58 protein-coding genes and 2 pseudogenes (1 of these 60 running past the window's edge) are annotated in these 57,671 nt (G+C 32.5%); 42 read left to right on the forward strand and 18 right to left on the reverse strand.

The window, feature by feature from the left end; translation table 11 throughout:
• Nucleotides 1-137: pseudogene (locus ABI549_RS00590) on the forward strand (hypoxanthine phosphoribosyltransferase); the annotation flags it as partial.
• An 81-nt stretch (nt 138-218) separates the two neighbouring features.
• On the opposite strand, the gene dut reads toward ABI549_RS00590, so the two are convergent.
• The 3 genes from dut to ABI549_RS00605 form a co-directional block, all read right to left on the reverse strand.
• Nucleotides 219-653 carry a dUTP diphosphatase gene (gene dut, locus ABI549_RS00595; RefSeq protein WP_348074502.1) on the reverse strand — a complete coding sequence of 145 codons (435 nt, stop codon included), beginning with the start codon at nt 651-653 and terminating at the stop codon, nt 219-221.
• Nucleotides 654-786: 133 nt separating this feature from the next.
• Nucleotides 787-2,262: a polysaccharide biosynthesis C-terminal domain-containing protein gene (locus ABI549_RS00600; RefSeq protein WP_348074503.1), complete on the reverse strand. Its 1,476-nt coding sequence runs from the start codon at nt 2,260-2,262 to the stop codon at nt 787-789.
• Between the two features lie 157 nt (nt 2,263-2,419).
• The gene (locus ABI549_RS00605) at nt 2,420-2,824 is read right to left on the reverse strand and encodes a GNAT family N-acetyltransferase (RefSeq protein ID WP_348074598.1); all 405 of its coding nucleotides are present in this window, start codon (nt 2,822-2,824) and stop codon (nt 2,420-2,422) included.
• A 115-nt stretch (nt 2,825-2,939) separates the two neighbouring features.
• On the opposite strand from ABI549_RS00605, the gene ABI549_RS00610 reads away from it, so the two are divergent.
• The 4 genes from ABI549_RS00610 (at nt 2,940) to ABI549_RS00625 (ending at nt 9,218) form a co-directional block, all read left to right on the forward strand.
• Complete coding sequence (locus ABI549_RS00610; RefSeq protein ID WP_348074504.1) at nt 2,940-5,027, forward strand: prolyl oligopeptidase family serine peptidase; 2,088 nt, start codon at nt 2,940-2,942, stop codon at nt 5,025-5,027.
• Nucleotides 5,028-5,047: 20 nt separating this feature from the next.
• Entirely contained in the window at nt 5,048-5,560 is a 513-nt protein-coding gene (locus tag ABI549_RS00615) for a hypothetical protein (RefSeq protein ID WP_348074505.1), read from the forward strand.
• A gap of 21 nt (nt 5,561-5,581) precedes the next feature.
• The gene (locus ABI549_RS00620; RefSeq protein WP_348074506.1) at nt 5,582-7,537 is read left to right on the forward strand and encodes a transglycosylase domain-containing protein; all 1,956 of its coding nucleotides are present in this window, start codon (nt 5,582-5,584) and stop codon (nt 7,535-7,537) included.
• A 64-nt stretch (nt 7,538-7,601) separates the two neighbouring features.
• Nucleotides 7,602-9,218, forward strand: a complete 1,617-nt coding sequence (locus tag ABI549_RS00625) for a DUF4139 domain-containing protein (RefSeq protein ID WP_348074507.1) — start codon at nt 7,602-7,604, stop codon at nt 9,216-9,218.
• A 58-nt stretch (nt 9,219-9,276) separates the two neighbouring features.
• Here ABI549_RS00625 and ABI549_RS00630 read toward each other — a convergent pair whose 3' ends face one another.
• On the reverse strand, nt 9,277-11,334 hold the full coding sequence (locus ABI549_RS00630) for a M13 family metallopeptidase (protein ID WP_348074508.1): 2,058 nt from the start codon (nt 11,332-11,334) through the stop codon (nt 9,277-9,279).
• A 150-nt stretch (nt 11,335-11,484) separates the two neighbouring features.
• On the opposite strand from ABI549_RS00630, the gene ABI549_RS00635 reads away from it, so the two are divergent.
• The 4 genes from ABI549_RS00635 to ABI549_RS00650 are packed head-to-tail and all read left to right on the forward strand — an operon-like array spanning nt 11,485 to nt 14,646.
• Nucleotides 11,485-12,159 (forward strand): SCO family protein, encoded by a 675-nt coding sequence (locus ABI549_RS00635; RefSeq protein ID WP_348074509.1) that lies wholly within the window; start codon nt 11,485-11,487, stop codon nt 12,157-12,159.
• A 32-nt stretch (nt 12,160-12,191) separates the two neighbouring features.
• Nucleotides 12,192-12,434 (forward strand): FeoA family protein, encoded by a 243-nt coding sequence (locus ABI549_RS00640; protein ID WP_348074510.1) that lies wholly within the window; start codon nt 12,192-12,194, stop codon nt 12,432-12,434.
• Nucleotides 12,434-14,527: a ferrous iron transport protein B gene (gene feoB, locus ABI549_RS00645; protein WP_348074511.1), complete on the forward strand. Its 2,094-nt coding sequence runs from the start codon at nt 12,434-12,436 to the stop codon at nt 14,525-14,527. Before ABI549_RS00640 ends, feoB begins: the two co-directional genes overlap by 1 nt.
• On the forward strand, nt 14,527-14,646 hold the full coding sequence (locus tag ABI549_RS00650) for a FeoB-associated Cys-rich membrane protein (protein ID WP_348074512.1): 120 nt from the start codon (nt 14,527-14,529) through the stop codon (nt 14,644-14,646). The genes feoB and ABI549_RS00650 overlap by 1 nt, the downstream gene beginning before the upstream one ends.
• A gap of 1 nt (nt 14,647) precedes the next feature.
• Here the strand turns inward: ABI549_RS00650 and ABI549_RS00655 are convergent, their stop codons facing one another.
• Genes ABI549_RS00655 through ABI549_RS00665 form a run of 3 tightly spaced genes read right to left on the reverse strand, consistent with a single transcriptional unit; the run spans nt 14,648 to nt 17,614 of the window.
• Nucleotides 14,648-15,046 carry a hypothetical protein gene (locus tag ABI549_RS00655; RefSeq protein ID WP_348074513.1) on the reverse strand — a complete coding sequence of 133 codons (399 nt, stop codon included), beginning with the start codon at nt 15,044-15,046 and terminating at the stop codon, nt 14,648-14,650.
• Between the two features lie 39 nt (nt 15,047-15,085).
• Nucleotides 15,086-15,739: a metal-dependent transcriptional regulator gene (locus ABI549_RS00660; protein WP_348074514.1), complete on the reverse strand. Its 654-nt coding sequence runs from the start codon at nt 15,737-15,739 to the stop codon at nt 15,086-15,088.
• 3 nt (nt 15,740-15,742) lie between these two features.
• Complete coding sequence (locus tag ABI549_RS00665; RefSeq protein ID WP_348074515.1) at nt 15,743-17,614, reverse strand: Nramp family divalent metal transporter; 1,872 nt, start codon at nt 17,612-17,614, stop codon at nt 15,743-15,745.
• A 95-nt stretch (nt 17,615-17,709) separates the two neighbouring features.
• On the opposite strand from ABI549_RS00665, the gene ABI549_RS00670 reads away from it, so the two are divergent.
• The 11 genes and pseudogenes from ABI549_RS00670 (at nt 17,710) to ABI549_RS00720 (ending at nt 27,209) form a co-directional block, all read left to right on the forward strand.
• Nucleotides 17,710-18,465, forward strand: a complete 756-nt coding sequence (locus tag ABI549_RS00670) for a transporter (protein ID WP_348074516.1) — start codon at nt 17,710-17,712, stop codon at nt 18,463-18,465.
• A gap of 75 nt (nt 18,466-18,540) precedes the next feature.
• The gene (gene serS / locus ABI549_RS00675; protein WP_348074517.1) at nt 18,541-19,812 is read left to right on the forward strand and encodes a serine--tRNA ligase; all 1,272 of its coding nucleotides are present in this window, start codon (nt 18,541-18,543) and stop codon (nt 19,810-19,812) included.
• A gap of 75 nt (nt 19,813-19,887) precedes the next feature.
• Nucleotides 19,888-21,666: a tetratricopeptide repeat protein gene (locus tag ABI549_RS00680; protein WP_348074518.1), complete on the forward strand. Its 1,779-nt coding sequence runs from the start codon at nt 19,888-19,890 to the stop codon at nt 21,664-21,666.
• 72 nt (nt 21,667-21,738) lie between these two features.
• On the forward strand, nt 21,739-22,050 hold the full coding sequence (locus ABI549_RS00685) for a DUF4286 family protein (protein ID WP_348074519.1): 312 nt from the start codon (nt 21,739-21,741) through the stop codon (nt 22,048-22,050).
• Nucleotides 22,051-22,113: 63 nt separating this feature from the next.
• A pseudogene (locus tag ABI549_RS00690) lies at nt 22,114-22,416 on the forward strand (GIY-YIG nuclease family protein).
• 35 nt (nt 22,417-22,451) lie between these two features.
• Nucleotides 22,452-23,231, forward strand: a complete 780-nt coding sequence (gene rsmA, locus ABI549_RS00695) for a 16S rRNA (adenine(1518)-N(6)/adenine(1519)-N(6))-dimethyltransferase RsmA (protein WP_348074520.1) — start codon at nt 22,452-22,454, stop codon at nt 23,229-23,231.
• Complete coding sequence (gene mgtE / locus ABI549_RS00700; protein WP_348074521.1) at nt 23,221-24,570, forward strand: magnesium transporter; 1,350 nt, start codon at nt 23,221-23,223, stop codon at nt 24,568-24,570. The genes rsmA and mgtE overlap by 11 nt, the downstream gene beginning before the upstream one ends.
• An 11-nt stretch (nt 24,571-24,581) precedes the next feature.
• Nucleotides 24,582-25,358, forward strand: a complete 777-nt coding sequence (proC, locus tag ABI549_RS00705) for a pyrroline-5-carboxylate reductase (RefSeq protein ID WP_348074522.1) — start codon at nt 24,582-24,584, stop codon at nt 25,356-25,358.
• Between the two features lie 164 nt (nt 25,359-25,522).
• On the forward strand, nt 25,523-26,506 hold the full coding sequence (locus tag ABI549_RS00710) for a 2-hydroxyacid dehydrogenase (protein ID WP_348074523.1): 984 nt from the start codon (nt 25,523-25,525) through the stop codon (nt 26,504-26,506).
• A complete protein-coding gene (locus ABI549_RS00715; RefSeq protein ID WP_348074524.1) occupies nt 26,496-26,879 on the forward strand; it encodes a VOC family protein in 384 nt (127 codons plus the stop codon). The genes ABI549_RS00710 and ABI549_RS00715 overlap by 11 nt, the downstream gene beginning before the upstream one ends.
• Before the next feature lie 48 nt (nt 26,880-26,927).
• The gene (locus ABI549_RS00720) at nt 26,928-27,209 is read left to right on the forward strand and encodes a TM2 domain-containing protein (protein WP_348074525.1); all 282 of its coding nucleotides are present in this window, start codon (nt 26,928-26,930) and stop codon (nt 27,207-27,209) included.
• A 48-nt stretch (nt 27,210-27,257) separates the two neighbouring features.
• Here ABI549_RS00720 and ABI549_RS00725 read toward each other — a convergent pair whose 3' ends face one another.
• Nucleotides 27,258-29,063: a lysophospholipid acyltransferase family protein gene (locus tag ABI549_RS00725; RefSeq protein WP_348074526.1), complete on the reverse strand. Its 1,806-nt coding sequence runs from the start codon at nt 29,061-29,063 to the stop codon at nt 27,258-27,260.
• Between the two features lie 196 nt (nt 29,064-29,259).
• Between ABI549_RS00725 and ABI549_RS00730 the strand changes: the two genes are divergently transcribed.
• The 3 genes from ABI549_RS00730 (at nt 29,260) to ABI549_RS00740 (ending at nt 32,246) form a co-directional block, all read left to right on the forward strand.
• Nucleotides 29,260-30,021, forward strand: a complete 762-nt coding sequence (locus tag ABI549_RS00730) for an exodeoxyribonuclease III (protein WP_348074527.1) — start codon at nt 29,260-29,262, stop codon at nt 30,019-30,021.
• Nucleotides 30,022-30,056: 35 nt separating this feature from the next.
• Nucleotides 30,057-31,022, forward strand: a complete 966-nt coding sequence (locus ABI549_RS00735; RefSeq protein ID WP_348074528.1) for an OmpA family protein — start codon at nt 30,057-30,059, stop codon at nt 31,020-31,022.
• 183 nt (nt 31,023-31,205) lie between these two features.
• Nucleotides 31,206-32,246 (forward strand): aldo/keto reductase, encoded by a 1,041-nt coding sequence (locus tag ABI549_RS00740; protein WP_348074529.1) that lies wholly within the window; start codon nt 31,206-31,208, stop codon nt 32,244-32,246.
• A gap of 192 nt (nt 32,247-32,438) precedes the next feature.
• Here the strand turns inward: ABI549_RS00740 and ABI549_RS00745 are convergent, their stop codons facing one another.
• From ABI549_RS00745 to ABI549_RS00765, 5 genes are all read right to left on the reverse strand, one after another.
• Complete coding sequence (locus ABI549_RS00745; protein ID WP_348074530.1) at nt 32,439-32,798, reverse strand: YraN family protein; 360 nt, start codon at nt 32,796-32,798, stop codon at nt 32,439-32,441.
• Between the two features lie 15 nt (nt 32,799-32,813).
• Nucleotides 32,814-33,236, reverse strand: a complete 423-nt coding sequence (locus ABI549_RS00750; RefSeq protein ID WP_348074531.1) for a DUF1801 domain-containing protein — start codon at nt 33,234-33,236, stop codon at nt 32,814-32,816.
• Between the two features lie 6 nt (nt 33,237-33,242).
• Nucleotides 33,243-33,740, reverse strand: a complete 498-nt coding sequence (locus tag ABI549_RS00755; protein WP_348074532.1) for an SRPBCC domain-containing protein — start codon at nt 33,738-33,740, stop codon at nt 33,243-33,245.
• The gene (locus tag ABI549_RS00760) at nt 33,737-34,057 is read right to left on the reverse strand and encodes a metalloregulator ArsR/SmtB family transcription factor (protein ID WP_348074533.1); all 321 of its coding nucleotides are present in this window, start codon (nt 34,055-34,057) and stop codon (nt 33,737-33,739) included. Before ABI549_RS00760 ends, ABI549_RS00755 begins: the two co-directional genes overlap by 4 nt.
• Before the next feature lie 158 nt (nt 34,058-34,215).
• Nucleotides 34,216-35,172 (reverse strand): LD-carboxypeptidase, encoded by a 957-nt coding sequence (locus tag ABI549_RS00765; protein ID WP_348074534.1) that lies wholly within the window; start codon nt 35,170-35,172, stop codon nt 34,216-34,218.
• 215 nt (nt 35,173-35,387) lie between these two features.
• On the opposite strand from ABI549_RS00765, the gene metG reads away from it, so the two are divergent.
• The 7 genes from metG (at nt 35,388) to ABI549_RS00800 (ending at nt 42,273) form a co-directional block, all read left to right on the forward strand.
• Nucleotides 35,388-37,448 carry a methionine--tRNA ligase gene (gene metG / locus ABI549_RS00770; protein WP_348074535.1) on the forward strand — a complete coding sequence of 687 codons (2,061 nt, stop codon included), beginning with the start codon at nt 35,388-35,390 and terminating at the stop codon, nt 37,446-37,448.
• A 285-nt stretch (nt 37,449-37,733) separates the two neighbouring features.
• The gene (locus tag ABI549_RS00775; protein WP_348074536.1) at nt 37,734-38,423 is read left to right on the forward strand and encodes an HAD family hydrolase; all 690 of its coding nucleotides are present in this window, start codon (nt 37,734-37,736) and stop codon (nt 38,421-38,423) included.
• A 10-nt stretch (nt 38,424-38,433) separates the two neighbouring features.
• Entirely contained in the window at nt 38,434-39,057 is a 624-nt protein-coding gene (locus ABI549_RS00780) for a chloramphenicol acetyltransferase (RefSeq protein ID WP_348074537.1), read from the forward strand.
• Nucleotides 39,058-39,154: 97 nt separating this feature from the next.
• Entirely contained in the window at nt 39,155-39,565 is a 411-nt protein-coding gene (locus ABI549_RS00785) for a BrxA/BrxB family bacilliredoxin (RefSeq protein ID WP_348074538.1), read from the forward strand.
• 82 nt (nt 39,566-39,647) lie between these two features.
• On the forward strand, nt 39,648-40,382 hold the full coding sequence (locus tag ABI549_RS00790; RefSeq protein WP_348074539.1) for a lysophospholipid acyltransferase family protein: 735 nt from the start codon (nt 39,648-39,650) through the stop codon (nt 40,380-40,382).
• Nucleotides 40,383-40,438: 56 nt separating this feature from the next.
• The gene (locus tag ABI549_RS00795; RefSeq protein ID WP_348074540.1) at nt 40,439-41,419 is read left to right on the forward strand and encodes an acyl-ACP desaturase; all 981 of its coding nucleotides are present in this window, start codon (nt 40,439-40,441) and stop codon (nt 41,417-41,419) included.
• 200 nt (nt 41,420-41,619) lie between these two features.
• Nucleotides 41,620-42,273: an HD domain-containing protein gene (locus ABI549_RS00800; protein WP_348074541.1), complete on the forward strand. Its 654-nt coding sequence runs from the start codon at nt 41,620-41,622 to the stop codon at nt 42,271-42,273.
• An 8-nt stretch (nt 42,274-42,281) separates the two neighbouring features.
• On the opposite strand, the gene ABI549_RS00805 is transcribed toward ABI549_RS00800, so the two are convergent.
• The 5 genes from ABI549_RS00805 to ABI549_RS00825 form a co-directional block, all read right to left on the reverse strand.
• On the reverse strand, nt 42,282-43,064 hold the full coding sequence (locus tag ABI549_RS00805; protein WP_348074542.1) for an enoyl-CoA hydratase-related protein: 783 nt from the start codon (nt 43,062-43,064) through the stop codon (nt 42,282-42,284).
• Nucleotides 43,065-43,067: 3 nt separating this feature from the next.
• Nucleotides 43,068-44,543 (reverse strand): ATP-binding protein, encoded by a 1,476-nt coding sequence (locus ABI549_RS00810; RefSeq protein WP_348074543.1) that lies wholly within the window; start codon nt 44,541-44,543, stop codon nt 43,068-43,070.
• The gene (locus ABI549_RS00815; protein WP_348074544.1) at nt 44,544-45,086 is read right to left on the reverse strand and encodes a CopD family protein; all 543 of its coding nucleotides are present in this window, start codon (nt 45,084-45,086) and stop codon (nt 44,544-44,546) included.
• Between the two features lie 56 nt (nt 45,087-45,142).
• Nucleotides 45,143-46,159: a ferrochelatase gene (hemH, locus tag ABI549_RS00820; RefSeq protein ID WP_348074545.1), complete on the reverse strand. Its 1,017-nt coding sequence runs from the start codon at nt 46,157-46,159 to the stop codon at nt 45,143-45,145.
• A gap of 89 nt (nt 46,160-46,248) precedes the next feature.
• On the reverse strand, nt 46,249-47,121 hold the full coding sequence (locus tag ABI549_RS00825; RefSeq protein ID WP_348074546.1) for a helix-turn-helix transcriptional regulator: 873 nt from the start codon (nt 47,119-47,121) through the stop codon (nt 46,249-46,251).
• A gap of 229 nt (nt 47,122-47,350) precedes the next feature.
• Here ABI549_RS00825 and hemA point away from each other — a divergent pair, with 229 nt between their 5' ends.
• From hemA to ABI549_RS00885, 12 genes are all read left to right on the forward strand, one after another.
• Complete coding sequence (gene hemA / locus ABI549_RS00830; protein ID WP_348074547.1) at nt 47,351-48,592, forward strand: glutamyl-tRNA reductase; 1,242 nt, start codon at nt 47,351-47,353, stop codon at nt 48,590-48,592.
• 71 nt (nt 48,593-48,663) lie between these two features.
• Entirely contained in the window at nt 48,664-49,590 is a 927-nt protein-coding gene (hemC, locus tag ABI549_RS00835; protein WP_348074548.1) for a hydroxymethylbilane synthase, read from the forward strand.
• A complete protein-coding gene (locus ABI549_RS00840) occupies nt 49,590-50,255 on the forward strand; it encodes a uroporphyrinogen-III synthase (RefSeq protein WP_348074549.1) in 666 nt (221 codons plus the stop codon). The genes hemC and ABI549_RS00840 overlap by 1 nt, the downstream gene beginning before the upstream one ends.
• Before the next feature lie 50 nt (nt 50,256-50,305).
• Entirely contained in the window at nt 50,306-51,331 is a 1,026-nt protein-coding gene (gene hemE / locus ABI549_RS00845; RefSeq protein WP_348074550.1) for a uroporphyrinogen decarboxylase, read from the forward strand.
• An 11-nt stretch (nt 51,332-51,342) separates the two neighbouring features.
• Nucleotides 51,343-51,831 (forward strand): hypothetical protein, encoded by a 489-nt coding sequence (locus tag ABI549_RS00850; RefSeq protein WP_348074551.1) that lies wholly within the window; start codon nt 51,343-51,345, stop codon nt 51,829-51,831.
• Entirely contained in the window at nt 51,821-52,723 is a 903-nt protein-coding gene (hemF, locus tag ABI549_RS00855) for an oxygen-dependent coproporphyrinogen oxidase (RefSeq protein ID WP_348074552.1), read from the forward strand. The genes ABI549_RS00850 and hemF overlap by 11 nt, the downstream gene beginning before the upstream one ends.
• 202 nt (nt 52,724-52,925) lie before the next feature.
• The gene (gene hemB, locus ABI549_RS00860; RefSeq protein WP_348074553.1) at nt 52,926-53,918 is read left to right on the forward strand and encodes a porphobilinogen synthase; all 993 of its coding nucleotides are present in this window, start codon (nt 52,926-52,928) and stop codon (nt 53,916-53,918) included.
• A gap of 126 nt (nt 53,919-54,044) precedes the next feature.
• Entirely contained in the window at nt 54,045-54,419 is a 375-nt protein-coding gene (locus tag ABI549_RS00865) for a c-type cytochrome (RefSeq protein ID WP_348074554.1), read from the forward strand.
• Nucleotides 54,420-54,473: 54 nt separating this feature from the next.
• Nucleotides 54,474-54,944: a methylated-DNA--[protein]-cysteine S-methyltransferase gene (locus ABI549_RS00870; protein ID WP_348074555.1), complete on the forward strand. Its 471-nt coding sequence runs from the start codon at nt 54,474-54,476 to the stop codon at nt 54,942-54,944.
• 90 nt (nt 54,945-55,034) lie between these two features.
• Nucleotides 55,035-55,748: a 3'-5' exonuclease gene (locus ABI549_RS00875; RefSeq protein ID WP_348074556.1), complete on the forward strand. Its 714-nt coding sequence runs from the start codon at nt 55,035-55,037 to the stop codon at nt 55,746-55,748.
• An 86-nt stretch (nt 55,749-55,834) separates the two neighbouring features.
• Nucleotides 55,835-57,292, forward strand: a complete 1,458-nt coding sequence (locus tag ABI549_RS00880) for a nucleoside recognition domain-containing protein (RefSeq protein ID WP_348074557.1) — start codon at nt 55,835-55,837, stop codon at nt 57,290-57,292.
• Nucleotides 57,293-57,372: 80 nt separating this feature from the next.
• Nucleotides 57,373-57,671: the 5' portion of a leucine-rich repeat domain-containing protein gene (locus tag ABI549_RS00885; RefSeq protein ID WP_348074558.1), read on the forward strand. It continues 640 nt past the right edge of the window; 299 of the gene's 939 nt are visible here — the first part of the coding sequence; it begins with the start codon at nt 57,373-57,375; its stop codon lies off the right edge, out of view.

Consider the following 57,671-nt stretch of genomic DNA (forward strand, 5'->3'; position numbering starts at 1 on the left):
AGCCTGAAGCTTACAAAAAAGACATAAAAATCGATTATGTCGGAATTCGTATCCCGAACAAATTCATCGTGGGTTATGGCCTTGATTATGATGGATTGGGAAGGAATTTATCCGACGTTTACCAATTGGCAGAATAACAAAATACAATTGAGAGATTGAAAAATTGAAAGATTCCATAGAACTAAATCTTTAAATTATTAAATCTTTAAATTATTATATTACTTTACTCCAGTACTTCCAAAACCGCCTTCTCCACGTGAAGTTTCTGATAAATCTTGCACTTCTATCCATTGGGCACGTTCGTGTTTGGCAATAATGAGTTGGGCGATGCGTTCTCCGTTTTCGATTACAAAGGCTTCATTGGATAAATTTACTAAAATTACTCCAATTTCTCCACGATAATCGGCATCGACTGTTCCTGGTGAATTGAGAACCGTGATTCCTTTTTTGAAAGCCAATCCGCTACGTGGTCGTACTTGTGCTTCGAAACCTATGGGTAATTCGATAAAAAGTCCTGTTTTTACCAGTGTTCTTTCTAATGGTTGCAAGGTTATTGGTTCTTGAATATTGGCACGTAAATCCATTCCTGCCGAAGCGATGGTTTCGTAATTGGGTAATTCGTGTTGGGATTTATTGATTATTTTAATTTCCATTTTTTAATTTTGGTGCAGGATTGTTTAGTGTTTCTTTTTATAATTTTTTAGCCCCGATTGAAACGGAAATCCTTTTTCTTGCTTCTTTAGCAAGGAAAAGATTGTAGTGGAAAGCGGGAATAGCTCCTGATTTTTATTTTCTTTTTAAGATTCTGATTAAGGTTTCTTTTTCGCTAAAATAAATAAAATACAAGAATATTATTATGATTCCTATTTTTATAAAATAATTTTCTCGGATATATGGAATATAAAAAGAAATTGCAGAAAATGCAACGCTTAAGGTTAAATATCCGAAGATTCGTTTCATGTCATACGGTATTGGATATTGATTTTTTCCTAGTGAGTAGGAAATAAGCATCATACTTCCGTAAGCTGCAATGGTTGCTATTGCTGAACCGTAATAACTCATTGTTGGGATTAGTAAAAAGTTTAGTAATAGTGTTACTCCTGCTCCAACTACTGAGATGTAGGCTCCAATTTTTGTTTTGTCGATTAGCTTGTACCAAACGGATAGATTAGTGTAAATGCCTAGAAAAAAATTAGCAAAAACAATTAATGGAACGACACTCATGGCTTGCCAATAATTTGGGTTTGGGATAAGAAATGTTTTTAATAAATCGGCAAAAACGATTACTACTAATGAGATAAAAGAACCAAAGATGACAAAATATTTAGTTATTGTGGCATAGGTTTGTGGTGCATTCTTATCACTGGCATGACTAAAGAAAAACGGCTCTATTCCCATGGTGTATGCAGTTCGGAATAAAACCATAAACAATCCGAGTTTATAACAAGCAGCATAAGTACCTACTTCGGATTCGGCAATGTTAGACGGAAGTAATTTTCCTAGTAAAATTTTATCTAAATGTTCGTTGACAGCAAAAGCGATTCCCGCAACGAGAATGGGCAAACCATAGTTCATCATTCGTTTCCAAAGAATCTTGTCTATTTTCCAATTTATACTAATATAATCTTGGGAGAGCATTATAAATGTGAGTAAACTTGCTATTATGTTTGCTATAAAAACATATCCTATTTGGAAATTTTCTCTGTAAATAGTCGCAAAAAAACCATCGGGATTAGATTGCGAAATTTTTGGCAAATAAAGTAAAAAGAAAAAGTTTAATGCTAGATTGACTACTACGTTTCCTATTTTTATTATGGCATATTTAATAGGTCTTTGGTTGGCTCTAAGTTTCGAAAAAGGGATTACTACCAGTGCATCTAATACTAGAATCCAAACCGAATAGGTGATATATTGTACATCTACTTTTGCAAAACTTGCAATTGCATCTCTAAACAGTAAAGCTAAAAAAAGGAATGCTAATGAACTCCAAAAAATAGAAATTGTAGAAGTTGCAATTACTTTTTGCTTATCGGTTTCTGAATTATAAAATCTAAAAAAAGCGGTTTCAAAACCGTAAGAAAGAATTACGTTTAGAAAAACCATATAGGCCATAACAATGGTTAAAACACCATATTCTGCTGGGTTTGACATTACACTTGGATTGGTGTAAAGTCGTACTAAGAAAAAACTTAACATTCGCGGAAGCACCATTGCTAGACCGTAAATGGCAGTTTGCTTAAAAAGATTTTTATATAAACTCAAAGTAAATAGTTAATTAAAGAAACAAAAATAACTAATTTCTTGGTCTTGCCGATGGGTAAGCAAGTATTTCTTTTTCTTCTATTTTAGAAATTCTGTAATATTTTTTTATTTTAAAATCTAATACGAGATATAACAAAAAAGATGGTGAAAGTTATTTTTACGTCAATCCTTCTTCATTTAGAATTTTTACAAAGTGAAAACCTTTTGGACCAAAACCTTGATTGTAAAAGAAACGATGTGCTGTAAAGTTGTGCGTATAAGCATCGAGAACAATGTTTGTACAAGCTAAATCTAACGCTTTTTGATTCACATAATCCGTTAGCATTTTACCTATTCCTTTCGAGCGATAATCCGGATGCACAATAAAATTATCGATTTCTAAATATTTTCCTGACCAAAGTTTTATACCAAACCAGCAACCTGTTATCCCAATACATTTTTCATCATCAAAAACAGCAATTTGAGTGTAGTTATGAGGAATCATTTCTTGAAGATAAGATTCGTATTTTTGGATGGTAAGTTTTGGATACAAAAATTGCATAGTCTCAAATTGAGCAAGCATTTCCTTAATTGTTGTGAGTTCTTTTGTTTGCAATGTAAAATAATTTTTTCAGTAAAATTACGCAAAAATTTGTATTCAAAATAAAGTACATTTGCTTCTTTTTTAAAACATCATAATGAAAGTATATTACGTATTACTCATCTCTTTTCTAGTTTCGACAGGAATGCATTCTCAGGAATTTTTTGAAACTAAAAAAACTCCTAATACCGTTACAAAACATAAGATTTCTTATCAAGATGATTATTCTTGGCTAGAAAACATGAGATCTGAAGATGTTAATCATTGGGTGGATAAGCAAAATGAATTTACAAATAATCATTTGTTAGAAACAAGCAAAACTTATTCTTTAGTCTCAAAAATAAGAGAATATGATACCAGAACGACTTATAGTTTACCTAATAAAGTCGGGAATTATTTTTACGCTAGTTATCGTAAAGACAAGAAAAAATTGGCCAGTTTATATTTTATGAAGTCGTTAGACGATGAACCTATAGAAATTGTAAACCCAACCAAGATTTATCCTGAAAAAAATGTTACTATAAGTGGGTATTATCCATCTAAAAACTCGTCTAATCTAGCTTACAAAATAAGTATTGACGGGAGTGATAAACAAGAAATTAGATTTGTAGATTTATTTAAAAACAAAAATTTAGACGATGTTTTAAAAAACGTAAAATTTTCTAATGTTTCTTGGAACAAAGATCGTGGCATTTTTTATAAACAGAATAGTAATAAAGATTTTTTTGCACAAGATTCTACATTCAAACTTTATTATCATAAAATTGGCAACATACAAGATGCTGATGAGCTTATTTTTGACACTACCGAAACTCGTAATAGTATTAGTTTTTTTACCTCAATAAATAAAATTTTTGTAATAGAAACAAATAGAACCAATGGTTTTAAAAATTATTATTATAGTGATTTAGATGGAGATTATTTTAAGTTAACTAAATTCATTGAAAATGACGATTCGGATTTCCAATTTATAAATTATTATAAAGGAAGGATTTATTTTACTTCAAAAAAAATGAATTGGGGAGACATTAGATCTTTTGACATCCAAAACAGAAAAGACGAAAAAACAGTTATTCCTCAAATATATACGCATTTATTAGAAAGAACTTTTTTCTCCGATGATTATTTAATTTGCAAATACAAAACGTTAGGTAAGTATTACATCATATTTTATGATTATGATGGAAAATTGGTACGAAAAATAGAAGTGCCCAACGGAATGGATATAGAATTCATGAATTTTGACAATAAAACTAAAGACTTCTATTTTGGTGTTTATTCTTACACTATGCCTTTTAGAAACTTCAAGGTCAATATAGAAACTGGAAAGGAACAGCCTTTTTTTAGTTTAACAAATCCCCCAAAACCAACACTTTTCCCATTAAACTATTTTGAAACAAAGACTATAACTTATAAGAGTAGAGATAATGTAGATATTCCTATCACAATAATTTATAAAAAAGGACTTCCCCTCGACGGAAACAATCCAACATTGCTAAAGGCTTATGGTGGTTTTGGAGTTGTAAGTTCGCCTAATTATGATACTGGATTATTATATTTTCTTGAAAAAGGAGGTGTTTTTGCTTACGCAGAAATTCGTGGTGGCGGAGAAAAAGGAGAAAAATGGCATGAAGATGGCATGGGATTAAAAAAAATGAATTGTTTTAATGATTTTATTGATGCTGCCGAATATCTAATTAAAGAAAAATATACCTGTCCCAACAAATTAGCAATTACTGGAGCTTCTCAAGGCGGATTATTGGTTGGTGTTGCTATGACAAAAAGGCCTGATTTGTTTAAGGTTGCCATCCCAAAAGTGGGCGCTTTCGATATGATAAATTTTGATCAATTTACAGTTGGAAATTACCATTACAGAGAATATGGGAATGTAAAAAATGAAGACGATTTTATAAATTTGTTAAGTTATTCTCCTTATCACAACATTAAGAAAGAGGTAAATTATCCAACAACATTAATTATTACATCCGAAAATGATGATAGAGTTCCGCCATTACATTCTTATAAGTTTGCTGCTGCGTTACAAAACAGAACAGAACAAAAGAATCCAATTTATTTAAAAGTCACAAAAAAAGCGGGTCATTATGGCGATTCTTCTACTTATGAAAAATTTCTAAACGAAAAAGCGGAGTTTTATAGTTTTTTAATGTATCATTTAAACCAATAAAAAATCATTTCTTTGTAAATATGAAACCCTATTCTGAAATATTGCAAATAACAAATTCTTATCACGAACTTGGCGAAACCATTCAAGCCGCCAATTTCGTAATAGAAGAATACGAGATAAAACACCCCAATTTTAAAGGTTTCGAATTACGGGAAAAAGCCAAAGCTGAATACATCCTCATGACTACCGAAGGTACTTTTGGCTTACCACAAATTATTAGAATTCCAGAAAACACATTTGAATTTGAATTTATACTAATGCTTAACCTCATTGCCCACGAAATGGTTCATGTGGGCCAGAAAGTAACTGGACATTTTGTTGACGACAGAAATGAAAGAGAATGGCAAGCGTATTACGAAATGGTTTTCCATAAAAAATATCCACAAATTCCAGATGTTGCCAAACACCAACAATTATTTTTCGCCAATAAAGCCTTAAGTTATTATACAAAAATGGGCGAAAACTCTGATTTACAAATAAAATATGTGGCACAAAAACAAGAAGTAGATATCTTTGTAAATTCATTATCGTAATAATTTTTTTGTATAACATTTATGAGAAGTAAAAAACAAAAGTTTTTTCTGTTCCTTAAAATTCTAATCCTAATCTTGTTATTTTCTGTAGCAGGAATTTACTTTTTTCGTGATACTTTATTGCAAAAAGTAATTGCAAAAGCGAGTTTAAAATTTGACACCAATTATAATTGTAATTTTTCGGTACAAAAAGCCAGTTTCGATGGCATTTCGAGTATCGAATTGAGTAATATTGTTTTAGTACCCAAAGAAGCAGACACCCTTTTTTCTGTAGAAAAAATAAAGGCGAAAATCAACTTATTTCAATTGATTACTGGCGATATTCAGTTGCAAAATCTTGAAGTGAAAAACGGCTTTATTCAATTGGTAAAAAACCAAAATGGTAGAAATTTTGATGCTTTTCTTAAAAAGGAAAAAAGCGATGATAGCAAAGAAAAAAAGAATTATGCAAAATTAGCCTACAGATTATTATCGAAAGCGCTAAACTTGGTTCCTACTGAAATGCAAATCCAAAACTTATCATTACGAATGAATGATTTAGGGATTAAAGTAACCATGCAACTGCCCAACTTACAATTAAAAAACCACCAGCTACAAACTAATATTAATGTAACAGAAAACGAATTTTCGCAAACCTGGAACATTGCTGGTTTTGTAGATCCTAGAGCTAAAAAAGCCGATGTAAGAATTTATAACAATGATACTTCAAAAATACAATTGCCTTATATTTATAAACGTTTTGGTTTTAAATCTAGTTTCAAAAACATTCATTTAAAACTAGATAAATTTGATTTAGAAAGTAGCGAGCTTCATCTCGACGGATTGGTTTCGGTAGAAGATTTTACCATAAATCATCCTAAAATTGCAAAAAAAGATGTCATACTTAAAACCGCAAGTTTCGATTATCATTTCTTACTAGGAAGCGATTTTGTATCGATAGATAGCACTTCGTCAGCACAAATAAACAACATCAGATTGCGGCCTTTTGCGGAGTATAATACCGAAGAAGATACGGTTTATAAACTTAAAATTTTAATCCCAAAAATGAAAGCCCAAGATTTTATTTCTTCGCTTCCAGACGGATTATTTACCCATTTTACAGGAATGGAAACCGAAGGAAATTTTGATTATAAACTCAATTTTAAATACAACAAAAACAAACCAAACGCTTTGGTTTTTGATAGTAAACTAAACAAAGAAAATCTTAGAATTTTAAAATATGGCGAAGCCAATTTAAACAAACTAAATAGTGAATTTATCTATCGTGCTATCGAAAATAACGTATTGCAACGTCCTATTTTAGTAGGTGATTCTAATCCTAATTTTACGCCTTTAGAACAAATTTCGCCTTATCTTCAAAAATGCGTGCTCACATCGGAAGATCCTTCGTTTTTCTCCCATCACGGATTTATTAATGAAGCTTTCAAACAATCGATTACTAAAAACATTAGAACCAAAAAATTCTCTCGAGGCGCCAGCACTATTAGTATGCAATTAGTTAAGAATGTTTTCTTGACCCGCGAAAAAACATTATCTCGAAAACTAGAAGAGATATTATTGGTTTATTTATTAGAAAACAATCGAATTGCAAGTAAAGAACGCATGCTCGAAGTTTATTTTAACGTAATAGAATGGGGGCCAAATATATATGGTATTGGAGAAGCATCGGCTTTTTATTTTCAAAAAAAACCAATCGATTTGACTTTAAAAGAATGTTTGTTTCTAGCATCGATTGTGCCTAAACCTAAAAAATTTATGTATCAATTTGATGACGAAGGAAAACTAAAATCCTTTGCCAACAAACACGAAGAATTTATGAGTAAACTCATGTTGCGTCGGGGATTATTAACTCCCGAAGACACGATTGGACAACAAGTTCCGCTTTCTATTTCGGGTCATGCAAGAACGCACATGAAGTTTAAAGTGCAAGATTCTATCGCAGTAGATTCTCTTTTTACCGATTTTGATTTTAATTAATTTCATGACCTTCCCAACCTTTTGTGTAAAAAAGTACTCTATATAGATATAAAAACAAATTACTATGAAAAATATAATTCTAATTTTTACCCTTTTGGTTTCGGTAATATCATTTGCGCAGAAACCTGTTTTTGTTTCTGCCAAAGTAAAATCGGCAACCGTTTATTTTAATGCCGCCGAAATTTCACAAAGTACAAACGTTCTATTGCCTTCTGGAACGAGCGAAATTGTAGTGAAAAATGTAGCTAATTACTTGAATGAAAGTTCGGTTCAAATTGGTGCACCATCATCGCTAACAGTACTTTCGGTACAATTTACAAACGATTATATGTCAGAATATGATATTGATGAAAATTCGCCAGCGATTAAGAAAGTAAAAGACAGTATTGTTTTGGTTCAAAAAGAACTCAATAGAGTTATAAACTCTCGAAATTCCGAAAGCAAAACCATCGAATTATTAGATAAAAACCAACAAGTTTTTGGTCAAAATTCTGGTTTAAGCGTCATCGAATTGACAAAAATGGTCGATTATTACAAATCAAAGCGAACTGAAATTAGCAACACGATAAACACTTTAGAAGAAAAAGAAAAAAAGCTAAACGAGTTAATCGCAAAACTAAATAACAAACTTGAGGTAGATACTAGCAAAGAAGAAAAAACTTCCTCAGGAAAACTCGTGTTACAGGTTATGAATACTATTGCTGGAAATGTTCCTTTAGAGATTTCGTATGTGACAAATAATGCTTCGTGGTCGCCTTTTTATGACTTGAGAGCAGAGAATGTTACTTCGCCAATAAATATGATGTACAAAGCGCAAGTGGTTCAAAATACAGGAATCGATTGGAAAAAAGTAAAACTAACACTGTCTTCTGGAAACCCAAATCAAAACAATCAAGCACCAATTTTAAGTTCTTGGTTTTTGAGATATGGCTACGAGCAAAGTTATGGCTATATGAACGCAGATAAAAAATCAAATCAAATACAAAGTAGAGCTCCTGGAATAAAAGTTCAAGAAATTCAAGCCGATATGGAGACTGCATCAATCTCAAACTACACAACCATCAACGAAAATCAATTGAATGTTTCTTTTGATATTGATATTCCTTACGATATTTTATCTAACGGAAAAGCACATTCTGTAGCACTAAAAGAAATAAAATTACCCGCTTCTTACAAATATTATGCGGCACCAAGAGTAGAAAAAGAAGCGTTTTTACTAGCTGAAATTGCCGATTATTCTAAATATAATTTACTGCCTGGAGAGGCAAATATTATTTTTGAAGGAATGTATGTTGGAAAAACAATGATAAATCCTAGTCAAACTTCCGATACTTTAAACTTGAGTATGGGACGCGATAAAAAAGTGTCTATCAAACGAGAAAAAGTAGTCGATAAATCAGGGACTAAATTCTTATCTTCTAAAAAAGAACAGACTTTCACTTACGATATTACGGTGAGAAATAATAAAAAAGAAGCTATTGTGATGTTGCTAAAAGACCAATATCCGTTAAGTTCTGACAAGGAAATAGAAATTGAATTACTTCAAAAAGATGGTGCTAAAGCAAACTTAGAAACTGGAATCTTAACTTGGGATTTAGATTTAAAACCCAATGAAACTAAGAAAATAAGGATTAGTTATTTAGTTAAATATCCTAAAGATAAAATTATTGGGAATTTGTAATAAACAAAAATCCCATCTCGGTCTAGTCGAGATGGGATTTTTTATTTTGAAATTAGTATTACCAAATTTTCACACGATTCTCAGGTTTAACATATAGTTTATCTCCTTCTTTGATATCAAATGCTTTATAGAAAGTATCAAGATTTGTAAGTGGTACATAAGCTCTGTACATTCCTGGTGAATGTGGATCGGTTTTCACTTGATTTTTAATTGCTTCATCTCTCATTTTCGATCTCCAAATGGTTGCCCAAGAGATAAATAATCTTTGTTCTGGTGTGTAACCATCTATAAGACCTGGATTTCCGTTTTGTTTTAAATACAATTGAAGTCCATCGTAAGCTGCATTTATTCCTCCTAAATCACCAATATTTTCTCCTAATGTAAACTTTCCATCTACGTGAGTTCCTGGTAAAGGTTCTAATGCACTGTACTCGTCTGCTAATGCACCACCAAGTCCTGTAAATTGTTTTAAATCGTCTTCTGTCCACCAGTCAACTAAGTTTCCGTCTGCATTATATCTTGCACCAGAATCATCAAATCCGTGAGAGATCTCGTGTCCTATTACAGCTCCTATTCCACCATAATTTACAGCTTCATCAGCTTTATAATCATAAAAAGGTGGTTGTAAAATAGCTGCTGGGAAAACAATCTCATTATAGGCAGGATTGTAATATGCATTTACTGTTTGTGGCGACATTCCCCATGTTGTTTTATCAACAGGTTTTTTTAAGTCTGCGATATTTTCATCAAAATTCCAACGAGAAACATTTTTTATATTTTCATAATAAGTTCCACCTTCTGCTATTGGTTTTACTTCTAGTTTAGAATAGTCTTTCCATTTGTCTGGATAACCAATTTTGATAGTTACTTTATGTAATTTTTCGACCGCCTTAATTTTAGTTTCGGCAGACATCCATGTTAAATTATTTATTCTGTTTTCGTAAGCTAAAATAACATTGTCAATCATTGCTTTGGCTTTAGCTTTAGCTTCTGCTGGAAATTTTTTCTCTACATATAATTTACCTAAAGCTTCTCCAACAGTTCCGTTTACAACTTGTAATGCTCTTTCGTTTCTAGGACGTTGTTTTTTTGCTCCTTGCAAAGTTTTGCTGTAAAAATCCCAATTTGCAGTTTCGATTTCGTCAGTTAATAATCCTGTCGATTTTCTTAACAAAGTCCAACGCATATAGGCTTTTAAGTCATCTATTTTACTGTCTTTAAAAATAGTTTCTAATGCCGTAATATATTTTGGTTGAGTAACTACGATAGATTCTAAATTAGTAATTCCAACACCATCTAAATATTTTTTCCAGTTTATAGATGGGGTTAGTTTTTGTAATTCGGCAACCGACATCGGATTATAAGTTTTTCTGTCATCACGAAGTTCTACTCTGTCAAATCTTGGTTTAGACATAGCGATTTCTAGAGCTAAAATTTTATCCGCTTCTAATTTTGCTTCGGTAGGTTTTGTTCCTAAAAACTGTAACATCCTTGCTACATGAAGTACATATTTTTCACGTTTTTCTTTCGAATCTTTATCTTCAGAAACATAATATTCTCTGTCTGGCAAACCTAAGCTTCCTAACCCAAGGTATACTACATTTTTGTTACTATCTTTCGCATCAGCTCCTACTCCAATTCCGTAGAAACCAATTCCGCCAAGAGGCTCCATTTCGATCAATAAATTATTTACTTCTTGTACAGTTTTGATTGCATTAATCTTTGCTAAATAAGGTTTTATTGGTTTTATTCCAAGGTTATTTCTTGAAATAGTATCCATATAAGTCTGATAAACACTTACTGATTTTGCTTGGTCTGATTTTGGATCTAGTTTCTTGTCAGCTGCAGCTTCTTTCAAAATCGCCAAAGCATCCTTATCTGTATTTTGACGCAATTCATCAAAACTTCCCCAGCGTGTTTTGTCTGCTGGAATATCTGTTTTGTCATACCAAGTTCCGTTTACAAAACGGAAAAAATCATTTCCTGGTTTTACGTTTTTATCCATCAAATCTAAATTGATACCTGGATTTTTTTGTTTGCTTTCCTGTGCATTACTAGTCAAGCAAATTAGTGAAAAAACCGCTAATGAACCAGCGGTTATAAAGGTTTTTTTCATGGTTGATTTTTTATTATTCTATTTATTTTGTAGTGTCTTTTGTCAAAAATAGGAAGTTTTTTTCATTTTGTTCTTTTTTTAACATTGATTTTAAAATTGTTTTGACTTTGATAGAGACGATATTTGTATTTTTGCAAAAAAAATTACCTCATGCTTAATTTTTTACAAAAATTTAAAACCTTACTTATTGTTTTATCCATTTTATCAATAATTATAATTTGGTTGTTTTATAATGTATTAAATCGTAAAACACTTCCCGTTTTTACGCCATCGATGGTAAATCCTGAGTTGGTCGATTCGACAATACAATATGTTGCTAATAAACATACCATTGCTGATTTTGCTTTTACCAATCAAAACGGAAAAACAATTACTCAGAAAGATTATGAAGGCAAAATTTATGTAGCCGATTTCTTTTTTACCACTTGCCAATCTATTTGTCCGAAAATGACTGACAATATGGTTTGGTTGCAAAACCAGATTAAAGACAACCCTAAAGTTATGCTTCTCTCCCATTCGGTAACGCCAGATATAGATAGTGTTTCAGTGCTAAAGGCTTATGCCGAAAGAAAAGGTGTTATTGATGCCAAATGGAATCTTGTAACTGGCAACAAAAAAGATATTTATTATATAGCCCGAAAATCTTATTTAGCTGTAAAAACTGGAAAACCTTCCGAATTGTACGATATGGTACATACCGAAAATTTTGTTTTAGTTGATGACAAAAGACGTGTTCGTGGTTTTTATGATGGAACTAAAAGAGAAGAAGTTGAAAAACTACTGCAAGACATTCTTTTTTTGTGTGAATCCAATAAAAAGGATTAAATTTGTTTTAAATTTATTCAATCTAAATAAACTTGAACTTAACCATTTCAAATCTCGCCATTGGTCAAAAAGCAATCATCAAAGATTTTGACATTAATAATATTCCTCTAAAGTTATTAGAAATGGGCTGTTTGCCAGGAAATATGGTCGAAATTATTCAAATTGCACCTTTTGGCGATCCTTTATATTTGAATATTAATGATAGTCATGTCGCTATTAGATTAGAAACTGCTTCTATTATTGAAGTCGAAATTCTTAATGAAAACAAACCATAATGAAAGTCGGTAATATTAACATCGCTTTAATTGGGAATCCAAATGTTGGGAAAACTTCGGTATTTAACCAACTCACGGGCTTGAACCAACAAGTAGGAAACTATCCCGGGATTACTGTCGAAAAAAAACAAGGTGTTTGCAAATTATCTTCAAATCTTAAAGCAACCATTCTCGATTTACCAGGAACTTACAGTCTTAACGCTAGTTCGCTAGACGAAAATGTGGTTATCGAATTACTTTTAAATAAAAACGACAAGGATTTTCCAGACGTAGCTATTGTAGTGACTGAAGTCGAAAATTTAAAACGAAATTTATTACTTTTCACTCAAATAAAAGATTTAGAGATTCCGACTATTCTGGTTATTAATATGTCTGACAGAATGTCATACAAAGGAATTTCGTTAGATATTCCATATTTAGAAGATAAGCTAAAAACCAAAATCGCACTCGTAAGTTCCCGTAAAGGTGAAGGTATTGATGATTTGAAAAACTTAATCATCAATCATAAAAACATCACGACCGAACCTTGCTTGAATGCTTCAAATATTGATGTGACTTATTTTGATAATTTGCGTCGCGCTTTCCCTAATCAATCTTTATATAAATTGTGGTTGGTAATTACGCAAGATGTAAATTTTTCTAATTTAAACAGAAACGAATTGCCCAATCCTTCGTTTGCGAAACCGAAAGAAGAGCTAAAAAGATTACAACAAAAAGAAACCATTAAACGCTATCAGTTTATTAATGATGTTTTGAAAGTTGGTCAAAAAATAGACTTGGCTTCCGCCAAAGATTTACGAAGCAAACTTGACAGAATACTAATGCACAAAGTATTTGGGTATGTGATTTTTTTCTTGATTCTGATGATCATTTTTCAGTCAATTTTCGATTGGTCTAGTTTGCCAATGGACTTTATAGACAGTTCGTTCGCTTCTTTAAGTTCATGGACACAATCTAAATTACCCGCAGGAGTCTTAACCAATCTAATTGTGCAAGGAATTATCCCAGGTTTGGGAGGAATAGCTATTTTTATTCCACAAATTGCCTTTTTATTTTTATTTATTTCCATTCTTGAAGAAAGTGGATACATGAGTCGCGTGGTTTTCTTGATGGATAAATCGATGCGAAAATTTGGTTTATCTGGTAAAAGTGTCGTGCCACTAATCTCAGGAACTGCTTGTGCTATTCCTGCTATTATGGCAACCAGAAATATCGAAAACTGGAAAGAACGACTGATCACCATTTTAGTTACACCGTTTACAACTTGTTCCGCAAGACTACCCGTTTATTCAATTATAATTTCATTAGTTATTCCAAATACAAGACTTTTTGGTTTGTTTAATTTACAAGGGCTTACATTGATGTTATTGTATTTATTAGGTTTTAGTATGGCATTTTTTTCTGCTTGGATATTAAATAAAATTTTAAAAATTCAATCGAAATCCTATTTTGTGGTCGAAATGCCCAATTATAAACTCCCAATGTTTAAAAACGTAGCGATAAATGTTATTGAAAAAACAAAATCTTTCGTTTTTGGAGCGGGAAAAATGATTTTAGCTCTTTCGGTAATATTGTGGTTTTTAGCTTCATACGGACCTGGTGAAAATTTTAAGAATGCAAGAGAAATAGTTTCGAAACAAAACCCATCGACAGAAAATTTAGAAAACGATATTGCTTCTTATAAATTAGAAAACTCCTATATAGGAATTCTAGGAAAATCGATAGAGCCAGCCATTACACCTTTAGGTTATGATTGGAAAATAGGTATTGCTATTGTTTCTTCTTTTGCAGCACGAGAAGTTTTTGTGGGAACATTAGCTACTATATACAGTATTGAAGACAATGGAAACCAAGAGGCAACCATAAAAAACAAACTATCTACCGAAATAAATCCTGAAACCGGAGACAAACTATTTAACTTCGCTTCTGGTGTTTCGCTGCTACTTTTTTATGCTTTTGCAATGCAATGCATGAGCACACTTGCGGTAACTAAAAAAGAAACAAATTCTTGGAAATGGCCAGCAATTCAGTTGGTTTTTATGAGCGGATTTGCTTATACAGTTGCATTAATTGCTTATCAAATCTTGAAATAATGATACAAGAAATAATCGCATTTTCTTTATTAGTTGTTGCAGTATATTTTCTGTACAAGAAATTTTTTGGCAAAAAGAAAAATGATAAAAATTGTGGTGGAGATTGTGGTTGTAAATAACCTACTCAAAATTTATTTCCAAACGATAAGTTGATTTATCTAAAATCTTGTCTTTTATCGGAAACGGGAAAACATAAACAGATTTTATTTTATTTTTAGTATAGTATTTTGCAAAAAAGTTAATGGCTTGTTCATTGTTGTTTGGTGAGACAGTAATTTTCATTTCTTCGACTATTTTTTTGTCTTTATAAACTAAAATAACCATTTGTACTTCGCCAGCCCAAATACATTGCACACCTTGTGGGCAGCGAGAATCTGAGTTTACTTCTTTTAGTCGGAAAGAATATCCTTTTTTAGCAAGACAATTTTTCTGAGTAATTTTTATAGGTTTTTGTTTCGATTCTTGTGCAAAAACAGAAATACTAAAAATTAGTAAAAAGAAGAAGAAAATATTTTTCATTTGAGTTTTCTTAAAGTTCAATCAAATATAATGCTTTTCTTAAATTATTTTCACAAATAAGTTACTTGCAATTTTATTTGAAATCGTTAATTCTCTAGAATCTACTTTTATTTTTAATGATAAATCGAAGGTTTCTTTCGACAATATTTCAATTTTAGAACCCAAAGCTATTTCTTGTTTGTCCAGATATTTTAAAAATTCCGACGAAGTATCTTTTACCCCTACACAAACCCCAATTTGTTTTTCGTTTGCTTCTGATAACAATTGCTTTTCAACAGAAATAATTTGTCCATTGGCATTCGGGATCGGATCGCCATGAGGATCTTTGGTTGGATTATCAAGAAAATCATCTAATTTGTTTATTAACTTTTCGGACTTTATATGTTCTAATTGTTCCGCAATATCATGTACTTCGTCCCAAGAAAAATCTAGTTTTTCGACCAGAAATACTTCCCACAAACGGTGTTTTCTCACAATCATTTTTGCCGAAAGCGAACCTTTTTCTGTAAGTGAAACGCCTTGGTATTTTTTGTAATTTATTAAATCCTTCTCAGCTAATTTTTTAAGCATATCAGTAACTGATGATGCTTTTGTTTCCATTTTTTCGGCAATAGCATTAGTGCTTACTTCCGAATGGGAAATAGTCGTGAGATGATAAATTGTTTTTAGATAATTTTCTTCTGAAAAAGTCATTTTTTAATTTTTTACTATAAATAATGGAATCGAAATTTCATGTCGCAATTTATCAACTGTAGTTCCAAAAAGTAAATCTTTTATCCCACGATGACCATGTGTTCCCATAACCAAAACATCATAATTGCCTGCTTTTATAATTTTTGGAATGGCTTTGTTTGGTTTGCCAAAGCCTAATTTAGTTGATACTTTAAATCCATTTTGCGTAAGCATATCTTCATATTCTTTCAATAATTTTTCGTCTATCGATGTTTCGTGATCGTCAGCATTTTCGCCAAAAAGCATTGCACCTATGGTTTCTACTACATGAATTAAGGTATATTTTGCTTCAATTCCACCCAACTCAAATGCTGCATTTATTGCCATTTCATCTGCAGAAGAAAAATCGACCGAAACGGCAATATTCTTTTTAGTATAAGTTTCCGATGGCGAAAATTTAAGCACCATGTTGTGTGGCGAATGGTTTTGAATTTCTAATTTTGATTTGGTTATAAACGGTTTGAAAACAATATATAGCAACAAAATTAAAAACCCAAAAGCTAATGGAACAACGGTAAACCACAAAAAAATTGGGTTTTCAGATGTTTCTAGCCAACCTTGAATCTCGTTGAAAACCAATTTAGCATTTAATGAAACAATGATTAAAGCCACAATCCAAGAAGCAATTTGAGTAGTTTTAGAAATAGCAAAACCTTTCATACGTTCTTTATCTGAAACAAAATGAATAAGCGGAATAATGGCAAATCCCAATTGCAAACTCAAAATTACCTGGCTCAAAATAAGCATTTTTCCTGTTACGCTTTCACCAAAAACTGAAATCACAATAACCGCTGGAACAATCGCAATTAATCTGGTAATGATACGACGAACCCATGGCTGAATTCTTAAATTTAGATAACCTTCCATGATAATTTGTCCAGCCAATGTTCCTGTAATAGTCGAACTTTGTCCAGCCGCAATAAGCGCTACAGCAAATAATATAGGCGCCCAACTAGTACCTAACATAGGAGCTAAAAGTTGATGTGCATCTTGAATTTCGGCAACTTCGAACATTCCGTTTTTGTAAAATGTGGCTGCTGCCAAAATTAAAATGGCTGCATTTACAAAAAAGGCTAGGTTTAAAGCAATCGTCGAATCGATAAAATTATATTTTAACGCTTGCTTAATTCCCGCAGCACTTCTATCGAATTTTCGAGTTTGTACCAATGACGAATGCAAGTATAAGTTATGCGGCATGACCGTTGCTCCAATAATTCCGATAGCAATGTACAATGCATTTTCATTTGGCATCGATGGAATGAGTCCTTTTAGAACACTTCCTACTTCTGGCTGGGCAAAAATCATTTCGAAAATAAAAGAAATTCCAATAATCATGACCAAAGCAATGATAAAAGCTTCCATTTTTTTAATTCCTTTATTGATCAAAAAAAGCAATAAAAAAGTATCTAAAACAGTAATCATTACTCCTTGAATTAACGGAATACCAAATAATAAATTAATACCTATTGCCATTCCTAAAACTTCTGCTAAGTCACAAGCAGCAATAGCAATTTCCGCAAGGAAATAAAGAATATAATTTATAAATGGTGAGTAGGTTTCACGTGATGCTTGTGCTAGATCGCGTTGCGTTACAATTCCTAATCGTGCACTCAAACTCTGTAAAAGCAACGCCATCATGTTACTCATAAGTAAAACCCAAAGCAAAGTGTAACCAAATTGGCTTCCACCCGCAATGTCTGTCGCCCAATTTCCTGGATCCATATAACCAACACTAACCAGATAAGCTGGGCCAAAAAAGGCTAATATTTTTCTAAAAACAGTCGTTTTATTTTGTGTTGAAACCGATTGATTTACTTCTTCGAGTGATTTTTCCATAATTTTTTTAAACTATCTGCAACAAATATAAATAAAATTATATTATTAAAATTATTTTTTTAGTTTTGTCTAAAAATAAATTATTACTAAACTAAATGAAAAATAAATTATTTGCAACTCTCATCACTTTATTAGTGTTTAATTTATTTTATGCTCAGGAATTACCATCTATTCAAACAGATAGGCCAGATCAAACCGAATGTCCGTTTATAACTCCAATAAATTATTTTCAGTTAGAAAATGGTTTTTCTTTTGAAAAAATAGACAATAATATTAATGAAATTGTATCTCCAACAATTCTAACTCGTTTCGGAATTAACGATCATTTTGAAATACGATTAATAACGGAATATCTTATCAATAAAGATTATTCTGAAAAAATATCTGGTTTTAATCCAGTTTTAATTGGTTTCAAAACAAGACTTTTTGAAGAGAAAGGAATCATACCGCTAACTTCATTTATTGGACATATTGGAATCCCAAAACTAGCTTCTTCAAACTATAAAGTATCGTATTATGCGCCCGAATTTCGATTTGCCATGCAACATACTATTAGCGAAAAACAATCTTTGGCTTATAATCTTGGTGCTGAATGGAACGGAGAAACTGCTGAACCAACATTTGTTTACACGCTAACTACTGGTCGTTCTCTAACCGAAAAAATAGGTGCTTACATAGAATTATATGGGTTTTTGCCACAAATAGAAAAGCCAGATCATCGATTTGATGCTGGATTAACCTATTTATTAAATCCGAATCATCAGTTTGATATTTCTGGCGGATTGGGTTTGTCTAAAACTTCTCCTAAATATTTTCTTTCTTTAGGTTATTCGTTTCGATTTAAAACTTAAAAAAGGATTACAAAACATTTCTAAGTTCCTTCGAGAAATATTACTAAATTTGCGTTCTTATTAAAAATTTAAGTTATGTTACAAATCGCATTTATTAGAGAAAATCAGGAAAAAGTAATCAAAGCTTTGGCAAAAAGAAGTATTGATGCTACTGCTATTGTTCAAGAAGTGGTGCAACTAGACGAAAAACGTCGTGCTACACAAGTAGAATTAGACAATGTTTTATCCGAATCTAATAAAATATCCGCAACGATTGGTGATTTAATGAAAAGCGGAGAAAAAGAAAAAGCTACTGCTCTAAAAGAACAAATTGCTACAAATAAAGAAAAAAGTAAAGAGCTTTCTGAAATTACAGAAGCTTTAGCAAAAGACTTGTTAGACAAACTATACACCTTACCTAATCTTCCAGCAGATATTGTTCCTGAAGGGAAAACACCTGAAGAAAATTTAAATATTTTTCAAGAAGGCGATATTCCTGTTTTGCACGAAAATGCACAACCACACTGGGAGTTGATAAAAAAATATGACATTGTCGATTTCGAATTAGGCACTAAAATTACAGCACCTGGATTTCCAGTTTACAAAGGAAAAGGAGCCAAATTACAACGCGCTCTTATTTCTTATTTTTTGGATAAAAACACAGATGCTGGTTATCTAGAATACCAAGTGCCATACATGGTAAATGAAGCTTCTGCTTACGGAACTGGGCAATTACCAGACAAAGAAGGACAAATGTATCACGATGCAAAAGATAATTTATATCTTATTCCAACTGCAGAAGTTCCTGTAACCAACATTTTTAGAGATGTTATTCTAAACGAAAACGAATTACCAGTTTTGTGTACAGGTTACACACCTTGTTTCCGTCGTGAAGCAGGATCTTGGGGAGCTCACGTTCGTGGTTTAAATCGTTTACACCAATTTGATAAGGTAGAAATCGTTCGCATAGAGCATCCTGACAAATCATATGAAGCACTAGAAGGTATGGTAGAACATGTAAAAAGTATTTTACAAGAACTAAAATTACCGTACCGAATTCTTCGTCTTTGTGGTGGTGATATGGGTTTTGCATCGGCATTAACTTATGATTTTGAGGTTTTTAGCACAGCACAAGATCGTTGGTTGGAAATTTCATCAGTGTCTAATTTTGAAACATTTCAGTCTAATAGATTAAAATTGCGTTTCAAAGATAAAGAGGGTAAAAACCAATTGGCTCACACATTAAACGGAAGTTCACTGGCCTTGCCAAGAGTTTTAGCGGGAATTTTAGAAAATTATCAAACACCCGAAGGAATCGTAATTCCCGAAGTACTCAGAAAATATACAGGTTTTGATATAATTAATTAAAATCGACACAATTTTTTAGATGTACTAATGAAGCATAAAATTGTTACATTAGTACATTGTTTTTTTAGATAATCAATGAAAAATTTATTTCTATATATCGTTTTGTTATTTCCAATGTTTGTTTTCTCGCAAAATGAACAATTGGCGCAAAATTATTTTGACAGAGGTGAGTTCGACAAAGCAACACTTATTTATGAAGATTTAGTAAAAGGTCAGCCCAATAATTACAATTATTTTCAGAAACAAGTAGCCTGTTACCAACAACTAAAACAATTTGATAAAGCCGAAACGATTATCAAAAATAGAATAGACAAAACTAAGCAACCTAATTTATATATCGAATTAGGGTATAATTATCAGTTGCAAAAAAACACGGATAAAGCCGATAAAAACTATAAAATTGCGCTTGAGAAAATAAAAGAAAACCCAAATAATGTTTATACTGTCGCACGAGATTTCGAGCAAAAAGTATTGGTCGAACAAGCCATCGAAGCCTATCGTTTAGGGGCTTTAGGCAATCCTGATGCAAATTTCGATTATCAAGTTTCCTTATTGCAAGGGCAAATGGGAAAAATAGATTTAATGATTGATACCTTACTCGATTATTCTTTAAAGTTTCCTAGTAATTTACCATTGGTTCAAAACCAATTAACACGTTTTATGTCTGAAGATTCTCAGAAAACTTTTTCTGATACTCTAAAAAAAGCATTGCTTATACGTACCCAAAAAACACAAGATATTTTCTGGAACCAATACATGAGTTGGTTTTTTGTACAACAAAAAGAATATGCAAAAGCATTCATACAAGAAAAAGCTATTTTTAAAAGAAATTCAGATAATTTACTCAATATCATTAATTTAGCAAAACTGACTATCGATGATAATGAAATTGAAACCGCTACTGAAATACTAAATTTTATTTTACTAAACACACAAGATTTAGAATTACAAATGGAAGCTCATTATCAATTAATATCCATAGATATTGATAAAGCAACCCCAATAGAATATCCAATTATAAAAGACAAACTGGATTTGTTATTAAAGAAATATGGGATTTCACCGTATTCTATAAGATTACAAATTATAAATGCACATTTTGATGCTTTTTATTTAAAACAATTCGAATCGGCAAAAACAATTTTGACCAAAGCCTTAGATTTACCATTGAATAATTATCAAAAAGCAGATGTGAAAATGGAATTGGCCGATGTTTTGCTGTTAGATGAAAAATTTAATCAAGCCATTATCTATTATGCTCAAATAGAAGATGATTTAGAAAATGATCAAATAGCGCACGAAGCCAGCTTAAAAATGGCAAAAGCAAGTTATTACAAAGGAGATTTCGATTGGGCACAAAAACAATTTACAGTTTTAAAATCATCAACATCACAACTTATCGCTAATGATTCGATGGAATTATTCTTACTCATTAGCGACAATACTGTCGAAGATTCGACGCAAGTAGCTTTAAAAAAATTCGCGAAAGCCGATTTTTTAGCTTATCAAAACAAAAGCGCAGAAGCATTACAATCATTTGAAACTATTTTAGCACAACACAAAGGAGAAAAGATAGAAGATGTAACTTTGCTCAGGATTGGAAAATTGTACGAAAAACAAAATGATTTTCCCCAAGCACTTAACTATTACCAACAAATAATAGACAAACACGCTGATGGAATTTATATCGATGAAGCTTTGTTTTTTTCGGCCGAAATTTACAGAAAACAACTGCCTGATATTGCAAAAGCAAAAGCGTATTATGAGAAAATAATATTTGCCCACGAAGACAGTATTTATTTCGTAGAAGCAAGAAATAATTACAGAAAATTGCGAGGAGACACGAATTTATAAACAGACCTTTAGATTATTAGATTTTTCGAAAAGTCTAACAATCTATTATCTAAAAGTCTAATAATCTAAAATATGATAATATACAACGTAACCATAAATATTCACGAAAGTGTACATGACCAATGGTTTTCTTGGATGCAAGAGAAACATATTGCCGAAGTTCTAGCAACAGGTAAATTTAGTTCGGCTAGAATGGTCAAAGTTTTAATAGAAGAAGAAATGGGTGGAGTTACCTATTCAATTCAATTTACAACCGACAGTAAAAAAACATTACAAAAATATTATGAAGAAGATGCACCGAAAATGCGCGAAGAAGGATTGCGTCTTTTTGGTGATAAAATGTTGGCTTTTAGAACAGAGTTAGAAGTAATCAGTGAACATTAGTTAAGAATCCTGTCTTTCCCACGCAGGTGGGAAACCAAAATAAAAAACAATTCCTAATTTTAAATGTTTAAAACAACGCATCAATATTACATATACATTTTAGCGAGTCAAAAAAATGGAACTTTATATATTGGCGTTACAAACGATTTATAAAGAAGAATTTTAGAACACAAACAAAAAACAAATAAAGGATTTACTTCAAAATATGATGTAAATAGATTAGTTTATTTTGAATCTTTCCAATATATAAATGATGCCATACTTCGAGAAAAAAGACTCAAAAAATGGAATCGTAAATGGAAAATCAATTTAATTGAAGAAGAAAACAAAGATTGGAAAGACCTTTCGGAAGATTGGTATAATTAAATAGATTCCCGCCTTCGCGGGAAAGACAAAGCGGTATGGAAGCAGTAAAAGCAAAAAAACACCTCGGACAGCATTTCCTAAAAGACGAAAGTATTGCAAAAGATATTGCCGACACTTTAAATCTAGAAGGTTATGATGATTTGTTAGAAATTGGCCCAGGAATGGGCGTTCTTACAAAGTATTTATTAGAAAAAGAAGTCACAACTTACGTCATCGAAATCGATACGGAATCGGTAACTTATCTTGATGAAAATTATCCAAAACTAAAAGATAAAATAATTTCTAAGGATTTCTTAAAATATAATATCAACGAAATTTTCGATGGTAAGCAATTTGCTATTATTGGAAACTTCCCATACAATATTTCGACACAAATAGTTTTTCGCGCTCTAGAATATCGCAACCAAATTCCAGAATTTGCAGGAATGTTTCAAAAAGAAGTAGCACAAAGAATTTGCGAGAAAAAAGGAACAAAAACCTACGGAATTCTATCGGTTTTAGTGCAAGCGTTTTATGATGCCGAATATTTATTTACCGTCGATGAAACGGTATTTATTCCACCACCAAAAGTAAAATCAGGCGTATTGCGTTTGCGAAGAAAAAAAGATTATAGTTTGCCGTGTAGCGAAAAATTATTTTTTACAGTAGTAAAAACAGCGTTTCAACAACGAAGAAAAACATTGCGAAACAGTTTAAAAACACTAAATTTGTCCGATATTTTGAGGGAAGATGAAGTTTTTAATCTTCGCCCAGAACAATTAGATGTGCAACAATTTATAGAATTGACAAAAAAAATAGAAGCCGATGGAATTTAAAATCAGCAAAGATCTAATAAAAGAATTAGAGCAACTCATTCAGCAAAAAGACGACCAACAATTGGAAGTTTTGCTAAATGATTTGCATCATGCTGATATTGCCGAAATTCTAGATGAACTAGATTTTGACGAAGCAACTTATATTTTTAAAGTTTTAGATTCCGAAAAAACAGCCGAAATTCTATTAGAACTCGAAGACGATTTACGTGAAAATATATTGGGTCGCTTGTCTCCAAAAGAAATCGCCGAAGAACTTGACGAACTAGAAACAAATGATGCTGCCGATATTATTGCCGAACTTTCTAAAAGTAAGAAAGAAGAAGTAATATCAGAACTTCAAGACGTAGAACACGCCAAAGATATTGTCGATTTATTACGTTACAAAGAAGACACAGCAGGTGGAATCATGCACAAAGAACTCGTAAAAGTTTACGAAAACTGGAACGTACTTACTTGTATAAAAGAAATGCGTATTCAGGCCGAAAACATCTCTCGAGTACACTCTATATATGTCGTAGATGAACAAGATAAATTATTAGGAAGGTTATCGCTTAAGGATTTACTTACAACCTCAGCAAAAACACCAATTAGCGAAGTATATATCCGAAAACTAAATTCTGTAATGGTCGATACCGAAGATATTGAAGTAGCGCGAATCATGCAAAAATATGACTTAGAAGCAATTCCTGTAACCGACGAATTAGGTCGATTAGTAGGTCGAATAACTATCGATGATATTGTAGATGTAATAAAAGACGAAGCCGAAAAAGATTACCAATTGGCAGCGGGTATTACACAAGATGTCGAAGCAAACGACAGCGTTCGTGAACTCATAAAAGCAAGATTACCGTGGTTACTCATCGGAATGGTTATAGAAATTATTGCATCTTATGTTTTGAAAAGTAATGAGATGACTATGAAAACCTATTTTACATTAATGATTTTTGTTCCATTATTATCTGCAACAGCAGGAAATGTCGGAGTACAAGCATCGGCAATCGTAGTGCAAGGTTTAGCAAACGGAACATTAAAACAATTTTCTCGAAATTATTTCTCGAAAGAACTGACCGTGGCATTAATCTCTGGAACTATAATTTCTTTGTTGTTATTAGCCTATCATTCTGTAATGTATCAACAATATTTGGTTGGTTTTGCTATATCAATATCTATAATTGTTGTGATTCTTTTTGCAGCAACATTGGGAACATTAGTGCCTTTTTTCTTGCATAAAAATAAAATAGATCCAGCAATAGCAACAGGACCTTTCGTTACTACAACCAACGATGTTTTTGGAATCATTTTGTATTTTATGATTGCAAAATTAATATTAGGCGTTTAATTTATTAATAAATGAAAATACACATCATAGGTGGCGGAAACTTAGGCGTAGCCATCGCTTTAGGAATAGTAAAATACACTACAAATAATCAAGTAAAAGTCACCAAAAGAAACATAGAAATCCTCTCTTATTTACAAGAAAAAGGAATCGAAATTTCTAAAAATAATGCAAATAATATTCAAGATGCAGATATTATTGTTTTAACCGTAAAGCCACATCAGATAGAAACTGTTTTAAAAGAAATTTCTGATAAAATTCAAAATAAAACCATCATTTCGGCAGTCAGTGGCGTATCCATAAATACAATTCAAAACATCGTTGGAAACGACCATGCCGTAATACGAATTATGCCAAATATTGCGATACAATTTGGAGAATCGGCAACTTGTATTTCATTTGAAGAGAAAGACAAAACCGAAGCCCAAAAAGTAATTTCTTTGTTCCAACAATTAGGAACAGCACCCATAATAGAAGAAAAACTAATGGATGCCGCTACAGTTCTTGGCGCTTGCGGAACAGCTTATGCTTTGCGATACATTCGTGCTTCGATGCAAGCAGGAATAGAAATTGGTTTCGATGCGCAAACCGCACTTTCTATAGCAGCACAAACAGCAAAAGGAGCAGCAAAAATGCTTCTGGAAGAAAAAGTACACCCAGAACAACTTATAGACAGAGTAACTACACCACAAGGTTGTACCATTGTAGGACTCAACGAAATGGAACACCAAGGCTTTAGTTCTTCCTTAATAAAAGGAATAAAAACTTCCTTACAAAAAATAAAAGAGTAATTTTTTATTTGAAACTATTCCTGCTATTCACTACAATCTTTTACTTTTTAAAGAAAAAAGTAAAAGGATTTCCGTTGCTATCAGGGCTAAAAAATCAACATTACATTCCAAAATCAGTTTCATTTATGTACCAAAAATAATTATCTTTATTTTTTTATATAAAGATGAACCCACAAAACATAAAAATCCTTCATATCGATAGCAATCATCCATTACTTATGGAGCAATTGCAAGAAGCAGGATTTATAAACCACGAAGATTTTGCTTCGTCAAAAGAAGAAGTCGAAGCAAAAATTCATGATTATCAAGGCATTGTTATTCGCAGCCGATTCAAAATTGATAAAATTTTTCTCGACAAAGCCACCAACTTACAATTTATAGCTCGTGTAGGTGCAGGACTCGAAAGCATCGATTGTGATTATGCCATCAGCAAAGGAGTTCATCTCATCGCCGCACCCGAAGGCAATAGCAATGCGGTGGGAGAACACTCATTAGGCATGTTGCTTTCGTTAATGAACAACCTGAACAAAGCCGATAAAGAAATTCGTTCTGGACAATGGAACCGAGAATCCAATCGCGGTCACGAACTCGACGGAAAAACTGTCGGGATTATAGGTTACGGAAATATGGGAAAATCATTTGCCAAAAAATTACGAGGTTTCGATGTGCAAGTTTTATGCTATGACATTCTCGAAAATGTTGGAGACAGCAATGCAAAACAAGTAACCTTACAAGAATTACAACAAAAAGCCGATGTTTTAAGTCTGCACATTCCTTGGACTCCCGAAACAGACAAAATGATAAATGCTAATTTTATTAGTGCTTTTGCAAAATCTTTTTGGTTTATAAATACCTCTCGTGGCAAGAATGTAGTAACCCAGGATTTGGTTAAAGCATTACAATCAGAGAAAATTACTGGAGCTGGACTCGATGTTTTAGAGTACGAAAAACTATCTTTCGAAAACTTATTTGAAGACCAGAAACCAGCCGCTTTCGAGTATTTACTACAAGCAGAAAATGTTTTGCTATCGCCTCATATTGCAGGTTGGACAGTAGAAAGCAAAGAAAAATTGGCACAAGTTATAGTTGATAAGATCAAAAGATTTTATAATTTAACATCAATCAAAAAATATACAAATGAGCAATAAAGACATCAAAAGAGTAACGGGAATAGGTGGTGTTTTCTTCAAAAGTGAAAACCCTGATTCGACTAAAGAATGGTATAAAAATCATTTAGGTCTTCCTGTAAATGATTATGGTTGTACTTTCCGCTGGAAAGACGAAGAAGGAAAAGAGGCCGCAACACAATGGTCTCCGTTTGCAAAAGACACAAAATACTTCGAGCCGAGTGAAAAACAATTTATGATGAACTTTAGAGTAGATAACCTAGAAGTTTTATTGAAAGTTTTAAAAGAAGAAGGTGTAACAATTATAGGTGAAATGGAGTCTCATGATTATGGTAATTTTGGTTGGATTTTAGATCCTGAGGGGAATAAAATTGAACTTTGGGAACCTAAATAATTATTTTTTTGTAAAAATTTATATATTAGCCTAAATTAAAAAACAAATATGGAAACAACTAAACCAACAGAAAATTGGAACAATGGAACACAACCAACACAAGAAAACAAAAAAGTTTTAGCCGGAATAATGGGTATTTTATTTGGTGGTTTGGGAATTCATAAATTTATTTTAGGGTATACTCAAGAAGGAATTATACAAATTGTAGTTTCTATTGTTACTTGTGGGATATTTAGTATTGTCGGTTTTATAGAAGGCATAATCTATCTAACTAAAAGTGACGAAGAATTTTACCAAACTTATCAAGTAGGCAAAAAAGGCTGGTTCTAAAAATAAAAAGGCGAGAAATTAATTTTCTCGCCTTTTTTTATTTAAATCTTAACATTCTCCTTTTTCTGCTAATTTTCTTTCTAATTCTGCCTGAAATTCTTCCATAACAGGTTTCATTGTGCTTTCAGGAATATCTGCGATTCTTATATACATCAATCCATCGACGGCATTATTAAATAATGGGTCTACGTTAAACGCCACTACTTTTGCATTTTGTTTGATGTATTTTTTTATTAAAACTGGTAAACGCAAACTACCTGGTTCAAGTTCATCTAGTAATTTATCAAATTTTACCAAATCGGCTTCAGCTTCATTAAAAATAAAGTCTTTATCAGCATCTTTTAGTTTTACTTTATATTCTTTTTTAGGATGAATATATTGTGCAATATAAGGATCATAATAATTAGATTTCATAAACTCAATCATAAGCGACTTCGAAAAATCAGAAAACTGATTGCTTATACTCACACCACCTATGAGGAAAGTATGTTCAGGGTTGCGTAATGTTGTATGCACAATTCCTTTCCAAAGTAAAAACAAAGGCATTGGTTTTTGCTGATAATCTTTAATGATAAATGCCCTACCCATTTCGATAGATTTACTCATCATATCATACAATTCGGGTTCGAAACGGAATAAATCTTGAAGATAAAATCCGTCTATTCCATATTTTGCAAATATCTCCGATCCCAACCCCATTCTGTAAGCTCCTGCGATTACTTTTGCTTCCGAGTCCCACAAAAATAAGTGGTGATAGTGTTTGTCAAATTTATCTATATCTATCGATTCGTTTGTGCCTTCACCCACTTCTCTAAAAGTAATTTCACGCAAACGACCTATCTCGTGCAGAACATTAGGAATATCATTGGCTTGAGCAAAAAACACTTCATAATTTTTACTTTCTAATAATCTATCGCCTTTTTCACGAAGATTATCAATCTCGACAATCATTTTTTCTCGATTGGCACCAGTAACAATTTCTTTCGGGTTTTTAGGTAACTTTAAACTTGGCACAGTAAGCAATTTGCTTTCTTTTTGGAAAGCATTAGCCAACATATAAGTTTTTTTACGTAAAAATTCTGAATAAGCTTCGATGGTTTCGTGTTCGTTTTGTTCAGCTACTGAAATTGGTTTTCCTATACGAACTTTAATAACTCGGTCTTTCTGTGTTAATAATTCTGAAGGTAATTTTGCAGTACGCAACGTATCACTTATTTTAGATAAAAAGTAAAAGAAGCGACTATTTTTTGCATGAAAATAAATTGGAACTACAGGAACTTGCGCTTTTCTAATTACTTTAATAGCGCCTTCTTCCCATGGCTTGTCAACCATTATTTTACCATCTTTATAAGTAGAAACTTCTCCTGCAGGAAACATTCCTAAAGGCTTTCCGTCTCTTAAGTGGCGAAGTGTTTCCTTAATTCCAATCACACTCGACTTTGCATCTTTGTGATCTTCAAAAGGATTTACAGGCATTATATAGGGTTTCATAGGTTCTATTCTATGAAGTAAAAAATTTGCAATAATCTTAAAATTAGGTTCTCTTTCGAGCATCATTTTCAATAGCAAAATGCCATCAATTCCTCCTAGCGGATGATTAGAAACCGTAATGTATGCACCATCTTTAGGCAAACGTTTTAGGTCTTCTTCTGGGATTTCGAACTTAATTTGAAACTCATCTAATATAGCATTTAAGAATTCTAATTCAGACAAATGTTTATTTCTGTCATAAATTTTATTAAGTGTCGATATTTGGAGTGCTTTCATGAGCAACCATCCTGAGAAAGTTCCCAAAACTCCGTATTTGTCGGTATTTATTGCTTTTGCAACTTCTTTAGCGGTAACTAAACCCATTTAGTTCTGAATTTTTGGCGAAAAACAAAGATAACAAAAGTTGTTTAATTTTCAGAAAAACTTTCGCCTTAATCCGTTTCACTTATTAAATCAGCATCTTAAAAAGATTGATTATAAAGGCTTTAAAAGTAAATTAAATTTCTTTTCTAAATTGACTATTTTTTCTATACTTTTGATAAAAAAGATTCTTATTTCAATGAAAATAATTTCATACAATGTAAATGGAATTCGAGCTGCCATTACTAAAGGTTTTCTCGATTGGTTGCAAGCCGCAAATCCTGATGTTATTTGTCTTCAGGAAATAAAAGCCACCGAAGATCAAATTCCTGTTATGGAAATAGCATTAGCTGGTTATCCTTATCAATATTATTTTTCTGCACAAAAAAAAGGCTATAGTGGTGTAGCAATTTTGTCAAAAACTGAACCTAAAAATATTGTTTTTGGTACAGGAATCGAACACATGGATTTTGAAGGAAGAAATCTTCGTGTCGATTTTGATGACATCTCAATAATGAGTTTGTATTTGCCATCTGGAACAAATATCGAAAGATTAGACCATAAATTTATGTTTATGGATAATTTTCAGAATTATATTAATAAGTTAAAAACAGAAATTCCGAATCTAATTATTTGTGGCGATTATAATATTTGTCATGAAGCTATCGACATTCATAATCCGGCTCAAAATGCAAAAACTTCAGGATTTTTACCAGAAGAACGTGCTTGGTTGGATGGTTTTATGAAGTCTGGTTTTGTTGACAGTTTCCGTCATTTTAACAAAGAGCCACATCATTATTCCTGGTGGAGTTATAGAGCAGGAGCTCGAGGCAATAACAAAGGTTGGCGTATCGATTACAATTTGGTTAGCGAACCACTCAAAGAAAGGATGAAACGAGCTATTATTTTGCCCGATGCAAAACATTCTGACCATTGTCCCGTTTTAGTAGAAATAGAATGATTTAAAAACAATAAAATAAATAAAACTACATAATAATGATTAAAAAAATTTCCTTAGGATTATTGGTATTAGCCATGACAACTTCATGTGTTTCTAAAAAAATATTTACCGATTTAGAAACTAAATTTGCCGAACTAAAAAAAGAACGCAACTCACTTTCTGACGAAAATGAAAGTTTAAAAACGGCTAAAAACCAACTCGATTTAGACAATGGGACACTAAAAACAGAACTTGACAAACTAAAAGCAGAAAGAGACAAACTCGCTGCCGATTATGCTGCATCAAGTAATAATTTAAAAACATTACAAAGTTCATACAATGCTTTAGAGAAAAACAGCAACGAATCTCTAAAAGCAAACATGGACAAGAATCGTGATTTGCTTGCACAATTAGAAGCAAAAGAAAAAGCATTGGCTACCGAAAAATCACGTTTAGAAAAACTAAGTGCTGACTTAAAAGATCGTTCAGACAGAGTAAACGAACTAGAAGGATTAATCGCTGCTAAAGAAGTTTCGATGAAAAAACTAAAAGAAACTTTGTCTAAAGCACTAAATGCATTTGAAGGAAAAGGGCTTACCATACAACAAAAAGACGGAAAAGTTTATGTATCTATGGAAAATAAATTGCTGTTCGAATCTGGCAGTTGGGCTGTTGGTGCTCAAGGTAAAAAAGCAGTTGAAGAAGTAGGAAAAGTTCTTGGGGATAATCCAGACATTTCAGTTCTGATAGAAGGTCATACGGACAATGATAAGTTTGCTGGAGCTGTAGGTCAAATAGAAAACAACTGGGATTTATCTACAAAAAGAGCGACATCTATTGTGAATATTTTAGGTGAAAACGCAAAAATAAACAAACAAAATCTTACTGCTGCTGGTCGTGGAGAATATTCTCCATTAATGAGTAATGATACTCCAGAAGGAAAAGCGAAAAACAGAAGAATCGAAATTATTTTGACTCCAAAATTAGATGAAATCTCTAAAATGTTAAATGATATTAATTAGGAACTAAGATTCTGAGGTACAAAGGCTCTAAGGTTTTCTTAGAGCCTTTTTTTGTTCAAAATTCAAAATTCGTTGTTGATTATTTTTTAAAAAATCTTAGGGACTCAGTACCTTAGACCCTCAGTGCCTTTTTCCAAAAAACCTTTGTACCTTTGCGCCTAAGAAACTCAGTGCCTTAAAAAAATGAAATATACCACACTTCCCAATACCAATTTAAAAGTTAGTACTATTTGCCTAGGAACCATGACTTTTGGCAATCAAAATACCGAAAATGAAGCCCATTCTCAGTTAGATTTTGCTATAGAAAAAGGAATTAATTTTATTGATACTGCAGAGATGTATCCAATTGGAGGGAATGAACATATTTTTGGAAGTACCGAAAGACACATAGGTTCTTGGATTCAAAAAATTGGTCAAAGCAAAAGAGGAGATATAGTTTTAGCTACCAAAATTGCTGGTCCCAATCGCGGTATGGGTTACATACGTCAGCCGTTAGATTTTTCTAAAAAAAACATACATGAAGCAGTTAATTTAAGTTTAAAAAATCTTCAGACAGATTATATCGATTTGTATCAAATGCACTGGCCAGAACGCATCATGAATATGTTTGGACAACGTGGACTTTCTAAAATAGACGAGCAATGGAAAGATTCTATTTTTGATATTTTAACTATTTTTGATGAATTAATAAAAGAAGGTAAAATAAAACATATTGGTGTTTCTAACGAAAATCCTTGGGGCGTAATGCGTTTTTTGATGGAAAGCGAAAAACATAATTTACCAAAAATTGCTACAATTCAAAACCCATATTCTTTATTAAATCGATTATTCGAAGTAGGATTATCTGAAATTTGTATGCGTGAAAATGTGGGATTATTGGCTTATTCTCCTTTGGGTTTCGGATTCTTATCAGGAAAACATTTAAACGGAATTCATGCCAATTCAAGACTTGATTTGTTTCCACAATTTACGCGCTACACAAACGAAAATTGCTACAAAGCAACAAAAATGTATCAAGATTTAGCGTACGATTGCGGATTAACAGTAACCGAATTAGCGCTTGCATTTGTAAACCACCAACAATTTGTCACTTCAACGATTATTGGCGCAACAAGTATAGACCAATTGGAAGAAAACATTAATGCTTTCGATGTGATGTTAACTGATGCTGTTTTAGAAGAAATAAACAAAATTCAGGAATTAATTCCAAATCCTGCGCCATAACCAAGGGCATTCATATTTAAAATTTTTCGCCACGAATTACACGAATAAACACGAATTAAATGCGTTTTAGATTACACAAATTCTTAAAACAGTAAAAATCTGTGCAAATTAGTATTCAAATGGAATAAGAATTAGTGATAATTGGTGTAATTCGTGGCTAACTTTTTTTAAAACGAATGCTCTGCTCCGTAATTAAAAATGATAAAAAGCATCTTCAAGATGTTCGATTTTAAACTCTTTTCCTTCTTTGTGAACTGCTATTATGTCGAAACGAATTTCTAAATCTAAATCGTTCGAAATAACATATTCATTAACTGCTTTTACTAAAAGTTGAATTTTAGCAGGTTTTACAAAATCTTGAGGAGAGCCAAAATCGATACTTGATCTTGTTTTTACTTCGATAATGACCAATAGATTTTCTTTTTGAGCAATAATATCTATTTCTGCTTTCTGAAAAGTCCAGTTGGTTTCTAGAATAGTATATCCATTCTTTTGAAGAAATTCAACCGAAAGTTCTTCGCCTAGTTTTCCGAGATCATTGTGTTCTGCCATAATTATTGTTCATTTCTACTTGTTCTCAAACCCAAATCGTATCGCTGCTTCAAGAATATTTATATCTATATCTTTTAGCGTTTTGAACTTAATACAATAACCAGTCACACTTGCCTTGCCTAGTTTTTCTCCATACGTTTGGACTAAATAGGTCTTATCTTCAATACCAAGAATGTAGACAGAAATTCCAGTTTTATTTGCACTTAAACCAATTTGGTAAAACGCTCTGCTTGTTCCATCAGCATATTTTATGGTGTAAAATCCATATCCAATATTAGGATTAGAAACAGTTTTATTTTCACTGTTTTTTCCGTCCAAGAACCATAATTTACATTCTGGCGACACCTGAAGTATGGCGCGGCGCAAGGCTTGCATGTCACTGCGTTTTGGCTCAGGCTGACTATCAATATAGGCTGCGATTTGTTCTTGTATGTTCATATAGAATTATTTTCGTGATAAAGTGGCCAACAATTCTTCTAAATAGTTCATTGTCATAGTAAATCCTTCTTTGAAACCCATTTCAATCATTTTCTCTAAACGTTCAAGAGATTCATTGTAAATACTAACGCTGACTTTTGTCTTTCCGTTTTGTTCGCTGAAACTCAAATCCCATTCTGAACCTGGCAATTCTGGATTTTCATCTTTATCTGCAAATGCATTATAGACCTTGAAATTGGTTTTTAGAGTAATGGAAGTATATTTTTGAAGTGACCAACGCTCTAATCCTTCAGGACTTACCATGGCATAAAATCTTCTTCCACCAACTTCAAAATTCATCACTTTTGTTCTTGATTCCCATGGTTTTGGCGCCCACCATTGGTCCAAAATTTCTTGTTTTGTATAAGCGTCCCAAACTAACGAAAGTTCGGCATCAAATTCTCGGATTATAGATACTGTTTTTGTTGATTTGTCAACACTAAAATCAAATTCTAAATTTTTCATTTTTTCTGGTTTTTAATGGTTGATAATACTTGGTCGAGTTGATTGAATCGGGTTTCCCATATTTTTCTGAATTGGAGTAACCATTTGTCAATCTCTTTCATTTTTTCAATTTCAAGTTTATAGTAAATTTCTCGTCCTTGCTGTTCTTGTGTAATTAATTCACATTCAGTAAGAATTTTCAAATGTTTTGAAACTGCCTGACGAGTTGTGTCAAAATGTTCAGCCAAAGCATTTGGGGTCATTGCTTGTACTGCAATTAGCGTTATGATTGCCCTGCGAGTTGGGTCAGCGATGGCTTGAAAAACGTCTCTTCTCATTTTTATAATTATTAAATACGAAACTAATCAGTTGCAAATATATGTGCAACTTTTCGGTTTCGCAAATTTTTTTACATTATTTTTTGGAATAATTTACTTTTTTATTCTTGAGAGCCTATTTTTATAGGCTTTAACTACAATGATAACTTTAGCTTAATTTATTCAAAAAAGACTTTACTACATTCATTATTCACATCAATAGACACTTTATTGCCCATAATTAGTGCGCGATTGTCCTGAATATGTCCTGCCGGAAAATTATAAATAATAGGAATATTGTATTTTTTAGTTACATCTTCAATAATTTGTAGCGCATCTTTTCCCCAAGGAATATCATTGTCTTTCATTTTTGTCATGGCACCAACAATAATTCCTTTGATGCTTTCTAAGCAACCATTCCTTTGCAAATTTATCATCATTCGGTCAATATGATACAAATATTCGTCTAAATCTTCCATAAAAAGAATTTTATCATCACAGTTTATGGCCGATTTAGAACCTAATAAACTATACAAAATAGACAAGTTTCCACCCACTAATTCGCCCGATGCTTTTCCTAATTTGTTCATATAATGATGGTCTATTTCGTAGCCTAATTTTTCTCCAAATAAGGCTTTTCGTAAGGATTCTTTAGCTTCTTCAGTCGCTTTTGAGCTTACTGGCATTATCCCATGAATAGATTTGAAACCCATTGTATTGAGATGATTGTGCAAAACCGTTACATCGCTAAAACCAATAATCCATTTTGGGTTTTGCTTAAACTTTGTAAAATCTAACAAATCTATCATTCGCACGGTTCCGTAACCACCACGAACACACCAAATGGCTTTGATATTTTGATTGTCCATTTGATTTTGAAAATCTGCTGCGCGTTGAGCATCAGTTCCTGCTAATTGATCTAAATCGAGTCCTATGGTACTTCCAATCTTTACGTTTAGTCCCCAACTGGTAAGTAAATCGGTGGCGAATTTTAAATTATCGTCTATATTTTTACGTGCGGTTGCTACAATGGCAATCGTATCGCCTTTTTTTAGATACGGTGGTGTAATCATTTTAGTTTGAGAATGAAGGATTGAAAGGGTAAAAAGTAAAAGTATGGTAACTATTTTTTTCATTTTATTTTGAATGCTCTAATGACAAATGTATAAAAGTTATTTTTTATTGGCACGCAGATCATATGGATATTACTGATTTATATCGATTTTTTAGCCCTGATAGCAGTGAAAATCCTTTTTTGAGGCTTTTCGCCGAAAAAAAGATTGAAACGGATAGCGGGAATAGCTTCAAATAATAATTCTATTGCTTATTTTTGCATCAAATTTTATTTACAATGATTCAGAATCCTAAAAGATATACGATTACGGCAGCTTTGCCATATACAAACGGACCTATTCACATTGGGCATTTGGCGGGTGTTTATGTTCCTTCCGATATTTATTCACGCTATTTGAGATTGCAAGGAAAAGACGTGGCGTTTATGTGCGGTAGCGACGAACACGGTGTTGCCATTTCGATGAAAGCGAAAAAAGAAGGTATCACGCCACAAGAAGTAATAGACAAATATGATGGAATTATCAGAAAATCGTTTATCGATTTCGGAATTTCATTCGATAATTATTCGAGAACTTCGGCTAAAATACACCATGATACGGCTTCAGAATTTTTTAAGAAATTGTATGACAAAGGTGATTTTATCGAAGAAGTAACTGAGCAATTGTATGACGCAAAAGCCGATCAGTTTCTTGCCGATCGTTTTGTGATAGGAACTTGTCCAAAATGTGGTAACGAAGAAGCTTATGGTGACCAATGCGAAAAATGTGGTTCTACCTTAAATGCTACCGATTTAATAAATCCAAAATCGACAATTACAGGCGAAACACCGATTATGAAATCGACAAAACACTGGTTTTTACCACTAGATCGTTATTCCGATTTCTTAACAGAATGGATTCTTGTAGGACATAAAAATGATTGGAAACCCAATGTTTACGGTCAAGTAAAATCTTGGATTGATGGTGGTTTAGAGCCTCGTGCTGTGACTCGTGATTTAGATTGGGGAATAGATGTTCCTGTGGTTGGTGCCGAAGGGAAAAAATTATATGTTTGGTTCGATGCGCCTATTGGTTATATTTCTGCCACTAAAGAATGGGCGGCTAGAGAAGGGAAAGATTGGGAACCATATTGGAAAAATGAAGATACGAAGTTGGTACATTTTATAGGAAAAGACAATATTGTTTTTCACTGTATTATTTTTCCTGCGATGCTAAAAGCGGAAGGAAGTTATATTTTGCCAGACAATGTTCCTGCTAATGAATTCTTGAATCTAGAAGGAAATAAATTATCTACTTCAAAAAATTGGGCAGTTTGGTTGCACGAATATTTAGAAGATTTCCCGAACCAGCAAGATGTTTTGCGATATGCGCTTACCGCCAATGCGCCCGAAAGTAAAGACAATGATTTTACTTGGAAAGATTTTCAGGCGAGAAACAATAATGAATTGGCGGCTATTTTTGGAAATTTTATCAACCGAGTGGTGGTTTTAACCAATAAATATTACGAAGGAGTTGTACCAACGCCTAAAGAATTTTCGGAAGTAGATGAAGCAACGTTAACAGAATTAAAAGCCTATCCAGCGGTGATTTCTAGTTCGATAGAAAGATATCGTTTCCGTGAAGCTTTGGGTGAGTTAATGAATGTAGCTCGTTTAGGAAACAAATATTTAGCCGACGAAGAACCTTGGAAAATGGTAAAAACGGATCCAGAACGTGTAAAAACTCAAATGTATGTGGCTTTGCAAATTGCTACGGCGCTGCGTGTTTTGTGTGAACCTTTCTTACCGTTTACTGCCGAAAAATTAAATAAAATGCTAAAAATTGACGCTAAATTAAATTGGAATGATGTAACAACAAATTCTGATTTGATTCTTGCAGGACACAAAATTGGCGAAGGAGAAATATTGTTTGCACAAATAGAAGATGAACAAATTCAAAAACAAATAGACAAATTGGAAGCTACGAAAACGGCTAATAGTACCGAAAACAAAAAAGCAGAACCTCAAAAAGAATTAATCCAATACGATGATTTTGCTAAAATGGATTTGCGTGTAGGAACCATTATCGAGGCCGAAAAAATGCCAAAAGCAAACAAATTATTAGTGCTAAAAATAGATACAGGAATTGATGTTCGTACGATTGTTTCAGGGATTGCCGAAAGTTTTTCGCCAGAAGAAATTATAGGAAAACAAGTAAGTGTTTTAGTAAATTTGGCGCCAAGAGCTTTGCGTGGTGTAGAAAGTCAAGGGATGATTTTGATGACCAATTTACCTGATGGGAAATTAGCATTTGTAAATCCAGATGTTGCCGGAGTTGGAAACGGAGAGGGAATAAGTTAAAATAAGAAAAATGATTAAAAACTTTCTAAGTATTGTTTTTGTTTTTATAGTTCTATTGTTTTCATTATTAGAAGTTTATAATATTTCTTCCTTATATAAGGATCAAGTTGAGTTTAAAGCCATTACTGCAAAAAATGTTTCAAGCGATTTTTGTATAAACTTGATAGACAATGCTTCGCGTTTAACAACTTTAATTAATTATTTTGAGTTTTGTGCTTTTATATCTTCAATAATATTAATAGTTTTAATATATAAATTGGTACGATTGTTCCAAAAAAATAAACCATGAATCTAAAAATAATCGCTTTCGATGCCGACGACACATTATTCGTCAATGAACCGTATTTTCAGGAAACGGAACATAAATTTTGTGCTTTGATGGAAGATTATTTGTCACATCAAGGATTATCGCAAGAATTGTTTAAAGTAGAAATCGAGAATTTAGATTTGTATGGTTACGGAATAAAAGGCTATATTTTGTCGATGATTGAAGCAGCGATGAAAATTTCTAACAATACCATTTCGATAGAAATTATTGAAAAAATAATCGAATACGGCAAAGAATTATTGAAAAAACCAATCGAGTTACTTGATGGAGTTGAAGAAACGTTAGAAGCTTTAAGCGGAAAATACAAACTTATTGTGGCTACAAAAGGCGATTTAAAAGACCAACAAAGCAAATTACATCGTTCTGGTTTAGGACATTATTTTCATCACATCGAAGTGATGGCCGACAAGCAAGAAATCAATTATGAGAAATTATTAACGCGTTTAGAAATTAATGCTGATGAGTTTTTTATGATAGGAAATTCTTTAAAAAGTGATGTTTTACCAGTTTTGGGAATTGGCGGTTATGCAGTTCATATTCCTTTTCACACCACTTGGGAACACGAAAAAATTAGCCACAAAGTCGAACATCCAAACTTTAGAACATTAGAAAAAATCACTGATGTCTTGCCTATTTTATTGAAGTAATTTTCAAAAAATGAAACAAAAACTAAACCTTGATACTTGGAACCGAAAGGAACACTTCTTGTTTTTTAAACAAATGGAGGAACCTTTTTTTGGCATCACAACCACTATCGATTGTACGAATGCTTACGATAAAGCAAAAGAGTTAAACATTTCGTTTTTTACTTATTACTTGCACAAAACATTAGTCGCTGTAAATGCTATCGAGAATTTTCGCTACCGAATAATTGAAGATGAAATTTATATTTTCAATGCTGTCGATGCTTCTGCAACCATCTTGCGCGAAGACAAAACTTTTGGTTTTTCGTTAATAGAATATTCGAATAATATAGACGATTTTGCGGAAATCACTAAAAAAGAAATCGCTAGAATACAAAATACAACAGGGCTTTTTACTCGAGAATTTCAAGAAAATTTAATACATTTTTCAGCATTACCATGGCTTAATTTTACTTCGTTTTCTCATGCCAGAAGCTTCACTTTTCCGGATAGTTGCCCGAAAGTTTCTTTTGGAAAAATAATGACTGAAAATGACAAAAAAACCATGTCTATGTCGGTTCATGTTCACCACGGATTAATGGATGGTTATCATGTTGGACAATTTGTGAATTTGTTTCAAGAACTTATGAATGCCTAAATTCTTTAGTCGATAGTTAAAAAACTATTAACTTCTCTATTACTTCCTTGCAATCTTTGTAACTTTGCAACTCAATAACTTTTTTAATACAAAAATTATGTATCCAGAAGAAATGGTAAACCCAATGCGTGCTGAATTATCAGAAGCAGGTTTTCAAGATTTATATAGTGCTGAAGCAGTAGAGAACGCTTTAGCAAAAGAAGGAACTACACTCGTGGTTGTAAATTCAGTTTGTGGTTGTGCGGCAAGAAATGCGCGTCCAGGAGCAAAAATGAGTTTAGACGGAGCAAAAAAACCGAATCAGTTAGTTACTGTTTTTGCAGGTGTAGATAAAGAGGCGGTAGATGCAGCTCGCAAACATATGTTCCCTTTCCCTCCATCATCACCTTGTATGGCGTTGTTTAAAGACGGAGAATTGGTTCACATGTTAGAGCGTCATCATATTGAAGGTCGTCCAGCAGAATTAATTGCCGAAAACTTAAAAGACGCTTACGCAGAGTTTTGTTAATTAAATTACGGAAAAGCTAAACCACGTTTCGGCGTGGTTTTTTTTATTTAAAAAAGTATCTTTGGCAAAAATTTCTAATAAGATGGAAAAATTTATATCTTATCCCATATCGGTTATATATTATCTTTTTTTTATAAGCTGTTTGCTTATTTTTCATCCCATACAATGGATTTGTTTGACTGTTTTTGGCTATCAAGCACATAAAAAAAGTGTCGATTATTTGAACTTTTGTTTGATAAAATGCACCAATCTTATAGGAACAACCTATCAGTTCGATAACAAAGACTCGATTCCTAAAAATGTCCCTATTATATTTGTCGCCAACCATCAGAGTATGTACGATATTATTGCTATAATTTGGTTTCTGCGTCGTTTTCATACAAAATTTGTGAGTAAAAAAGAGTTAGGAAAAGGCATTCCGAGCGTTTCTTTCAATTTGCGACATGGCGGCTCGGTACTTATAGACAGAAAAGACCCTAAACAAGCGATTTCTACTATTGGTAAATTGTCAAAATATATCGAAAAAAATAAACGATCGGCAGTAATTTTCCCAGAAGGAACGAGAAGCAAAACAGGAGAACCTAAGAAATTTTCAGAAAGCGGACTCAAAATGTTGTGTAAATATGCTCCATCTGCTTATATTGTCCCAATAACTATAAATAATTCTTGGAAAATGGTTAAATTTGGAAGTTTTCCAATGGGATTAGGAAATAAATTACAATTTATAATCCATGAAGCAATTCCTGTGAAAGATTTTCCTTTTGAAGAAATCATTCAGAAAACAGAAAATGCTGTAATTCAATCAATAAAAATATAACTAGATTAATGGTTTGGGAGAAATCTGAAATCAAAAGTCTGAAATCAAAATTAATAATGTCTATAAAAAACATCCGTCTAGAAGTAATGCAATTTCTAGAAAACAAAATTGACGGTTTTGTTGACCAATATTTAATTCCAATAGAAAAAATATGGCAACCAACCGATTTTTTACCCAATTCTGAAGATGAAAATTTCTTTGAAGAAGTAAAAGAATTACGAGAAATCGCAAAAGATTTACCTTATGATTTTTGGGTAACTCTTGTAGGTGATACCATTACAGAGGAAGCTTTGCCTACCTACGAATCATGGCTTATGGACGTAGATGGTGTAGGGCAAGTAGAGCAAAACGGTTGGTCTAAATGGGTCAGACAATGGACTGGCGAAGAAAATCGCCATGGAGATTTGCTAAACAAATACTTATATTTATCTGGTCGTGTAAACATGCGCGAAATAGAAATTACCACACAACATCTTATTGCTGATGGTTTTGATATTGGAACAGGTCGTGATCCTTACAAAAACTTTGTTTACACGAGTTTTCAGGAATTAGCAACTTATGTTTCTCACAATAGAGTTTCGCAAATTGCAAAGCAATATGGCGACAATAAGTTATCTAAAATATGCAAAATGATTGCTGGTGACGAAATGCGCCATCATCATGCATATTCAGAATTTGTAAATCAAATTTTTAAAGTAGACCCAAGCGAAATGCTTTTGGCTTTTAATTATATGATGAAACAAAAAATTGTGATGCCAGCCCAATTTCTTCGTGAATCTGGAGAGAAAATAAGTTCAGCGTTTTTAAATTTTTCTGATTCTGCACAACGAATAGGAGTTTACACTGCTTCGGATTATGTAGATATTATGCAAAAACTAATCGAAAAATGGGAAATCGAAAAACTTTCGGGTCTTACTGACGAAGCCGAAAAAGCACGTGATTATTTGATGAAATTGCCTGCAAGAATGGCAAGAATTTCTGAAAGATTAATTATCCCTGCTGAATCTCAAGTTTTTAAATGGGTGCAACCAGCTTAGTTTATAATTTCAAAATTCGTTATTCAAAATTGGAAGTTGAGAATTTTTTAAATGTTTAATAACGATTAACGAATGTTGAATTTTGAAGTATTGCAACTTTAAAATTCAACATTTTTTTTAATAATAAAGCACAGAGATCAACAAAATAATATCTTGATTTTTTAATAGACAACAATTTATTTTAATTATTTATTACAAAAATGAACAATCCGGAATTAATAAATAAAACCATTCAGTTCGTAAAAAAAAAACTAGAAAATGCCGAAGGCGGTCACGATTGGTTTCATATAGAGCGAGTTTATAAAAATTCAATTCTAATTGCTAAAGAAGAGAAATGTGATGAAATTGTTGTAAAACTCGGCGCATTATTACATGACATTGCTGATAGTAAATTTCATAATGGAGACGAAACTGTTGGTCCCAAAATAGCCAGAGAATTCCTAGAATCCGAAGGTGTTTCGGAAGAAATAATTCTAGCTGTCATTCATATTATCGAAAATATTTCTTTCAAAGGTGGAAATTTTGATAAGAAAGTTACATCAAAAGAATTAGAAATTGTTCAAGATGCCGACAGATTAGATGCCATTGGCGCTATAGGAATCGCAAGGACTTTCAATTATGGAGGTTTCAAAAATCGTCAGTTATATAATCCTGAAATTCTTCCAAATCTTTCGATGAGTAAAGAAGAATACAAAAATTCTGATTCGCCAACATTAAATCATTTTTACGAAAAATTACTTTTGTTAAAAGATAAAATGAATACGGAAACTGGTAAAAAAATTGCCCAAGAGCGTCACCTTTATATGGAAACTTTTCTTGAGCAATTTCATTTGGAATGGAATGGGGAACGATAAGTTTTAGCTTATTTTCCCGTAAATACTGCCCTTCTTTTTTCTAAAAATGCAGTAGTTCCTTCTTTAAAATCATCGGTAGCAAAACATTCTCCGAAAGCTTTAATTTCTACATCAAAACCATTGGTTCCGTCTTTATAATTGGCATTTATAGCTTCAATTGCTTTAGAAATAGCTGCTGGAGAGTTTCTCATAATTTTATCAGCTAACTGATTATAGGTAGCAAACAAATCTGCTTGTGGGACAACATGATTTACTAATCCATATGCTTTTGCAGTTGGAGCATCAATCATTCCTGCGGTCATAATCATTTCCATAGCGCGTCCTTTACCAACCAGTTGTGGCAAACGTTGTGTTCCTCCGTAGCCAGGAATTACACCTAACGAAGTTTCTGGTAATCCCATTTTTGCATTGTCTGATGCAATACGAAAATGACAAGCCATAGCCAATTCTAGTCCGCCGCCCAATGCAAAACCATTAATGGCTGCAATAACTGGAGTTTTCATGTTCTCGATAAAATTGAATAAGATTTCTTGTCCTTTTGCGGCTAACATTGCCCCTTCTTTATCTGAGAAATGAGCAAATTCTGCAATATCGGCACCAGCCACAAATGCTTTTTCGCCACTTCCAGTAATAATTAGGACTTTAATTTCTGGGTTTTTATCTGCTAATTGCAAGGTTTCATGTAGTTCCTGAATCGTAGCTTTATTTAGCGCATTTAGTTTTTCTGGTCGGTTTACGAAAATGGTTGCAATTCCTTTTTCGTGTTCGATAATAATGTTTTCTAATGCCATGATTTATTGATTTGTTATGGGTAATGAAACTATAAATGTTGTTCCTTTATTTATTTTAGAAGTAAAAGTAATCGTTCCGTTATAATTTTCGATAATGTTTTTTATAATTCCTAAACCCAATCCCATTCCACTAGATTTTGTGGTAAATTTTGGTTCGAAAATTCTATCAAAATCTTCAATTGAGATTCCTTTTCCATTATCTTTTACAGTAATTACAGCATTTTCGGCTTCTTTATTTACAGAAACTAAAATTTTCTTATTTTCTTGCTCTTCCGGAATGGCTTGTGAAGCGTTTTTAACTAAATTAGTGATAATTCGTATGAGTTGTGTTCTGTCTATTTTAGTAATAATTTCATCTGAACTTGACTGAAATTCGATAAAATCTTCATTAAAAATATCTAATGATAATTTAACTACATCAACAATATTTATAGTTTCGTTTTGTTGTGCTGGCATCGATGCAAAGTTAGAAAAGGCTGAAGCCACAGCACTCATCGTATCTATTTGTTGAATTAATGTTTTAGAATAATCATTCAGTTTTTGAGTAGCATTTGCATCAGCGGGATCAAATTTTCGTTGATAACTCTGCACAGTTAGTCGCATAGGAGTTAGCGGGTTTTTAATCTCGTGGGCTACTTGTTTTGCCATTTCACGCCAAGCACCTTCACGCTCACTTTGTGCTAGTTTGTTGGCACTTTCCTCTAATTCATCAATCATATTATTGTATGATCTAACCAATTTATCTATTTCGTAACTGTTACTAATGAGTTCGATTTTTTTGTTTTTTTCGGTTAGACTGGTTTTAGTCAATCTATTAGAAATAGTTTCTAATGACTTTGTAATATATCGAGATAAATATAAAGCGATCCAAATAGATATAATAAACATCCCAAGATATACAAAACCGAAAATTTTCAGGAATTCTTCCACTTGTTTTTGATAAAATGAATTGTCTTCTTTATAAGGCAATCGAATAATTCCAATTGGGTTTTTTTCGACAAAATCCATCAGATAGCTGTAAGAAAACTGGAAATTATTATCCTTATGTTCAGCAGTATTTATATATCTATTGTTTTTAGATTGTTTGACTTTCTCTATAATAGAACTGGAAATATTTGGCGAAATCTGACCTTTAATTATTGGAGCATTCGAAGTAATAAGCAACCTTCCATTTAGATCATACATATCTATTTCTATATTATGAATGTCTGAAATTTCGAAGATTTTCTCTTTAAATATTGATGGAATATTAAATGTTGTTAAAGGATGTGGCGTAATTGCCAACACATACTGAATGTGTTGTTTTATCTGATTTTCTTTATTTATAAGTAATTCTTGGTTGTATTCTTTGCTTTCGTATTGAAAATGAATTAATGAAACTCCAGCAATTAAAATAGAAGATATTATAGTAATAAGAATCATTGATAAAAAGATTCTTACACGTAATGACCAACTTTTAACTTTAAAAATGGAATTCATTTATTGATTTTTTTCTCTTATTCGTTTGTAAAACTTAAATCCTAACATTATTATTATTGAAAATAAAAAGATTCCAATTACACCATAAATCCAGTTGAAAGCATTTTTTAAAATTACTAAAAAAACAACAGCAAATAGTATTAATGTTGCGCCTTCGTTCCACAAACGCATAAAGTTTGAAGAATATTTGAATTCGTCTTTTTGCAATTGCTTATAAATTTGATGACATTTTAAATGATATAAAAACAAAAGAAAAACAAATCCAAGTTTCACATGCATCCAAGGCATTTGCAACCAAACTGGCATCAAAAATAATAACCAAACAGCAAAAAATATGGCTAAAATGGCACTAGGCCAAGTAATAATAAACCACAATCTGTAGGTCATTATTTTGTATTGCTCAAGCAAAATTTCTCTTTCTGGCGAAGGTTTTTCGTTGGCTTCAATTTGATAAACAAACAATCTAACAATATAAAATAATCCTGCAAACCAGGTGATTACAAAAATTAAGTGAAGTGATTTTATGTAGTTGTAGTATTCCATTTATTTTTTTTAAGTTTAAGGTTTAAGTTACGATATTAACTTGAAACCAAACAAATTTAAACTTTTTTAAACTCCTCAATCCAATTCGCCACAACATCGCACCATTCATCATCATCATTCATACAAGGAATTGCCATAAATTCTGAACCTCCATGTTCTATAAACTGATGGTTGGCTTCCATAGCAATTTCTTCTAATGTTTCTAAACAATCGGATACGAAAGCTGGAGTAACTACGGCTAATTTCTTAATTCCTTTTTCGGGCATTTTGTTTATTTCAACATCTGTATAAGGTGTTAGCCATTTGTCTCCTGCCAAACGTGATTGAAATGTTTGACTGTATTTTCCTTCAGGAATTCCTAACAATTTGACCACTTGTTTTGTAGTCTCATAACATTGATGACGGTAACAAAACTCATGTGCTGGCGATGGCGTGTTGCAACAAGATCCATCAATAGTACAATGTGATTTAGTTATGTCTGTTTTGCGAATATGACGTTTCGGAATTCCGTGATATGAAAACAACAAATGATCATAATCAAAAGTATCTAAATGTTTTTTTATCGAATTAGCTAAAGCCTTTATATAATCAGGTTTGTTGTAAAATGCAGGAACAATCGTGAATTTCATTTCAGGAAAATGTTTCTTACGAAGCTCTTCTGCAAGCACTAAAATGGTAGTTGTAGATGCCATGGCGTGCTGCGGATATAAAGGAAAAAGCATCACGTCATTTACGCCTTTGTCATGTAACTCTTGCAACCCTTTCAAAATAGACATAGATCCGTATCTCATAGCTAAAGCTACAGGGATGTCCATTTTTGCTTGAACTTTCTTCTGCATGCGTTGAGAAATCACAACCAAAGGAGAACCTTCTTTCCACCAAATCTTAGCATAAGCTGCTGCTGATTTTTTTGGTCTTGTTTGTAATATTATCCCACGAACTAACAAAGCGCGTAATAAAAAAGGAACGTCTATAACGTATTTATCCATTAAGAATTCGTCTAAATACGGTTTTACATCTTTTGGTGTTGGACTTTCTGGTGATCCTAGATTTACAAGTAATACTCCTTTCATCGTGGTGTTTTATTTTTTATAAAAGTAATAATTCTAACTTTTTTATTTTATGATTAACAATTATTTATTGGTTGTTTCACATAAATAATTTATTTGTTTGGGTTTATTGACATCAAATATTTTTTAGGTGTTGTAGCAAATTTCTTTTTAAAAGCTGCAATAAAGTGACTTCCAGTGCTATATCCTATTTTTAAACCAACTTCATTTACATTATACGAACCAGAATCTAGTAATTTTCTGGCTTGCTCCATTTTATAATCAAACAAAAAGCCATAAACGGTATCACCATATATTTGTTTGAAACCCATTTTTAGTTTCTTTAAATTCAATCCAATTTCATCAGCTAATTCTTGTAATCCTGGTGGTTCGGCCATATTGGCAATAATAATTTCTTTGGCTTTTTTAATTTTTAAAACATTTTCTTCATCAATCAAAAACGGGCATTGCTCTGCATTTGGATCTTCGGAACGATTAAAAAATAAACTCAACAATTCGTAGCCTTTTCCTTTATAATAAAGATTTTTTATTGATGGATTTAAATTATAATGAAACATCTGATTCAAAACAATTGCCATCGATGGAGAAATGTTTTCTTCGCCATAATATTTTTTATCTCTATTCTCATCGCTCAAAAAAGGAATATGTTCTGTATCGGCAGAAAACAAACCGTGAAATTTTTTGATAGAAACCAGTATAGAAATCAACCATGATTTAGGTTCAATTTCTAGATGTAACGGCAATTCTTTTTGCGGATTATAAAACAACAATGACTTTTCTTCTTTCAAATCCAAAGTATAATTTCCTTGATTAAAAATAAATTTCGCATTGCCTTTCAACCCGAAGTGAAATTGTATTAATCCATTATTTACCTGACGTTCAAAAGAAATCATCTCATCAGTATCATTCTGAAAACGAATTAAAATAAAATCATCATCAATCTTTATTTCTTCAGGTGAACTCATAGCGATGTTTTTTTATTAATCATTAATGAAATTTTATTTTATTTATTTAGAATAAATCTAAATAAATAATTTAAAAAGTATTGATTTTAATACAAAAATAAAAGAAATAACGATAAAAATCTATTTTTTATAACAAAATCCGCTTAGCGACACAAATTGACCTCCTAGCGTTACTTTTATAAAAAAGATAAAGATACTTTTGTTAAACTTTTTGAATAAAGTGACAATTATGGAGAACAATACAATTTCGAAGCACTCTTCTTTTTATGCCATCGGGCTAAATTACAAAAAAGCTGATGCTGAGATGCGTGGTAAATTTAGTATTGATGCACAATCTAAATCCAACTTATTACAACAAGCAAAAACGGAAGGAATCGAAAGCTTAATCGTTACTTCAACCTGCAACAGAACTGAGATTTACGGTTTTGCTCAACACCCATTTCAGCTCATTAAATTACTTTGTGAGAACAGTAATGGAACCGTTGAAGACTTTCAAAAAGTAGCTTACGTATACAAAAATCAGGAAGCAATTTCTCATTTATTTAAAGTTGGTACTGGTTTAGACAGTCAAATTTTAGGTGATTTTGAAATTATTAGTCAAATAAAAATTGCTTTTACAGAAAGTAAAGCTTTAGATCTTACTAACTCTTTTATGGAAAGATTAGTAAATGCAGTCATTCAAGCTAGTAAAAAGATAAAAACAGACACCGAAATTTCTTCGGGAGCAACATCAGTTTCCTTTGCATCAGTTCAGTACATCATGAAAAATGTGGAGAATATTGGTGAAAAAAATATTTTGCTTTTTGGTACAGGAAAAATAGGAAGAAATACTTGCGAAAACTTAGTAAAACATTCTAAAAACGAGCATATCACTTTAATAAATCGAACTAAAGACAAAGCCGAAAAATTAGCTGGAAAATTAAATTTGATTGTAAAAGATTATGCCGATTTGCATATCGAATTACAAAAAGCCGATGTTCTAGTGGTAGCAACTGGCGCGCAAAATCCAACAATAGACAAAGCCATTTTAAATCTTAAAAAACCATTACTGATTTTAGATTTATCTATCCCGAAAAATGTAAATATCAATGTAAATGAACTAGAAAATGTAACCTTAGTTCATCTGGACGATTTATCTCAAATTACTGATGAAACCCTTGAAAACAGAAAGCAACACATACCTGCTGCCGAAGCTATTATCGACGAAATAAAAGAAGAATTTAACACCTGGATGAATGGGAGAAAATATGCTCCAACAATTCATGCACTCAAAGCAAAATTAAACACGATTAAAGAAAAAGAGTTAACTTTTCAAAGAAAAAAATTATCAAATTTTGACGAAGAGCAAGCCGAACTCATTAGCAATCGCATTATTCAAAAAATAACCAATCATTTTGCCAATCACCTCAAAGACGAAGACACAATGGTTGATGAAAGCATCGATTATATCAATAAAATATTTCAATTATAAAATAAAAAACGGCCACAAATTTGCGAATTAAAAAATTTGCGAATTATAGCGGTAAAAAATTGCACTAAATTGTGGCTGAAAGAATAATAAAAATAGGAACTCGTGATAGTGAATTAGCACTTTGGCAAGCACATCATGTTGAGAAAATGTTAAATGATTTAGGCTATAAAACCAAAATTGTAGCGGTAAAATCTCAAGGAGATATCATTCTCGATAAACCACTCTATGAACTCGGAATAACCGGAATTTTCACAAAAACATTAGATATTGCCATGATAAATGGCGATATCGATATTGCTGTTCACTCTATGAAAGACGTTCCAACTGCTTTGCCACAAGGAATCGTGCAAGCAGCCGTTTTAGAAAGAGCCAACGAAAAAGATATTTTAGTATATAATAACAATCTCGATTTCTTAACTAAAGAGGCAACAGTAGCGACAGGAAGTTTGCGAAGACAAGCACAATGGTTGCACAAATACCCTAAACATACAGTTATTGATTTGCGTGGCAATGTAAATACCAGAATGCAAAAACTGAAAGACAATAACTGGAACGGAGCCGTTTTTGCCGCCGCAGGTTTAGAAAGAATAAATCTAAAACCAGAAAATTATATTAATCTAGATTGGATGATTCCTGCACCAGCACAAGGCGCCATGATGGTGGTTGCCATGGGAAATGACACTTATTCCTTAAATGCTTTAACCGAATTAAATCATATTGAAACCGAAATAACAACTTACATAGAACGTCAATTTTTAAGAACGTTAGAAGGCGGTTGTACTGCGCCAATTGGAGCTTTTGCAAAATTTAACGAAAAAGACGAAACAATCCATTTTCAAGGGGTTTTGTTTTCTATTGATGGAAAAGAAAAAATTGAAGTAAACAAAATAATTGAAGTGCAGGAATGGAAGCAATTAGGATACAATAGTGCTCAAGAAATTTTTGAAAACGGCGGCGTACAATTGATGCAATCCATAAAAGAAAAACTAAAAAAATAATGAGTACTCCAATCAACATATTATCCACAAAAATACTGTCAAACATTCAAAAAGAAGCATTAGTAAATGCAAATTTTAATGTAATTGAAGCTGATTTTATTAAAACAGAAAACAAACCGTTTGAGCTAAAAGAAGTGAATGACAACCTAATTTTTACCAGTCAAAATGCGGTGCATAGTTTGTTATCACATCCTAAATGTGCCGAATTAAAAACTAAAAACGTTTTCTGCGTTGGATTAAAAACTAAAATATTATTATCAGAAAATGGTTTTAATGTCGATGTTTACACGGGTTATGCTTCAGATTTGGCCGAAATCATTACGCTAATTCATCCCAACGATAGCTTTACTTTTTTTAGCGGAAACTTACGCAGAGAAACATTGCCTCAAGCTTTAAAAGAAGAGCATGTTACTTTCAATGAGATTCAAGTGTACGAAACCACATTAACACCTCAAAAAATAAAAGATTCGGTAGAAGCCATTTTATTTTTTAGTCCATCTGGCGTAGAAAGTTATCTGAAAGACAACACCATCAAAAAAGAAACTTGTTTCTGCATTGGCGAAACCACCGCAGAAGCCTTACAAAAAATTACAAAAAACAGTATCATTGCCGAAAATCCAACTATCGAAGATGTGATTGAGGAATGTATCAACGAATATAAATAATAATAAACCTGACAGGTTTTTGAAACCTGTCAGGTCTAACAATAAATAAAATGATTGAAAACGACCTATTTCTAAAAGCACTCAAAGGAGAAACTGTACAACGTCCGCCAGTTTGGATGATGCGTCAAGCGGGAAGATATTTACCAGAATTTATCGCTTTACGCGACAAATACGATTTTTTTACCCGTTGTCAAACCCCAGAATTAGCTGCCGAAATCACCGTGCAACCTATTCGTAGAATTGCCCCTGATGCTGCCATTTTGTTTTCGGATATTTTGGTCGTGCCACAAGCCATGGGGATAGAAGTATTGATGAAAGAAAATGTTGGTCCTTTTTTGCCCAATCCTATTCGTACTATTCAAGATGTAGAAAGAGTCGTTGTTCCAGATGTTCACGAAACATTAGGTTATGTTTTTGACGCGATCAAATTAACAAAACAAATGCTAAATGATGAAGTTCCGCTAATTGGTTTTGCGGGCTCACCATGGACAATTATGTGTTATGCCGTAGAAGGACAAGGGTCTAAAAGCTTCGATAAAGCCAAAGGATTTTGTTTTTCGCATCCAGAAGCGGCACACGTTTTATTACAAAAAATTACGGACACAACCATTGCCTATTTGATAGAAAAAGTAAAATCGGGTTGTAATGCCATTCAGGTTTTTGATTCTTGGGGAGGCATGCTTTCTCCAGTAGATTATCAAGAATTCTCATGGAAATATATCAATCAAATCGTCGAAGCATTAGCAGATATTACACCCGTTATTGTTTTCGGAAAAGGGTGTTGGTTTGCCTTAGGCGAAATGGGTAAGAGTAAAGCGTCGGCACTTGGCGTAGATTGGACTTGTTCGCCACGAAATGCAAGATATTTGTCTGGTGGAAACATTACTTTACAAGGTAATTTTGATCCAAGTCGTTTGCTTTCGCCAATTCCTGTGATTAAGAAAATGGTACATGAAATGATTGACGAATTTGGAAAAGACAAATACATCGTAAATCTAGGTCACGGTATTTTACCAAATATTCCCGTAGATCACGCCAAAGCATTTATTGATGCGGTGAAAGAATATGGTCAGTAAATAGAAACATTATGATAGAAGATTTTATAAATAGTTATTTAATCCAGCCAATATTTTTTGGTTTTGGAATAGTTACTTTTATATTAATCAACTTTAAGGTAGTTATGAGGATTGATACTCAGAAGTTTATCGATTCGTCAATATATATAATAAAATATTCAGGAGTTCTTTTTTTATTGTTATGGTTTTTATATCTAATGAAAGATGAGGATTTAGTGAATAGATTTAAAGGGGAATATTGGTTTTCTGGTTGGTTTTTAATGTTTACTTATCCTATTTTAAGTCAATTATTTTGGGTAAATAAAATTAGAAATTCCAATCTATTAATTCATATCATTTCAATACTGTTTATAATTTCTAATTTTATCTTTTCAGGAAAAATAACTTGTCTTGATGGTGATTGCGATATAAATTATTTTTTTATTGGAATTTTTAAAGAGATTGGTATTTATATTTTGATTCTCCTAATAGTTACTTATTTAATGAAAAATGAAAAATAAATTCTACCAATACATACTTCATCTTCAAGATCAGATCTGTCATGGATTAGAAGCCGTTGAAGGTAAAGCGAAATTTCGAGAAGATATTTGGGAACGTCCAGAAGGTGGCGGTGGAAGAACACGCGTTATCGAAAACGGAAACGTAATCGAAAAAGGTGGTGTAAACATTTCTGCTGTCCATGGCAAACTACCAGATTCGATGCAGAAATTATTCAACGTTGGCGAAGCGGATTTTTTTGCTTGCGGATTAAGTCTAGTCATTCACCCTAAAAACCCAATGGTGCCAACTGTTCATGCCAATTGGCGTTATTTTGAAATGTATGACGATAATGGAAACGTAATCAATTCGTGGTTTGGCGGCGGACAAGATCTCACACCTTATTATTTATTTGAAGAAGATGCGATTCATTTTCATCAAACATGCAAAACTGCTTGCGATAAACATAATCCAGAATTTTATCCAAAATACAAAAAACAATGTGATGACTATTTTTGGAATGCTCACAGAAATGAAGCACGTGGATTAGGCGGATTGTTTTTTGATTATTGCAAGCAAACCGACACCATGAAAATGGAAGATTGGTACAATTTTGTAACCGAAGTTGTAAATTCTTTCCTAGAAGCGTATGTTCCAATTATAGAAAAAAGAAAAAATTTACCTTATACTCCAGCACAAAGAAGATGGCAAGAAATTCGTCGTGGACGTTATGTAGAGTTCAATTTAGTACATGACAAAGGCACACTTTTTGGACTAAAAACCAATGGAAGAATAGAAAGTATTTTGATGAGTTTGCCACCACATGTGCAATGGGTTTATGACCATCACCCAGAAGTTGGAAGCGAAGAAGAAAAATTAATTAAAGTGTTAGAAAAACCTGTTGACTGGATTTAGAAAATTTAACCACATAGAAACATAGATTTAAGATTTCAAAAAGGAAAAATAGAGAAATTAAAATTTCAAACATATAATCTATCTAGTCTATCTTGAGCAAAGCGACTTAAATAAAATCTATGTTTCTATGTGGTTAAAAAAATTAAAATTATAAAATAACTTCGCTTTGCGCCTTTGCGCCTTTGCGAGAAAAAATAAAAATATGTTCCCATTACAAAGAGGCAGAAGATTACGAGTAAACGAAAGTATTCGTTCATTAGTACGTGAAACCACATTAAGTCCAAGCGATTTTATGTTTCCCATGTTCATTACAGAAGGTGAAAACGTAAAAGTAGAAATCCCATCTATGGTTGGAATTTACCGTCGTTCTATCGATTTAACAGTCGAAGAAGTCAAAGAAATATTCGCTTTAGGAATTCGTGCGGTAAATATTTATGTAAAAGTTGATGAATCTCTAAAAGACAACACCGGAAAAGAAGCTTGGAATACTGATGGATTAATGCAAAGAGCGATCAAGGCTATTAAAACTGCTTGTCCAGAAATGATTGTCATGCCAGATGTCGCGCTAGATCCGTACTCAATTTACGGTCACGACGGAATCATTGAAAATGGAGATATTGCAAATGATGCAACCAATGAAGCGTTAGTAAAAATGGCAGTTTCTCATGCACAAGCGGGAGCCGATTTTGTTGCGCCAAGCGATATGATGGACGGACGTGTACTGCGTTTGCGCCAAGGTTTAGACGCTGCGGGCTTTCATAATGTGGGAATAATGAGTTATTCGGCTAAATATGCTTCGGCATTTTACGGACCATTTCGTGATGCATTAGACAGTGCTCCTGTTGACAATGCTGAAATTCCAAAAGATAAAAAAACCTATCAAATGGATTATGCCAATCGCATCGAAGCCATCAAAGAAGCTTTGATGGATGTTGAAGAAGGTGCCGATATGGTTATGGTAAAACCAGGAATTGCCTATTTAGATATCGTTCGTGAAGTAAAAAATGCGGTAAATGTTCCCGTAACTGTTTTTCATGTTTCGGGAGAATATGCCATGATAAAAGCCGCTTCCGAAAGAGGTTGGCTTGATCACGACAAAATCATGATGGAACAATTAATGTGTATTAAAAGAGCAGGCGCAAGTTTAATTTCTACCTATTTTGCTAAAGAAGCCGCTATTTTATTGAATAAATAATTTTATTTGAAGCTATTTCCAGCTATTTACTTCAATCTTTTTCTTTTTTAAAGAAAAAAAGAAAAAGGATTTCCGTTTCTATCTGGGCTAGGGCAAACATTTTCATAAAAACTAATTTTTTTTAAAATGAAACATTATTTTTTTATACTATTTATTATTTTATTTTCTTGCAAAAAAGAAAGTGAAGAATCTTTTGGAAAACCAACTGAATCAAGCACCGAAGTAAAAACTCCAGAAGCATTAGGAAAAGAAATTTTTGAAGGAAAAGGAAATTGTGTGGCTTGCCATCAAGTAGATCAAAAAATTGTTGGCCCTAGCATTCAAGAGATTGCTACAGCTTATAAAACTAAAAATGGAAACATTGTCGATTTCTTAAAAAACGATGCAACTCCACTTGTCGATCCGAGTCAGTATGAAGTGATGAAAACAAATTTTGCTATAACAAAAGCAATGTCTGATAGGGAATTGAAAGCAATTGAGGCTTATATTTATTCAAACTAATGCATACCTGACAGGTTTTCAAAACCTGTCAGGTATTACAAAATCATTTCTCAAATGGAAACTTGCTTTATAAATTCGCCATTGGGCATTACAAAAATAGAAGGAGACGAAAATGGTATTGCTGTTATTTCTGTTTTGTCCGAAGGCACCGTTTCTAATGAAATTCCTCTAGAACTACAAGAGGCTGTACATCAACTTCGCGACTATTTCGAGGGAAAAAGAACTGATTTTACTTTCAAACTCAATCCTAAAGGAACCGATTTTCAACAAAAAGTATGGCAGGAATTAAGCAATATTCCTTTTGGAAAAACTATTTCTTATCTCGATTTGGCAAAAAAATTAGGTGACCCAAAAGTAATTCGTGCTGCAGCATCGGCAAATGGTAAAAATCCATTATGGATTGTTGTTCCTTGTCATCGCGTCATAGGAACTGATGGTTCGCTTACCGGATATGCTGGTGGTTTGTGGCGCAAAAAATGGTTATTAGAACACGAAAACCCAACAAATCAACAAAGTTTATTTTAAATTATACTTTTTATATTGTAAGAAATTTAAACTATCTTAGATTTTTAAAAGTTTAAGTTTTGACAATTAAAATCCTAAGAAGTCTAAATTATGATTGAAAAAATTAACCTCAACAACATCCTTTTCCTAGATATAGAAACCGTTCCAGAAGAAGAAAATTTCAATTCGCTTGATGATGAAATGAAACAACTTTGGGAGCAAAAAACACAATACCAGCGCAAAGAGGATTTTTCGGGTGAAGAGTTTTATGACCGAGCTGGAATTTGGGCCGAGTTTGGAAAAATTGTTTGTATTTCGGTAGGTTATTTTACGATAAAAGGAGATATTCGAAACTTTAGAGTGACTTCTTTTTTTGGGGAAGAAAAGAAAATTCTTCATGATTTTATAAATTTATTAAACAATCATTTTAACCAACCGCAACATGTTTTGTGTGGTCACAATGCAAAGGAATTCGACATTCCGTTTATGGCTCGACGCATGATTATTAATCAAATTGCAATTCCAAACAAGCTCAATTTATTTGGAAAAAAGCCATGGGAAATTCCACATTTAGATACTTTAGAATTATGGAAATTTGGCGATTATAAGCATTTCACTTCTTTGAAATTAATGTGTAAAGTACTGGGAATTCCATCATCAAAAGGAGATATTGATGGTTCGCAAGTAGGTCATGTTTTTTATGTAGAAAAGGATATCGACCGTATTGTAACCTATTGCGAAAAAGACACCATTGCAGTCGCTCAGATTTTTTTACGACTGCGAAGAGAAGATTTATTGATTGAAGAAGAAATTATTCACGTGTAAAATAAACACCGATTTCACAAATTTACACAGATAAAATTTGTGTAAATTTGTGAAATCGGTGTTATAGAATTTTAAAAAAATAAATTATGGTATTAAGTAGATTTTGGTTAGTAATTTTTATTTCATCTATTCTATTTGTTGTCTTCAGTTTGTTTTCTGGAAACAATTACACAATTGATTTTATTTTGAACGGGAAAAAAGATGATCCAATTTTAATTTCTGAAAAATATCTAAATCAAATTCCTGCTTTTATAAAAGACAGCATCGAAAAATCACCTGAACAAACCATGGTGATAAATAATATAAAAACGAATGCAGACAATAGCATCAATCCCGATACTACTTATGTTTACAAAAACAAAACGGTAAAAATTTTCAGTGGCGTACAAAAATCAGACGGATTATTACCAACTTGTAAAACGACAATACTTGATTTGATTATTCCGCTTATGGCTTATTTGGCCTTTTTCTGCGGATTGATGGAGCTTTTAATTATCTCTGGAGCATCTGGAAAATTAGCCAAATTATTAAGCCCTGTTTTTGTAAAAGTATTTCCTAGTATTCCAAAAAATCATCCATCGATATCTTATATGACCTTAAATTTCGCGGCAAATTTTTTAGGATTAGACTCTGCAGCCACTCCATTTGGGCTTAAAGCCATGGAAAGCTTACAAGAACTTAATCCTGAGAAAGACAAAGCAAGCGATGCACAAATTATGTTTCTATGTTTGCATGCTTCAGGTCTTACATTAATAGCCACTTCTATTATTGGATATCGCGCTGCTGCCAATGCAAGTAACCCTGCCGATGTTATGTTGCCTTGTATTATTACTTCTTTTATTGGCACAATTGCAGCTTTTTTGATTGTGGGAATCAAACAAAAAATAAATTTCAAAAGTGCATCATTAATAACAGGTTTAATGGTACTAATTGCATCAATCGTTGGTTTGTTAATGTATGTGAACCATTTAGATTTAATTGGAAAAAATTATTTCACCTCTAATCTTTCTGCGTTAATATTGGTTGGGATTATTGCTTTTACGTTGATTTTTTCTTTCATTAAGGAAAAGAAATTTGCTGAAGCTAACACCACTGTTTTCGAAGCTTTTGTATCAGGAGCCAATAACGGTGTTAAAACCGGAGTTACTATTTTTCCTTATGTTTTGGGAATGTTAGTTGCCATTTCCTTATTTAGAAACAGTGGATTATTTGAAATTATTAGTGATGGAATTGCATTTATATTTTCAAATATGGGCGTGAATAAAGGCATCACCGATGCGTTACCAGTAGCAATGCTTCGTCCTTTTAGTTCCGCTGGATCTAGAGGTTTTTTAATAGACTCTATGAATACTTTTGGAGCCGATTCTATGACTGGAAGATTGAGTAGTATTTTTCAATGCAGTGCTGAAAGCACTTTTTACGTAATTGCAGTTTACTTCGGTTCGGTAAATATAAAAAATACGCGTTATGCTTTAGGAACGATGCTTATTGTAGATGTAATTTGTGTGATTACAGCTATTTTAGTAGCTGGTTGGTTTTTTTAATCTTTTTATTTAAATAAGTATCCGATTATCAGAATTTTATCTAAATATTACTATTTTTGTTGTCCCAAATTTAGTGAAATATGAAACACCTAAAAAAAGCACTCCTATTAGTGTTGTTTATTTGCGCAGTTTTTTCTGTAAATGCGCAAGAAGCAGAAAGTCGTTCTATGACAGAAATCATGGAAGCACCAAACCCTGAAAAATACAAAGAACTTAATTTAAACAACAGAAATCTTACAAAACTTCCTGTAGAAATTGGTCGATTTGTAAATATTGAAAAACTGTGGTTAAACTATAATAACCTACAATCTTTACCTTTTGAAATTGGGAAATTAACCAAATTGAGGGAACTATATATCAACAATAATTTGTTTTTAAA

Source organism: Flavobacterium sp. (assembly GCF_039932285.1).
Classification (GTDB): Bacteria; Bacteroidota; Bacteroidia; order Flavobacteriales; family Flavobacteriaceae; genus Flavobacterium.

Excerpts from the sequence above, each read along its gene's own strand:
- dut (WP_348074502.1), bottom strand. The coding sequence starts at position 653 with ATGGAAATTAAAATAATCAATAAATCCCAACACGAATTACCCAATTAC.
- ABI549_RS00605 (WP_348074598.1), bottom strand. The coding sequence starts at position 2,824 with ATGCTTGCTCAATTTGAGACTATGCAATTTTTGTATCCAAAACTTACC.
- ABI549_RS00610 (WP_348074504.1), top strand. The coding sequence starts at position 2,940 with ATGAAAGTATATTACGTATTACTCATCTCTTTTCTAGTTTCGACAGGA.
- ABI549_RS00615 (WP_348074505.1), top strand. The coding sequence starts at position 5,048 with ATGAAACCCTATTCTGAAATATTGCAAATAACAAATTCTTATCACGAA.
- ABI549_RS00620 (WP_348074506.1), top strand. The coding sequence starts at position 5,582 with ATGAGAAGTAAAAAACAAAAGTTTTTTCTGTTCCTTAAAATTCTAATC.
- ABI549_RS00625 (WP_348074507.1), top strand. The coding sequence starts at position 7,602 with ATGAAAAATATAATTCTAATTTTTACCCTTTTGGTTTCGGTAATATCA.
- ABI549_RS00630 (WP_348074508.1), bottom strand. The coding sequence starts at position 11,334 with ATGAAAAAAACCTTTATAACCGCTGGTTCATTAGCGGTTTTTTCACTA.
- ABI549_RS00635 (WP_348074509.1), top strand. The coding sequence starts at position 11,485 with ATGCTTAATTTTTTACAAAAATTTAAAACCTTACTTATTGTTTTATCC.
- feoB (WP_348074511.1), top strand. The coding sequence starts at position 12,434 with ATGAAAGTCGGTAATATTAACATCGCTTTAATTGGGAATCCAAATGTT.
- ABI549_RS00650 (WP_348074512.1), top strand. The coding sequence starts at position 14,527 with ATGATACAAGAAATAATCGCATTTTCTTTATTAGTTGTTGCAGTATAT.
- ABI549_RS00655 (WP_348074513.1), bottom strand. The coding sequence starts at position 15,046 with ATGAAAAATATTTTCTTCTTCTTTTTACTAATTTTTAGTATTTCTGTT.
- ABI549_RS00660 (WP_348074514.1), bottom strand. The coding sequence starts at position 15,739 with ATGACTTTTTCAGAAGAAAATTATCTAAAAACAATTTATCATCTCACG.
- ABI549_RS00665 (WP_348074515.1), bottom strand. The coding sequence starts at position 17,614 with ATGGAAAAATCACTCGAAGAAGTAAATCAATCGGTTTCAACACAAAAT.
- ABI549_RS00670 (WP_348074516.1), top strand. The coding sequence starts at position 17,710 with ATGAAAAATAAATTATTTGCAACTCTCATCACTTTATTAGTGTTTAAT.
- serS (WP_348074517.1), top strand. The coding sequence starts at position 18,541 with ATGTTACAAATCGCATTTATTAGAGAAAATCAGGAAAAAGTAATCAAA.
- ABI549_RS00680 (WP_348074518.1), top strand. The coding sequence starts at position 19,888 with ATGAAAAATTTATTTCTATATATCGTTTTGTTATTTCCAATGTTTGTT.
- ABI549_RS00685 (WP_348074519.1), top strand. The coding sequence starts at position 21,739 with ATGATAATATACAACGTAACCATAAATATTCACGAAAGTGTACATGAC.
- rsmA (WP_348074520.1), top strand. The coding sequence starts at position 22,452 with ATGGAAGCAGTAAAAGCAAAAAAACACCTCGGACAGCATTTCCTAAAA.
- mgtE (WP_348074521.1), top strand. The coding sequence starts at position 23,221 with ATGGAATTTAAAATCAGCAAAGATCTAATAAAAGAATTAGAGCAACTC.
- proC (WP_348074522.1), top strand. The coding sequence starts at position 24,582 with ATGAAAATACACATCATAGGTGGCGGAAACTTAGGCGTAGCCATCGCT.
- ABI549_RS00710 (WP_348074523.1), top strand. The coding sequence starts at position 25,523 with ATGAACCCACAAAACATAAAAATCCTTCATATCGATAGCAATCATCCA.
- ABI549_RS00715 (WP_348074524.1), top strand. The coding sequence starts at position 26,496 with ATGAGCAATAAAGACATCAAAAGAGTAACGGGAATAGGTGGTGTTTTC.
- ABI549_RS00720 (WP_348074525.1), top strand. The coding sequence starts at position 26,928 with ATGGAAACAACTAAACCAACAGAAAATTGGAACAATGGAACACAACCA.
- ABI549_RS00725 (WP_348074526.1), bottom strand. The coding sequence starts at position 29,063 with ATGGGTTTAGTTACCGCTAAAGAAGTTGCAAAAGCAATAAATACCGAC.
- ABI549_RS00730 (WP_348074527.1), top strand. The coding sequence starts at position 29,260 with ATGAAAATAATTTCATACAATGTAAATGGAATTCGAGCTGCCATTACT.
- ABI549_RS00735 (WP_348074528.1), top strand. The coding sequence starts at position 30,057 with ATGATTAAAAAAATTTCCTTAGGATTATTGGTATTAGCCATGACAACT.
- ABI549_RS00740 (WP_348074529.1), top strand. The coding sequence starts at position 31,206 with ATGAAATATACCACACTTCCCAATACCAATTTAAAAGTTAGTACTATT.
- ABI549_RS00745 (WP_348074530.1), bottom strand. The coding sequence starts at position 32,798 with ATGGCAGAACACAATGATCTCGGAAAACTAGGCGAAGAACTTTCGGTT.
- ABI549_RS00750 (WP_348074531.1), bottom strand. The coding sequence starts at position 33,236 with ATGAACATACAAGAACAAATCGCAGCCTATATTGATAGTCAGCCTGAG.
- ABI549_RS00755 (WP_348074532.1), bottom strand. The coding sequence starts at position 33,740 with ATGAAAAATTTAGAATTTGATTTTAGTGTTGACAAATCAACAAAAACA.
- ABI549_RS00760 (WP_348074533.1), bottom strand. The coding sequence starts at position 34,057 with ATGAGAAGAGACGTTTTTCAAGCCATCGCTGACCCAACTCGCAGGGCA.
- ABI549_RS00765 (WP_348074534.1), bottom strand. The coding sequence starts at position 35,172 with ATGAAAAAAATAGTTACCATACTTTTACTTTTTACCCTTTCAATCCTT.
- metG (WP_348074535.1), top strand. The coding sequence starts at position 35,388 with ATGATTCAGAATCCTAAAAGATATACGATTACGGCAGCTTTGCCATAT.
- ABI549_RS00775 (WP_348074536.1), top strand. The coding sequence starts at position 37,734 with ATGAATCTAAAAATAATCGCTTTCGATGCCGACGACACATTATTCGTC.
- ABI549_RS00780 (WP_348074537.1), top strand. The coding sequence starts at position 38,434 with ATGAAACAAAAACTAAACCTTGATACTTGGAACCGAAAGGAACACTTC.
- ABI549_RS00785 (WP_348074538.1), top strand. The coding sequence starts at position 39,155 with ATGTATCCAGAAGAAATGGTAAACCCAATGCGTGCTGAATTATCAGAA.
- ABI549_RS00790 (WP_348074539.1), top strand. The coding sequence starts at position 39,648 with ATGGAAAAATTTATATCTTATCCCATATCGGTTATATATTATCTTTTT.
- ABI549_RS00795 (WP_348074540.1), top strand. The coding sequence starts at position 40,439 with ATGTCTATAAAAAACATCCGTCTAGAAGTAATGCAATTTCTAGAAAAC.
- ABI549_RS00800 (WP_348074541.1), top strand. The coding sequence starts at position 41,620 with ATGAACAATCCGGAATTAATAAATAAAACCATTCAGTTCGTAAAAAAA.
- ABI549_RS00805 (WP_348074542.1), bottom strand. The coding sequence starts at position 43,064 with ATGGCATTAGAAAACATTATTATCGAACACGAAAAAGGAATTGCAACC.
- ABI549_RS00810 (WP_348074543.1), bottom strand. The coding sequence starts at position 44,543 with ATGAATTCCATTTTTAAAGTTAAAAGTTGGTCATTACGTGTAAGAATC.
- ABI549_RS00815 (WP_348074544.1), bottom strand. The coding sequence starts at position 45,086 with ATGGAATACTACAACTACATAAAATCACTTCACTTAATTTTTGTAATC.
- hemH (WP_348074545.1), bottom strand. The coding sequence starts at position 46,159 with ATGAAAGGAGTATTACTTGTAAATCTAGGATCACCAGAAAGTCCAACA.
- ABI549_RS00825 (WP_348074546.1), bottom strand. The coding sequence starts at position 47,121 with ATGAGTTCACCTGAAGAAATAAAGATTGATGATGATTTTATTTTAATT.
- hemA (WP_348074547.1), top strand. The coding sequence starts at position 47,351 with ATGGAGAACAATACAATTTCGAAGCACTCTTCTTTTTATGCCATCGGG.
- ABI549_RS00840 (WP_348074549.1), top strand. The coding sequence starts at position 49,590 with ATGAGTACTCCAATCAACATATTATCCACAAAAATACTGTCAAACATT.
- hemE (WP_348074550.1), top strand. The coding sequence starts at position 50,306 with ATGATTGAAAACGACCTATTTCTAAAAGCACTCAAAGGAGAAACTGTA.
- ABI549_RS00850 (WP_348074551.1), top strand. The coding sequence starts at position 51,343 with ATGATAGAAGATTTTATAAATAGTTATTTAATCCAGCCAATATTTTTT.
- hemF (WP_348074552.1), top strand. The coding sequence starts at position 51,821 with ATGAAAAATAAATTCTACCAATACATACTTCATCTTCAAGATCAGATC.
- hemB (WP_348074553.1), top strand. The coding sequence starts at position 52,926 with ATGTTCCCATTACAAAGAGGCAGAAGATTACGAGTAAACGAAAGTATT.
- ABI549_RS00865 (WP_348074554.1), top strand. The coding sequence starts at position 54,045 with ATGAAACATTATTTTTTTATACTATTTATTATTTTATTTTCTTGCAAA.
- ABI549_RS00870 (WP_348074555.1), top strand. The coding sequence starts at position 54,474 with ATGGAAACTTGCTTTATAAATTCGCCATTGGGCATTACAAAAATAGAA.
- ABI549_RS00875 (WP_348074556.1), top strand. The coding sequence starts at position 55,035 with ATGATTGAAAAAATTAACCTCAACAACATCCTTTTCCTAGATATAGAA.
- ABI549_RS00880 (WP_348074557.1), top strand. The coding sequence starts at position 55,835 with ATGGTATTAAGTAGATTTTGGTTAGTAATTTTTATTTCATCTATTCTA.